This window comes from Pedobacter sp., from assembly GCF_041645105.1.
GTDB lineage: Bacteria > Bacteroidota > Bacteroidia > Sphingobacteriales > Sphingobacteriaceae > Pedobacter.
In genome coordinates this window covers 1-57,671 of record NZ_JBAZQQ010000010.1, presented here as the reverse complement: position 1 = coordinate 57,671, position 57,671 = coordinate 1, and the positions used below count along the sequence as shown (strand labels likewise).

Sequence of the window (57,671 nt, the reverse complement as noted above, 5' to 3'; positions counted from 1 at the left end):
CAATGGCAAGAAAAACAACAGCTAAAATTAGGCAAAGTTTCCATAACTCGCTGCTCTTATTTTTTAACTCCACATTCATAGATAAAGCGTCTTTTTTAGAATTGTAAAACGCTATATTTTGTTTGCCAAATAAGGCTTTAATTTCATTTTCATTAGCATAATGCATATCCGATTCCAATCGGTCATCATTAAAAGCCACAACCGATAATAGCTCATCTGCTTTTTTTAAATCGTAAAACCCAGCTCTTTTTACCTGATCGGCTACATATAATAAAGTCTTGCCTGGTGTTTGTCTGACTTCAGGAATCACTTCAAAGTCTTCAGATACCAATTTTAAAGTTTGATTACCGGAAAGACTGATCCGCTCACTTTCCAGCAAGTTATCTTTCCCAGTTGTATAATACAATTGTTGTTCTTTAGTACTTGCAAAAGCTATTTTAAACATTAAGGGTACAAAAACCGGATGTAATGCCATGTTGCCATCTTTATCACTCAATGAACTGGCTGATAAATAGATTTTACCTGCTCCAATATTGTATCTGGCAAACAAAAACCTGTTAAGTGGCAGTTTAAGGATATTCTCTTTATTACTTGAATTTCGTTCAGCATAACTGAAATACCTGTTCACAACAGGAAGATCAATGTTTTGAGGCACCTGTTCAAATACATCATTAAAAATAGAGTGTTTTAAGTCGATGGTACTTGCAATAGCAGGGCCTATATTTAATTGCTGGACTCCTGGTAATGACAAACTGGTTAAAAACGAGGTAAAATTTGCAGCATTGACATCCAGATCAGGGAAAACAACGACTGAACCTCCATTTTCAACATATAGTTTAAGTTGTTGGGCTAATCCAGAAGAAGGCTCCTTTAAACTATTCAAAACAATCAGACTATAATCTTCAAAAGCCGAATATCTGATATTCGACTCTGGCATTTCCGTAAGTTTAAAATAAGGATCTGCAGAGAAAAGTGATCGAATATACTTCTCTGAGGGGTTACTGCTAATACTGAGTACATTCAAATCCTGAGCTACTTTAAAACTAAAGTTCAGCTGATCATCGAAAGTAAGTGGAAAATCTTTAATCGTAATAGTTGCTTTTTGCCAGCCTCCTTTTAGTCCGCTAAACGACAAAGTATCTTTTAATGTTTTTCCCGCAGCAATTTTTACATTACTTATTGCTTTTTGCTGTTTATTGATGGTTAATTGTAATGGAATATCTGAAGCATCCTCCTCACTATAATTACGTAACTGTACGACAAATTGTTCAGGCTGATTTGGTAAGTGAACCGGAGAAATACTCCAAACACTATCAACCGATATATTTGGCAAGCTGTTGGCATTTAATTTTATGAATGAATAGTCTATTGATTCATTTTTCTTTATCGGTTGTTTTCCTACAAAAGTTTGTTGAAAATCTGAGATCAGATAAGTTGCTTCATTTTTATTCGCTGAGGCATCTGTTTCGATACGGTTCATTACCTGTTGCAAAGATCTTGCAGCTGTAGATATTTTTATACCATCCAGCATACTGATCAGTTCCTCTTTATTTACTACCTGCTGATGCTTACCCTCAAAATCATTCGTAACTAATCTGAACTGATCTGTCAGTGAGTACGAATTTACAATTTCCTTTGCCTTACGTTTTGCTTCTTCCAGCAGGCTACCCTCTTTATTAAGGCTTTCCATACTGTATGAGTTGTCAATATATATGCTGACCAGGCTACCTGAAGCATTATTAATACTTTGATTTGAAGATGGGATAAATGGCCTGGCAAAAGCCAATACCAAAAAGATGATAGCCAAAGTTCTACTCAACAATATGAGCAGGTGTTTTAACTTTTCTCTGGATGAATTTTGTTCTTTAACTGCTGACAGGAACTGTACATTACTGAAATAAACTTTTTTAAATTTCCTGAAATTGAACAGGTGTATTACAATAGGAATTGCTATTGCCAACAGCGCAAAAAGAAAACCTGGATATAGGAAATTCATTAAAAAACAAAGTTAGCAATTTTACATGAATTTCTTCATGGCTGCGTACAAAGTTTCATCTAAACCGTAAACGTCTGCTCTATATTGTATTACTCCATTTTTAGACCATGCAGTAACATAATTGATGATAAGTGGAATTGGTTTTTTGGGGCCAAACCACTTAGGTTTTAACTGAAAAATATTTACGGTATCTGCCTTTTTCGCTAGCTTTTTCCTGTAGACCTCCATTTTGGTAGTATCAAGTGGTGGCAAGCTTACCTCCATTCTCAACTGATCATACTGATACTTGTCTTTTACCATCCTCTCAGCAAATTCCAGGGGTTTTTCTACGCGAACACAACCATGGCTGATCGCTCTATTTCCTCGCGCAAATCCACTTTTATTATTGGTATCATGTAAATATATGCTAGAACCATTGTCGAATATAAACTTAAACTTACCCAGTGCATTACCCTCACCCGATCCTTGTTTAAATTGAAAGGGAAGCTTTTCACGAGAATATTTATTCCATTGAATGGTATCCGGATCCATTACCTGCTTACCTTTATAATAGACTTTAATATTATTATTGGAAAGGTAATAAGGGTCTCTTACTGCCTGCCAGTATATTTCACTACGAGCAATACTAACCGGAATATTCCAGATTGGATTTACCTGTATTGAATTCAGTTTGCTATACAATATTGGGGTTTCATGGTTTTTAGGTTTATCATCCAGACTACCCGATTTTGCATACAGCTTTAATTTATCCGAATAATTAGCTTCGCGGACTGCACCTACACAAACCTTCATGTGACTTAGCGTATCTTGTTTATCAAACCAGGTCAATGAAAAATCCGGAATGTTTACCTCCACATATTCTTCACCAAGATCGGGCAATTTCCACCTCAATCTTTCCATGTTCACTTTTAAAGTTTTTAAGGCTTCATCATCCCCTTTACCAGTTCGTTTCTTTTTGAGCATTGCACTTTGCAGCTCACGGTAACTTTCTGAGGCCGGCTGTATATCATGAAGTAATTTCGTCAAATCTTCTGTTGCCAGAACGGCAGTGATGCTTAAACTGTCAGGTCTTTTAACAGGCACATAGTATCGGGAAAGAAGTTTACGTGGATTTAAACTACCGTAATAAATGAAATTATTGTATTTGATCAGGCTCTCTGCCGCATTCAGTTCCAGATCTGCCACTACAGGATAAACTTCGGATATCGATTTGAAGTCATTCGCAGACAATTGTGCCATCAGTGTTTTCAATTTTTTAAAATTAAATACCTGTGGATTAAAACCATGCTCTTCACTTCTGCTGATATAATTTTCAAGTGAATCCAATCCTCCATTGGCAAAATATTTATTTACCAATCTTGGCTCACCATTGTTTTGTAAATAAAAGGCTACAACGGTATTTGGGTTAGAAAAACCGCCTTTAAGAGAATCCAGGTGTTTTTTAAAAATGACATTGTATTCTGCAGTATCAAACTTTTTATAAAGCTTATTGTTAAAATGCTCGGCTAACATCAGGCCCACTTCTGGAGTTTCTTTAAACCAATTACAAGCATTAAATGTTAAACAAAAAGGGATTAGAAAAAGTAGGACTCTTTTCAAAATAATAGGATTGAAATGCAAAAATAACGTAATTTAGTATTATCATTTGCCTTTAATCAAATTAAGTGCCAAGAAGCAAAAATATTACTTAATACCCTGTTTCTTCATTTCCTTTTTAGTAAGCTCTTTTTTTAGGACTTCTGCAGGTAGTAAAACACCATACTCCTTTCTAGATTCCAGAATAACGTTTGGATCTTCTACAGTAGCAAAGCGTGGAGTTATAAAACCATATAAACTTTTAGAATTCTGAAGCGTTCTGGAGGGGTCTATCTCTGTCGACTTCAGGTATGTCAACATAAGTGAAATACCAAATCCACTTTTAGTTGTTCCCTTACTATTTAGCCCTAATACTGAACCTGGAAAAACAGTTTGACCCTTTTGCACAGCAAAACTGCCTTTTTTAAACCCTTTATAAGTAGCAAGTGTGCCATCTGCATGCTCTATCATCAAGTCATTACTTTTGCTACTGTAAGCTACATCAGCAACTTTATCGGTATCATGCGAATCCCTAATTTCTACTACAATCCCTTTCCTCACTGCTGTAACTGTATCCTGAGTCTTACTGTAAAAACGGTAAGCCTTCCAGTCAGCCGGGGTAGCATTACCAAAGTATTTAGCTCCAACAAATCCAGATTCCGAAACCATCACTTTTGTTCCTGCTTTATATGGCAAAGCATAAATAAAATCAGCATTGTACTTTGGATCAAGCTTCCCTCTGATATATCTGGATGTATAAGAATAGCCTATACCTTGCCCCTCATTTTTTGGCTTCAGGGATAATATATTTCCAGAGTACCCTTTAATCGTCAATTCCTGATCATTAGAAGCATCAGTATTTGTCAATTCCCGGAATTTAATGAGAACGGTAAGTGTGCCAGGCTCATCCTTCTCAAATGAAATATCTACACTTTTATCGTTGTTTACCTTAGATGTAATCTTAACCGGACTTTCTTGTGCATTTACGCTCAATACTCCAAGACACATAGAAAAGATTAGAGCAGCTAATATTATTTTATTGATCATTTTAAAAGCATTAATGTATTGTGCAACATTACTAATAAAAATACTTAAAAGCTATATTTCATTTGAGATTCAACATACATTCTGCAGCGCAGACTATTAAATTCACTGAGATACTTAAACTTAATTAATAATGACAAGGTGACAATAGTATTTAAACTATATAAACGACCCTGTTATCACCCTGTTTAGACCCTGTTTGCACCCTGTTTAGATATAGTTAAACTTAGATTCGAATTTGACTATGTCTTGAACTAATTTGACTATTGTTGTTTGGATTTACTTACTAAAACCAAGATCCTGGCAGCAATTATCTACTAATTTTGTATATTTTATTTGGATTTGCCATTTCAATCCCTATATTTGCAGCTCCTCATAATGCTAGCCATTGTTGATAAGGAACTTAAGATATTATATGAAACACCTTTTGAACCATCATTTACATTTGCACCATCGCCAATTGGCGATGTATATGTAATGTTTTGTACTTCAAAACTTGTTTCCGAAATATTTTCTTGTTCAATCAATAATTCTAAAAGCACTAAGTGAAAACACTAAAAATTGCTATCCAAAAATCGGGTAGGTTAAACGAAAAATCAGTAGAAATTCTTAAAAATTGCGGTTTATCATTTGAAAACTACAAAAGTTCATTAATATCAACAGTTACAAATTTCCCTTTGGAAATTCTATTTCTGAGAGATGATGATATTCCTGAGTATGTGCAAGACGGAATTGCCGACTTAGGTATTGTTGGTGAAAACGTAATTGTTGAAGCTGGCGCTAAAGTTACTTACCTGCAAAAACTAGGTTTTGGTAAGTGTACTTTGAAAATTGCCATTCCTAACGAAAGTAACATCACTGAAGTTGCTCAGTTAAGCGGTAAAGCAATTGCTACTTCTTATCCTGTAATCCTTGAAAAGTACCTGAAAGAAAATAATGTAAATGCTGAGGTGAGAATGATTTCAGGATCAGTTGAAATTGGACCAGGACTTGGACTAAGTGATGCGATTTGCGACATCGTTTCTACAGGTGGTACATTAAAAAATAATGGACTAAAACCTTTCTCGGAAGTCATGAAATCTGAAGCGATACTGATTGGAAAAGAAGGTTCAGATTTACTTCCGGAAGTTCAGGAATTGCTACAACGGATCCGTTCGGTTATGCGTGCAAAAGAAACCAAATACGTAGTGCTTAACGTTGCAAAAACCAACCTAAAAAAAATAGTAGATTTATTACCAGGAGTGAAAAGTCCGACCGTAGTCCCTTTGTTTGATGAAGACTGGGTTGCTGTGCATTCGGTAATTGCAGAATATGATTTCTGGGAAAAAATCAATAGCCTAAAAGCTGCCGGTGCCGAAGGTATTGTAGTGATGCCTATTGAAAAAATCATTGCTTAAAAAAACGGTATTTTTCTTTAAAATGCAGACCATTTTATAGGAAAATCGGCAAAACAACCATTAACTATTAGTTAAACTAAAAATATAAAACATTGAAAATCTACAGATATAACGATTTAACTAAACAAGAGATTGAATCAATCTGTTTGCGACAGCTGGAAGACGACATAACCATTGGAGAAAGGGTACAAAGCATTGTAAACCGAGTAAAATCGGAAGGTGATGAGGCCTTATTTGACTATGCGCTTACGTTCGACAAGATTCAACTTGAACAGCTTTTCATAGAAAAAGCCGAGATAAGAAGTATTGCCGAAACAATACCTGCTGAGGCAAAATCTGCAATTGATACCGCTTACCGGAACATCAAAGCTTTCCATGCAAGTCAACAATACAGGGAAGATAAAATAGAGACCATGCCCGGTGTTACCTGTTGGCGAGAAACACGCGCAATAGAGCGTGTAGGACTTTATATTCCGGGAGGAACGGCAGTTCTACCTAGTACATTTTTAATGCTTGGCATACCTGCTGTATTAGCCGGATGCAAAGAGATCGTGGTATGTTCTCCACCTCAAAAAGACGGAAAAACCAATTGCTATTTAGCGTATGTTGCCGTGTTACTCGGCATTGAAAAAATATACATGGTTGGCGGTGCACAAGCAGTTGCTGCAATGGCTTACGGAACAGAAAGCGTACCTAAGGTTTATAAGATCTTTGGACCTGGAAACCGTTATGTAACGCAGGCTAAACAACTGGTACAATCTGCTGCAGGTACTGCAATCGACATGCCTGCCGGTCCATCAGAGGTTTTGGTACTCGCAGACGAGACTGCCAATTCGTCATATATTGCATCCGACCTTCTCGCTCAAGCTGAACATGGCACTGATAGTCAGACCATTTTAGTAGCCACTTCCAGTAAAATCATAGATGATACTTTAATCGAAATCGAAGCTCAATTGAACAGATTATCTAGAAAAGACATTGCAGAAAGGGCCATTTCAAACTCCTATGCAGTGCTTGTAGATAGCCTGGAACAGGGTATGGAATTCAGTAATACTTATGCTCCTGAGCATTTAATCCTATCATCAGATCGATTTGAACAATTGATTCCGTTGATCAGTAATGCAGGTTCTGTTTTCCTTGGAAACCTTACACCTGAAAGTGCGGGAGATTATGCTTCAGGAACAAATCATACACTTCCTACCAGTGGTTTTGCAAAAGCATATTCAGGAGTATCAATGGATTCTTTCGTTAAAAAAATCACCTTTCAGCACATCACGCCAAGGGGATTAAGAAACATAGGAAATACGGTTGAGGTACTAGCAGAAGCGGAAGGCTTGGACGCTCATAAAAATGCAGTAAGCATTCGTTTAAAAATGATTTAGTAAAATCGTTATACCGACTCGTTCCGGTATGACGATAGCCATAAAAATATTGCAATGGACATTAACAAATTACAAAGAGAAAACATCAAAAACCTTCGCCCCTACTCTACTGCAAGGGACGAATATAAAGGGCAAGCCAGCATATTTCTGGACGCCAATGAAAACAGCTATGGTTCTCCACTTAATCCGGGCACTACAGCTGACAAGAATTACAACAGATACCCTGATCCACTTCAACTGGATTTAAAGGATGCTATTGGAAAAATTAAGGGCGTGCCTATCGAAAATACTTTCCTGGGAAATGGTAGCGATGAAGCAATTGATTTACTGTTTCGCGCTTTCTGCGAACCAGGGCAAGACAACGTGATTATCCTCCCTCCAACTTATGGGATGTATGAAGTTTCAGCAAGCATTAACAATGTTGAAGTTCGCAAAATAAACCTGCTTCCAAACTTTCAGTTAGACCTGGATGGCATCGCTGAAGCGATCGATAAAAACACCAAATTAATCTTCATCTGCTCTCCAAATAATCCTACAGGGAATTCCATTATCCGTACAGATATTGAAACTATACTCGCCAACTTTAATGGTCTTGTGGTTATCGATGAAGCATATATCAATTATGCGAAACAACGCACTTTTATTCAGGAGCTAACGGAATATCCGAATCTGGTTATTTTGCAAACTTTCTCGAAGGCATGGGGACTCGCTGCACTTCGTTTAGGGATGGCCTTTGCCGCAAGACCAGTTATTGATGTCTTAAACAAGGTAAAACCTCCATACAACATCAACCAGGCCACACAGGATATCGCTTTAGCTGCCTTACAAAATATAGAGTTGGTAAATGACTGGATAAAGAGCACTGTTACAGAAAGAGAAAACCTGAGCAATGCACTCTCTGCCCTTCCAATGGTTAAAAAGGTATATCCTTCGGATGCTAACTTTATACTAATTGAGGTAGAAGATGCGTTAAACACATACAACTCATTGGTAGACGAAGGTATCATCATCAGAGACCGCTCTAAAGTCACATTATGCGAGGGATGTCTGCGTATAACGATAGGAACCCCAGAAGAAAACAAAACACTCTTAGAAACGCTAAAAACACTTTAAAAAACCAACAACCTTAACCATAAAATGAAGAAAGTATTATTTATAGATAGAGATGGAACCCTGATCACTGAGCCTGAGGACGAGCAGATTGATTCGTTTGCGAAGCTTGAGTTTTATCCGAAATCATTATTTTATCTTGCCAAAATAGCTAAGGAGCTGGATTTTGATCTGGTAATGGTAACCAATCAGGATGGTTTAGGGACGGATTCACATCCAGAGGAAAACTTCTGGCCTGTGCATAATTTCATTTTAAAAACATTTGCAAGTGAAGGCGTGGAATTCAGTGAAGTCATCATTGACAAAACCTTTGCACACGAAAATGCCCTTACCCGCAAACCAAATACTGGTCTGCTGCAACATTTTTTGGCTGAGGGATATGACCTGAAAAACTCTTTTGTAATCGGCGACCGCATTAACGATGTGATTCTTGCGAAAAATTTAGGTGCTAAAGCCATCTGGTTACGTAATAATGATCTTTTAGGTGCTAATGAAGTACTGGAAAAAGCGGATACACTTGGCGACGTAATCGCCTTGCAAACACAGGACTGGGTAGATATTTATACTTTTTTACGCGCAGGAAGTCGAGTAGTATCTCATGAACGTAATACCAATGAAACCAAAATCAGTATTCATATTGATCTTGATGGCACAGGCAAAGCTGATATTCATACCGGATTGAACTTTTTTGATCATATGCTTGATCAAATTGCCCGTCATGGTAGCATCGACCTGAAAATAAAAACTGTTGGCGACCTGCATATCGACGAACACCATACTATTGAAGATACTGGAATTGCACTTGGTGAAGCATTTGCCAAAGCAATAGGAAACAAATTAGGTTTAGAGCGTTATGGCTTCTGTCTACCTATGGACGATTGTCTGGCACAAGCAGCGATTGACTTTGGTGGTCGCGCTTGGATCGTTTGGGATGCTGATTTTAAACGTGAAAAGGTAGGTGATATGCCAACAGAAATGTTCTATCACTTTTTTAAATCCTTTAGTGATGCTGCAAAATGCAACCTGAATATTAAAGCTGAAGGAGACAACGAGCATCATAAAATCGAAGCTATTTTTAAGGCTTTTGCTAAAGCTATTAAGGTGGCGATTAAACGTGATCCGGATAAATTGGTCTTACCAAGTACTAAGGGAGTATTGTAATGATTGGGATTGTAAACTACGGAGCAGGCAACATCTTTTCGCTGACATCAGCACTGGAAAGACTGAACATTGCTTATGGCATGGTTAACACAGAACCTGACCTGGACAAATATACCCACATCATCATTCCTGGTGTAGGTCATGCCGGTGCGGCCATGAATAAACTGGAACAAACGGGATTAGTTGCGCCTATCAAAGCATTGAAAAAACCAGTGTTAGGCATTTGTGTAGGAATGCAGCTACTTACAGAACACTCAGAAGAGGGAAATGCAACTTTAATGGGCATTGTTCCCATAAAAACAAGGTTATTCGATAAGAACCAGGGGATTAAAATTCCACATATGGGCTGGAATAATATTGAGCACAAAAACAATTCGTTGTTTCAAGGAATTGAAAGCGGTACACAATTTTACTTTGTGCATTCGTACTTTATTGAATATAACGCTACTTTTGACATCGCGACTGCAAACTATGGTATGCCATTTTCTGCAGCTGTACAAATAAATAATTTCTACGGCGTTCAGTTCCACCCAGAGAAATCTGGTACAGCCGGAGAGCTTTTATTAAAAAATTTTTCAAACTTAAAACAGTAAAATGTACATTATTCCTGCAATTGATATTTTAGATGGAAAGGTTGTTCGCCTAACAGAAGGTGACTATAACAAGAAAACAGTTTATGATGTTTCCATCGCTGAAATGATAGAGACCTACCGGTCTAATGGCACAGAGTTTATACATATCATTGACTTAAACGGCGCTAAAGGTGACTTCAGTAATCAAAAAGAGCTATTTGAAGTTATCAAAAAAACTGACATGCGCGTTCAATATGGTGGTGGTATCCGTACCATAAAACAGGTTACTGACTTACTAGATGCTGGAATTCACCGCGTTATTGTAGGCACCCAGGCCATTACCAATCCTGACTTTTTACAGGAATTGAGTACTGAAGTGGGCAAAAAATATGATTACGCTAACCGTATCGTGATTGCTATTGATGTGTTAGATGAAGTAATCAAGTATTCTGGATGGATGGAAAGTTCTCCAATAAAACTGATGGATTATGTTGATAAATGTTTACAGTTGGGCTTTTTCCGTTTCTTATGTACCGACATCAATAAGGATGGTAAATTAGGGGGAGCAGCAATGGATTTATACAAAAAATTGCTTGAGCACTCTCCTTTCATCAAATTGATCGCTTCTGGTGGTGTTAGTTCAATGGCTGATATAGAAGAATTGTCCACATTAGACATTCGTTCTGTAGTAGTTGGTAAAGCTATCTATGAGAATAGAATCACAATAGAAGAGATTAAAGATTGGAATTTAAAGCAAATGACTTCTCTTTAAGCGCATGTTGAGTAAACGTATTATTCCTTGTCTGGATGTAAAAGATGGGCGTACGGTTAAAGGTGTAAACTTTGTTGACCTGAAAGATGCAGGAGATCCGGTTGAACTTGCCTGGCAATATGCACAGCAAGGTGCTGATGAACTGGTTTTCCTGGACATCACTGCTACACATGAACGCCGCGGAACAACCATTGAAATGGTTAAATCTGTAGCACGACAACTCAATATCCCTTTTACAATTGGTGGAGGTATTACCTCGGTTGCTGACGCTGAAGCTTTACTGAATTCAGGAGCGGACAAAATCAGCATTAATTCCGCAGCTGTAAGAAACCCACAGTTGATTGAAGATCTGGCCAAAGCTTTTGGGGTACAATTTGTAGTAGTTGCAGTTGATACTAAATTGGTTGACGGTCGGAATATGGTACATTTAAACGGTGGCAGGTTGATTACAGAATTGCAAACAGAAGATTGGATTCTTAAAGCTGAGAGTCTGGGTGCTGGAGAAATACTGCTCACCTCTATGGATCATGATGGGACAAAAAACGGTTTCGACTGCCTGTTATTGGATAAGGTTGCCCGTTCTATCAACATCCCGGTTATCGCCTCTGGTGGAGCTGGTAAAATAGAACACTTTTCGGAAGTCTTTTTGCAAACAGGTGTGGATGCAGCTCTGGCAGCTTCAGTTTTTCACTTTGGTGAAATTCCAATTCCTGTTTTAAAAGAAGAATTAAAAAAACAAAATATCCCTGTAAGACTTTAAATATGGAAATAGCATTATCCTCAGAAAGGCTGATTTTAAAGCAAATGAACATTACTGACGCTCAGGACATGTTTATTTTAAACAGTGATCCTGAAGTGATTCAGTATACAGGAGATGTGATGTTCACGAGTGTTGAGGATGCTTTAAATCTGCTTAAAAACTATGATCAGTATACAAAATATAAAATGGGCAGACTGAGCCTGTTTGATAAGATTACTGGGGAATATATTGGTTGGTGTGGATTAAAATATCTGGAAGAGCGTGATCAGGTTGATATTGGTTATCGCCTGCTGAAAAACCATTGGGGTAAAGGTTATGCTACTGAAGCTGCACGGGTTTGTTTAGACTATGGCTTCAATACATTAAATCTTGAAGAAATAATTGGCACAGCTATGTTAGAGAATCCTGCTTCAATAAATGTGTTCAAGAAGCTAGGAATGAAATATGACACTGATGAACCTTGTGGTGGTAAGCCTGGGGTCATTTATAAGATCAAAAAATCAGAATGGAAATAGATTTCGAAAAAACACAGGGTTTGGTTCCTGTTATTATACAGGATGAACAAACCCTGGAAGTTTTAATGCTGGGCTATATGAACCAGGAGGCCTGGGAGAAAACACAGGCTGAGGGTAAAGTTACCTTCTTTTCGCGCAGCAAAAACCGCTTGTGGACTAAAGGCGAAGAAAGTGGGAACTTCCTTTTTGTAAAGGAAACGCATATTGACTGCGATAAGGATACAATTTTAATAAAGGCTTCGCCTGTTGGTCCAACTTGTCATACAGGCTCTCGCAGCTGCTTTAAAACAGATTACAATCAAAACTTCATTTTTGAATTGGAGCAGATTATCAAAAGCAGATACGAAAATCCTTCTGAAGAATCGTATGTAAATAAACTACGGAAAAAAGGGTTAAATAAAATCGCACAAAAAGTTGGTGAAGAGGGTGTAGAAACGGTTATTGCAGCACTAAATGAAACTGATGTTGACTTTGTCAATGAAAGTTCTGACTTGATATTCCACTTGCTGGTATTGTTAAGGGAAAAAGGAAAAACACTTGCTGATATAGGATTAAATCTGGAAAGCAGACACAAAAAATAAATATGATCACACACCTCCATACCCTTAGTGGCCATCAGAACCCCATTTATGCTTTAGCTAATTCCAATAAGATTAATGCTTTTTTTAGTGCTGGTAATGATAAGGGTGTGGTAGAATGGTCTTTAGACACCATGTCTTTTGTCAAAGTGATATTACCTGTACAAAGCTCCGTGTACGCTTTACATACTCATAACGACTTACTTTTTGTTGCCCAAAGAAGTGGAATGATACTCGTTTATGATTTATCGGAACAGAAAGTGAAGGCAACATTGAACTATCACCAAAAAGGTGTTTTCGACATAAAAACCATTGCTTATAAAAACGAAATCATTAGTACAGGAGAAGATGGAAATATTGCGGTTTGGTCTTTAACTGACTTTACTTTACTATATCATTTCCCCGTTATACAGAACACGGTACGTACCATTGCACTTAGCAAAGATGATAAAGAAGTGGCCTTAGGTTGTAAAGATGGTATCATCAGAGTTTATAATTCAGAAGATTATGAACTCATCAAAGAATTACAAGGGCACAAATTTGCTGTCACAGCTGTACAATACTCGCCAGACGGCACTTACCTTATTTCTGGAAGCAGAGATGCACAATTGAAAGTATGGAACTTGCCAGATTATAGTTTAAAAGAAAATATACCAGCACACATGTTTAGTGTTTATTCCGTGGTATTTCATCCTACACTGCCCTATTTTGCTACTTGTAGCCAGGATAAAAGCATAAAATTGTGGGACAGTGAAAACTTTAAGCTTTACAAAATATTGAGCCTGGAGAAAAATACTCCAGGCCATTTTCATTCCATTAACAAGATGATTTGGAGCAGTGATGGCAAATACCTCATCTCTACTGGTGATGACAGACAAGTAATGGTATGGGAGTTTACCCCATAGCATTACTTATTTAATCGATACTCTTTTCATCTCTTCTCTTCCATAAAACACAGGAAAGTACATCATTTCAGCTTTAGCCGGATTAAGTATGTAATTACCAGAGTACCTTGGCATCAACTGTACATTAAAAGTATAATCCCCTTTCTTTAGCTTGCTGCAAAATATCGTTGTTTTGTGTTTAAAGTATTCTCTATGTGTCTCTACACCCCAAAAATTTTGCATTTTGTTTTCATATGAACAGCCCGCAGGAATTGGGATCTCTATCATCACATAGTCTGCATCAGCACGCACATTAACAACTACTTTTAAATTAGTCACAGTACCTGCTTTTAGTTTTTTAACAGCTGTTCCATTTTGTTCAAATGATGTTACTACACTGAAGTCCTTATCCACTTTTACAGGCTTAGGATTGTTGAATTGCTGATAGGCAGTGAAGTAAACCGGAGCATCTCCTTTCTTATTTACGCTTAATGCAGTAGCATCAACTACCTTATCAAATGGAAACACAGTTACTGTTTCTGTCTTGTTCAACACCAGTGATGCTGGCTGAAACTTTTTACCTGGTGCTGCCATCAGATCAGGCAAAATGGTTTGTAGTATTAAAGAAGATTCGTAAATATTGCGCCATTTGCCATCTTTACGTTGCTCTAAAAAGTAACGCTGAATACCATCTAGTTCAGTTGTATACCCTCCGTTAGCCTTTAGAATCTGATAAGCCAGTAAAGTATTCTGAATACTATTGTCCCAGAATCTCCAACCAGCTTCCCCCCAATAAATGTTACCAAACATGGTTTCATTTTTTAAGCTAAGCAACCATTTCATATCTACCGGCATTCCTGCTTTTTGTTTCAATTGCATTAGTAGCAGTTTTTCATACAGGGGTTGATCTGCGATAACTGTCACTCTTGAATCTGCTTTTCTTTCCAGCCTATTTCTTTCTTCCAACACTATCCTTTTCTTCTCAACAGCAGTAATCCAATCGTTTATATAATACTTTTCATCCAGAATACTTAACAAGCGGATTCCATATACCTGATCAAATCCTTTCTCCTGCGCCATCTTACTTAAAAGGTAGCGGTATAGCTTATCTCTATCCAGCTCTACCTTATAGCCATGCTTCTGAGCGTCTATCAATGCTTCAACCACATGCAAACTAATCCAAAGTTCCTCAGAACTGTTTTGCCACCATCCCCAGGTACCTTCCGGACGTTTACTATTTTGCAGCTTTTTAAGGATCTCCTTAATGTTCTTTTCTTCCTTGAACGTTTCTCCAAGATACTTTCTAACTGATTTTTCTAACAATAGTGCTTTTAACTTAGAAGCCAATTGCTCATTACATAAATACTCGTAATTGCGAATTTTCTCAATCTCATCTAACAAAATTGGGAATAAAGAAGATTCAGCTCTAAGCTTTACCTTACCCAAACCGGCATCGAATTGATAGTTGATTGTAGTATCACGTGTCAAAGCATTAAAGAAACCTTTCGTTTCCGTTACTCCAGCCTGTAACAATGGAATTTTACGGACTTCACCATCGAAATATCCATTGTCCTGTTTCATGGTATACTCAAACTTAAGGCTATCTGTAATATTCAAATGATCAGGATGCATTTTAAATCCAGCCCCCTTAGCAACAATGGTCACCGTATCAATTTTAGCATTTTTAAAACTCAGCTTACTGTTTAGCAACTCTGCATCGTTATAAAGAAACTTCCTGGTTACCGTCTCCTCCAGATTGCTATAATTCATCAACTTGCCTATTACATTAATGCTATCGCCAGCTAAAGCAAAAGTTGGAGACACAAAATTAGCGCTTAGCGTTTTGAACGACTTGATATTTGTTTGTGTACTTCCAGTTTGTTTACGACCATTCATGGCAATTAGCTGGGTATTCCAGTTGGTGATATCATCCGGGAATTTCACTGTAAAAGAAGCTTTTCCAGATGCATCCGTTAACAACTTAGGTTGCCAAATGGCATAATCAGAGAAGTTAGTCCGCATGGCCCCCTGCTGCTGAACCAACTCACCACTTGGTAATGTTATGGCACTACCTCCTTTAGTCTTAATTATAATGACCCCATTAGCAGCTCTGGCACCATAAATAGCAGTTGCATCGGCACCTTTTAGAATCTCAACTGAAGCAATCATTTGAGGATCTAACTTATCTACATTACCACTATAAGGTAAGCCATCAACAATGTACAGAGGTTTGTCATTATTTGCAGAATTTGCACCCCTGATCATAATGTTCATATTTGGAGCTGGGGCTCCTCCAACATTTATTCCTGCTAGCTTGCCAGTCGACATAAACTCATAAACTTTGGCATCTTCAGCCATTACCTGTACAGAACCTGTAAGACTTTTCTTTTGCATGGTACCATAGCCAACAACAACAACCTCATTTAAAAGAGAAGTAGCTTCATCGAGTTTAATTACACCTATATCCCCATTTGTGATCGGAAGCTCTACCGATTCATAACCTATAAAGGACACTGTAATTTTACCTCGTTTTGGAACCTTAATACTAAAATGCCCACCAGCATTTGTCATTACTGCATGACTTATTCCTTTTAACTTTATAATGGCTCCTATTACCGGTTCCTTACTAGTTGCATCTATAATCCGCCCAGTCATTGTCCCTGTTAAAATGGTGGAATCAAAATGTTTATCATTAATGTTCTCAAGAATGGTTCTTTCTGCATCTATCATACTACCATTAGAGCCAGTGCGCACGGATTTAATCTTTTCATCAATATTCCTGCTTAAATTATCAGCAGATTTGATCTTCATCCCTTTCCACTCAAAATAGTTAGTACCGCCCCCCTTAATAGTCATCTTTTCAACTACAAAGTACCTGTTATCTTTAAACAAATAAATAACACGGTAATCACTTGGTTCCAATGCATTAAAATAACCTACATTACCTGGGTAGATCTGAATAAAATCAGCTTCTTCATGTTTATAAATAATGATATTCTTCAGGTATGGCATATGGTTGGAAATAGAAGTATCCAGCTTCATAACCAATTTACCATTATTCTGATTGTACCTTCTATTCTGATTGAATAGCATAGTTGTACTACTTCTTAGGTCTAGATATTCATTCCAAATACTATCTGTCTCTTCTTTTTTTAATGGATATTGCTTGTAATCATCTGCACCAGCCCCATTTAATATGGTATTAAAACCGTAAGGTGTAGTATATGATTTCTGTTTAAGTAAACCTGGCAAAAAAGTATAAGTATAGCCCGGCTCTTTAATAAAATTGAGCTTAATATGATCTGAATTAAACTCCAGCAGATTCTCTGAAAGAGGACCTACCAACAAACTATTACTTGTATTATTTGAGTTGATATATCTTTGATTTTGGCTAAGTCTCGCAGTAGGCATAGTAGAACCTAAAAGATTCAATAGATGTGTATTATCCCCTGCTTTTATAGTTGTTTTGTTTCCATTAAAATTATCTTCAATCCGGATTAGATGTTTTGTTAAATAAGCTGCATCTTCAGCACTGAGTTCATTATTCGAGACTTTAACTTTTGCTTTTGTATTCAATACATCAGCGGCAACACTCAATATAGTTTTTTTCCCTTTTACAAGGCTATATGATGGAAGATCTATAGTATATCCTGCTGTACGCATACTAATATGATGCTCTCCAGCAGGAAGCCTGAAAGCATATCGCTGAATTTGATTAGTCTGACTAAAATATACTGGAATCCAATCTATGTAAAGCACGTGAATTGGAACAATTGCACCATTTTTGACTACAAATGGAGCAATAACAGCATTTTCAGATTCATCAGAATCTTCTTGTATAGTGTATAATTCTTTAGCCTGAGTAAATTTATAATACTCAATAGTATCGAGTTTTAATTCTTTACCCCATTTATCCCAAATAAGCTTCATTTGACCTGATAACCTCAATTCATCAGCTTCAAATTGAGGCTTCTGTTTGCGTTCATAAAATGGTTTATTAAACCATGGAATGTTCACCTGATACCCATTTTTAAACTTAGTCGTGTATGCTAATGCTGAAACGTCTGTTCCAGCTACAGGTTTGTCGTTGATATCTGTAACCTTTACCTGCATATTTACAGTCTGACCGGGATAAACCAAATCTGGAGCTAATAATTTAACATTTAATGAGTTAGGAGAAAAAAACGCACTCCTCTCAATATTCTGTTCCTCTTCTCCCCACAAGTAGTTCAATTTTATATGTGCGGCTTTGGTGCCGTTATGTCTAACTACGGTATCGAGACTACTCCCATATCCTCTAAAAAGGATATTATTCCCTGAAAAAACAGTGTACCAAAAAGGAACCTTGTGAACATTATTTACAGCAATAATTAATGAATCTTTACTTTGTCTGGCTGACATATTTAATTCTGGTCGGAGATCGTCAAAATCAATATATTTCATATAACCATCAGCAGTTTCAACCTTATAACGATCCAGTTTATAGTTCATCTTAATTTTTGCTGGCAACTCAACTATTATAGAATCTTCTTCATTACTAAAAGAATAAATAGACTTCAAGACAGCCCTTTGCTTGATAGATTTCTCTTTTACCAGGTAATCAATGAACAGACTATCTTTTACAAATTCAGTCTTAATTTCCTGATCTTTCCTCGAAAACCTCAAATTCTTATATGCTGTTTTATGCTCATTATTGCTATTTAAAAAGCTAAAAGACATAGAGAAACTAAGGTCGGCCTTAGGGAATATACTATCTGGTAATACCATTTTTGTTTCACCCACAGGGTCTAGTACAACACTGGTTTTCCATAAGGTGTCTTTTATGAAAACATGAGGACCATAATACTTTGATGATGAATTAGTAGTCATAACTACTTCTACGCGGCCGTCTGGTACAGTCAGCTCATTTTCATCAGTAGCTTTCATAAACACGGTAACAGGATTGCCAGGATTATGTTCTTCTTTATCTGTTCTAACGTTAAAACTTATTGATTTTAGTTCATAGTCCTCATACCTAAATTGTCCTTTATATACATCTGCCCAACCCTCTTTTTCAGGTTCTTTTAATGCAATACTATAACTACGGTCTAAAGTTAATTTTAGACTATCTGCCAATACAAAACTGTATTCATAGCCACCCTCATGATATGGATTTAAAGTTGTCAATACAGTTCCCGGAACATTTCCATTTCTTTGCAATTCTACCCTAAGTGGTTTATTCTTTAATGCTTTTCCATTTGCATAAACCAGATAAGCCTTAAATTTAACCGTATCTAAAGGTCTGTACATAGGCTTATTAAAAACCATGTAGCCAGAATATTTTGGTTTAACTACTTTCCCTCTTTGTTGCGGTTTCGGACTAAATATTTTTTTAAAAAATGAAGACTTTCTTGCCGGCCTATATGGTCTGTAAACATCCTGCTCTTCATAATTGAAATAATTATTTACTCCATTGTGATTCACTGCGATCACAGCTAACTTCTTTGCTGATGGAGCTACATATAATTTAGCCTGTTGATTGTACTTTACAATTTTACCTTTTCCAATTTTTACGGATGCATCAGAAACCTCATTTCCTTTCAGATCTGTTACTGTAAATTGAAAATCTTTTCTATTATTTATAAACTGAAGATTTACGTTATTCTCTGCCAGTAGTCTGTATAACAGTTCATTTTTAACTGCTTTTACTTCCAAATAATTACCAAAGGGCAGCTTTCTAGGATAAACGTTGCTTTTTACATTATAAAATGAATCAACTAACGTATGCAAGAAACTATCATCGAGAGAAGATGTAGTTTTAGTTGTCGATGCAATAGAAAAAGCCTCTTTATCAGTTAACTTATAGATATAAGTGTAAGAACCTGCTGTACGGCTATTGGTCAACCTCTTCTGGGCAAAAGTAGCAGTTGTGGTTAATAGAATTATTAGAACAGAGCGTAAAAGATGCTTCATATAAATGTATTTGTAATATAGATGCAAATAATTGTCGATTCCATAAAACTAATACATTTTAAATAAGATGGTATCTATTTAGCTTTTTTTAACAATACTATATTTAGCCAAATCTCTTAATAATCCTAAGTTTATGTGTATAGCGACCTAGTTCTGTATTATAAATCCCTTGATTATCAATAGGGTCAATCCTAACACGTCCTGAAGCATGAATAATTTCACTTGCATTCAACATGATACCTACATGAATAATACGCCCCTCATCATTATCAAAAAAAGCCAGGTCTCCAGCTTTTGCCTCAGGTAAAAAATCAACCGTAGTCCCCTGTTCTCCTTGCTGACGTGCATCACGGAGTATCTTAATGCCATTTAATTTGAACACTACCTGAGTAAGTCCTGAACAGTCAATTCCGAATAATGTTTTTCCTCCCCATAAGTAAGGGGCATTTTTAAAAAACATGGCGGTATCCACTACTTTATCAATTTCAGGAGCTAAAGCTGGTTGTTTAGGGATAAAGCCTACTTCAAAGCATTCATCTCCTAAGTAACAATATCCATTTGAATATAAAGGCAGATTACTTCCTGCAGGAATATAATATTTACTTCCATCGGCAGCTATGATTTCATTGATAGCTTGTGCCGGTGCCAAGAAACATTTTTCATTACATTTTGCGTACTGTTCAGCAGTTAATAAAGCAATCTGTTTTGGATCCAACCATCCTTCGTAGTTATCGTAGGCATTTCTGATCTTCCACCACTTATCAGTTTTTTCAATTATTTCTACATGATCACCAAATAATAACTGAGACATAATCTCTGCTTTATCTGACTGATCTGCCCTTATTGGTGAGACAGCAACTCTGCAAATACCGTATTGTTGTTCCATAATAATAAAATCAATGGTATAAAATTAAACTTTTATGGGCTTAATTCGTTATTTTTATATAGAACATTTATTATTAGCATTAATAGATCAAGCGAATAATTACACTTTTAAACTAACGACATGAACCTTAAAAAGATTTTAATTGCTGTAGACAATAGTACCTGCTCAGAAAAAGCAGCTAAAACAGGATATGAAGTTGCAAAAACATTTGGTGCAGAGGTAGCACTAGTAAATATTATTGAACCTATACCGGCCAATATCAATCCTGATTTAACACTGGCACCTGTTTTTTTAGAATCGTATGATAACAGTGAAGAAAACAGTCATGTACTTTTAAAAGAAATAGAGGCCAAATACAGTCTTGGGATACCAACCACTTACCTCAGTGTAATTGACAGTGCTGCACATGGAATTATTAAGCAATCTGACGAGTGGGGCTCTAACCTAATTGTAATCGGCACTTATGGTCGTACAGGAATTTATCATTTTCTTATGGGGAGTGTAGCCGAACACGTAGCAAGAAAATCTGCATGTCCGGTATTAATTGTACCTAACAAATATGAGGACAAATCATAAAAAAGCCAGTCCTTTATCAAGACTGGCTTTCACAAGTTAATATTTTGAGCTTAGTTTTCCTGATGTAACCAGGCTTTTTTAGCTAGTAATTCCTCTTCTGTTTCACGAACATCTTCATCATCTACACAACAATCTACAGGACATACCGCTGCGCATTGAGGTTCATCATGAAAACCTTTACACTCTGTACATTTATCGGAAACGATATAGTAAACTTCGTCAGATCCTGCTTCCTGAGCAGCTTCCGCATCCATTTCCTTACCTCCAAAATCAATAATACCATTTAAATTGGTACCATCTGAAAATCTCCAGGCTGTGCCTGCATCGTAAATTGCATTATTTGGGCATTCAGGCTCACATGCTCCGCAGTTAATGCATTCGTCTGTTATTTTAATAGCCATGTCTTCGTCTATATCTATTGCTAAGATTACCTTTGCAACAGCAAATATAATACATAAACTTTAAATTCATTGGAAATATGCCAATCCTTAATAGCGAAAAACTAATTATTGCATTAAAAAAACTTAGTGACTTCATGATTGAACCCAGCGATGCGTTCAAAAATCTGGTTTTATCTGCTGCAAATAGCAATGCATGGTTCACCGCAGACGAAGTAAACAGAGCGTTAAATTCCCTTCATAAAATGTTAAATCAACATGATCTTGAAATATGGTTTAAAGACATTAATATAACTGAAACAGCAAAAAAAGTAGGATTGATTTTAGCTGGAAACATCCCTATGGTAGGTTTTCATGATGTAATTGCAGTTCTTGCTACGGGAAATATTGCCCTAATTAAACTTTCATCAACAGATGATAAACTGGTGCCGGCCCTACTTCAGGAATTGGTTAAAATTGAACCTTTACTAGCCAATCACATTGTATATGTAGATCGCTTAAAAGATTTTGATGCAGTAATTGCTACAGGCAGTAATAATACTTCCAGATATTTTGATTTTTATTTTGGTAAAGGACCAAACATCATCCGTAAAAACAGAAATAGCGTTGCTGTAATTACCGGAGATGAGACTTCGGAAGAGTTGGGGCTGTTAGGTCATGACATATTTGATTACTTTGGTTTAGGGTGTAGAAACGTTTCTAAATTATATATACCAGAAGATTACGACATCAAAAACTTTTTTGAACCTATTGAAAAGTTTAATGACATCATCAACCATTTCAAATACAACAATAACTACGACTACAACAAATCCATTTACTTGGTAAATCTTAAGCATCATTACGACAATGGCTTTTTATTGTTAACAGAAGGCGATAGTCTTTCTTCTCCTTTAGCGGTATTGTATTATGAAACCTATACGAATATAGAACAGGTTGAAGAGATTCTTAAAAGTAAAGCAGATGACATTCAGTGTGTGGTAAGTAAAGCCCCACTTAAACTAAAGACTCCTGTATTAGGTTTTGGACAAAGCCAAAATCCAAAACTGTGGGACTATGCTGATAATGTAAACACTATAAATTTTTTAAGCAAGCTCTAAATTCACTCACAGGATCATTATCAGGGATCAGATAAATAGGTCTCATGTCTTATTTTCTCATTTTGAAATACTATTTTTGAACGATGTATGTTATAAAAGTAAAAGGCATTGCCAAAATTCCGGATTATGTACAATTAAGGGACGACAAATTTACCTTATTGGCTTATTTCAGAGTAGACAGACCAGATAAGTCATTAGACAAATTAGGTTTGAGCGATAAGTTGACATACATTATGAATTTTGTAAACGATTTGCCTTTTGGACAAATTGCTAAATTAGATATCTAGACCATGACAGGAAGCACAGTTATAAATTTAAAAAACGTAGATGTATTTCAACAAAAGCATCTGGTTTTGTCGAACGTAAATTTGAATATAGACAAAGGAGAATTCGTTTTTTTAATCGGACAAACAGGTTCCGGAAAAAGTAGTTTGCTTAAAATTATTTATGGCGACCTTCACATTGGTAATGGTGACGGACAGGTAGCTGGTTTTGATTTAAAAAAGTTGAGCATTAAAGAAGTACCTTTCTTACGCAGAAAACTGGGTATTGTATTCCAGGATTTCCAATTGCTAACTGATAGAACGGTTGAAAAGAATCTGGAATTTGTACTTAAGGCAACTGGCTGGACAGACAAGGACTTGATTAATGAGCGGATTAAAGATGTACTTGAAAAAGTTGGCCTACGTTCAAAAATAAAAAAGATGCCTCATGAGTTATCAGGTGGAGAGCAGCAACGTGTGGTAATTGCGCGTGCCCTATTAAACAACCCGGAAATTATCCTTGCAGATGAACCAACAGGTAACTTAGATCCGGATACTTCTGAAGAAATTGTAATGTTGTTAAAGCAAATCAGTCAGAGTGGAACTGCCGTTTTAATGGCAACTCACGATTACCATATCATCAGAACATTCCCTTCAAGAATCATTAAATGTGAAACAGGAATTGTTCATGAAGACGCGCAGATTGTTTAATATAATTTTCTGACAAAATTTTCTCATTCGGCCATTCTGTTAGTTGTTTTTTAATTAAAACTGACAGCATGACGGATATTGCGTATTGGCAAAGCTTTTGAGTTCATAATCAAAAATTCTACTATACTATGTTTAGCAAGAAGAAAAAAAACAATAATCAAGATACAACTATGCAAAATCAAGACCCTGCAGCAGAAATCAATGCTGAAGATCAATTGATACATGATACAGAGGAGACAAATACTGAAGCTCCTGAATTGAATGAAGAAGCTACACCTGAGCTCTCTGTAGAAGAAAAATTACAACAAGAGAATGCCGCTTTAAATGACAAATATTTAAGATTATTTGCAGAATTCGACAACTATAAACGTCGCACACAAAAAGAGCGTATAGAATTACTGCAAACTGCTGGCAAAGACGTTATAACCTCTCTATTACCTGTATTGGATGATTTTGACAGAGCTAACAAAGCTATGGAAAGTGCTACTGATATCGCTTCGATCAACGAAGGTGTAAATCTGATACATACTAAATTAAAAAATACCCTGGCCCAAAAAGGTCTTAAAGAGATAGAAAGTAGCAATACTGTTTTTGATACTGACAACCATGAAGCTATTACTAAAATACCTGCGCCTACAGAGGATCTAAAAGGAAAAGTAGTAGACACACTGGAAAAAGGATATACTTTAAATGACAAAGTGATACGCTTTGCCAAGGTAGTAGTAGGTAGTTAATATTTTATGAGCAAAAGAGATTATTATGACGTGCTTGGGGTATCCAGAAGCACATCGGCTGACGAAATTAAAAAGGCTTATCGCAAATTAGCCATTAAGTATCACCCGGATAAAAACCCGGATGATAAAGCGGCTGAAGAGAAGTTTAAAGAAGCAGCTGAGGCTTATGAGATTCTAAGTAACCCTGAAAAGAAACAACGTTATGATCATTACGGTCATGCTGGCGTAGGCGGTGCATCAGGTGGCGGTGGCTATGGCGGTGGCGGCATGAACATGGAGGATATCTTTAGCCAATTTGGTGATATCTTTGGTGGCGGCGGCGGCAGCCCTTTCGAAAGTTTCTTTGGTGGTCAGCAATCACGTGGTGGTAGAAGAGTATCAAAAGGTAGCAATCTGCGGATCAAAGTAAAACTTACGCTCGAAGAAATTGCCAATGGCACCGAGAAAAAAATAAAAGTAAATAAACAGATTGTCTGCAAAACTTGTGATGGTAGCGGTGCTAAAGACCGTTCGTCAGTAAGTACTTGTAAAACATGTGGCGGTAGTGGAGCGGTACGCAGAGTAACCAATACTATACTGGGACAAATGCAAACGACTTCTACCTGCCCTACTTGTAATGGAAGTGGTTCTCAGATCACAGCTAAGTGTGGTTCATGCCATGGTGAAGGTGTTGTTAGAGGGGAAGAAACGATTACGATCAATATACCTGCTGGTGTAAGTGATGGAATGCAATTGAGCATGAGTGGAAAAGGTAATGCTGCTCCTAACGGAGGTGTTCCTGGAGACCTGATCATCCTGATAGAAGAAATTCCACATGAAACCTTAAAACGCGAAGGAAACAACGTGGTTTATGATTTACATGTTTCTATTATAGATGCAGCGCTAGGTTATAGTGCAGAGGTACCTACCATTGATGGCAAAGCAAAAATTAAGATTGAACCAGGTACCCAAAGCGGTAAATTACTACGCCTTAAAGGCAAAGGTATTCCTGAAATCAATTCTTATCACCGCGGAGATGAAATTATCCATGTAAATATATGGACACCAAAAGCCTTAAGTGCTGAGGAAAGAGGAATCTTGGAAAGACTTAGAGAGTCTCCAAACTTCAAACCTCAACCAGGTAAGAATGACAAGAGCTTCTTCGAAAAAATGAAAGAATATTTTGAATAATTAATTAAATACTCCGAAGGCCCGCTTAATGCGGGCTTTTTTTTTTAGAAAAAGTATTTAATAGCTTTATACCCATAAATAAATAGCATGAAAGCAGCCGTTATAGACCTTGGTACAAACACTTTTCACTTAATCATTGCCGAGCTGTCTAACAACAGTATAAACATCCTATTCAAAACAAATGAACCTGTAAGGTTAGGGGAAGGAAGAATCAATGATAATATGATTATTCCGGAAGCTTTTGAAAGAGGAATAAATACCCTTAAAAATTTCAGAAAAGAAATTGACCTGCATAACATTGATGTTGTTAAAGCTGTGGCTACATCAGCTATACGTAGTGCTGCTAACGGTACCGACTTCATAAGTTCTGCGGAAAAAGATGCGGGAATCACAATTAATATCGCCACAGGCGACGAAGAAGCCGATTATATCTTTAATGGTGTTAAAGCAACAGGTAGTATAAAAGGTATGACCTTGATTATGGATATTGGTGGAGGAAGTACCGAATTCATAATTTGCAATGGGGATACTTTATTCTGGAAAAAGAGTTACAATATAGGTGCAGCACGACTTATGCAAGCTTATTTTAAATCCGATCCAATAAGTAATCATGATCAGACCTCCATCAACAAACACCTGGATGCAGAGCTGAATGATCTAATTGCTGCATGCGCACTATATCAACCAGAGCACATGATAGGCTCTGCAGGAGCATTTGAAACCTTTGCATCTATGATTTACCCTGAGGAAGATATCAAAGCCCTTAGGTCTGCTCCCATCGATTTATCAAAATATCAGGGCCTGGCAAGAAATCTAATATCTTCGACACATGACGAAAGAGTTCTAATGCCAAACCTCATAAAACTAAGGGTAGATATGATCGTAATTGCTGCATTAATCACCAATTATGTAATCACTAACTGCAAAATCAAACAACTAAGTTTGTCTACCTATGATTTAAAAATGGGGGTATTGTATCAATTGAGCGTTTAAAAACTCAGCAAAGCTTTGTATAATTTTTCAGTTGGCAATCCCATCACATTGGTATAAGAACCAATCATCCTTTCAACAGCAACTAATCCAATCCAATCCTGAACACCATAAGAACCAGCCTTATCGTAAGGATTGTTATTCTGGATGTAATAGTGTATTTGTGCTGGTGTAAGCTCATTAAAGAACACCTCAGTTACATCATAAAAAGATTGAATTTTATCATTGTATGCAATGCTTACTCCTGTATACACCTGATGGTTGGTTCCAGATAATTTACCCAACATTTCTGCAGCGTGATGTGCATCTTCAGGTTTACCAAGTATTTCCTTTTGATAAGCCACAATTGTATCTGCGGTAATCACTATACTATCCTTACGCTCTTCTGCAAAAGCAGCAGCTTTTTTTTCAGCGATATAAACTGCAATTTCTGCTGGCAATAGGTTTTCAGGATAACTTTCATCAACTTCCTTTAATACTACTTTAAAATCAAGGTCCATTAACTTCAAAAGTTCTTGTCTGCGGGGAGATTTTGAGGCGAGTATTATAGGCAGCTTTTGTATATACATGTTTAATTGTTTATGGGCAAAAATAACAAAAGCGACCGTAAGGTCGCCTTTATTATTTTTTTATTTGATTTGAGTTATTGTTTTACTTCAGCCGGAGCACCTTTACCAGCTCCTTTTTCACCTTTCTTTTTCATATTTTCTTTTCTTTCAGCCTGCCAGGTCTCATAAGCTTTTTTCTGATCTTCGTTTAACAAAGCAATTATTTTTGCATTGTTCTCTTCATTCATCGCTTTCATTTTCGACCTCATACCTGCTTTATCACCATTACTCTCAGCTTTAGCCTTAGTCATTGCTGCTGCCTGATCTAAATAAATGGTTTTTACCTGGGCTTTCTGATCTTCAGTAAGATTTAACTTCTTAGTCAACTGTGCAGCATTTCTTTCTGCTCTTTCTTCTGGTGTCGGCATTTGACGATCACCGGCCTGCGCGTTTGCAAATGTTACTGCACTGAATAACAATCCGCAAATAATCATTAATTTTTTCATAGTCTATCCTTTAAGGTTATAGCTCTCGTAAGCTCTGATGTTAGAGAAGCGAATACCTAATTAGGTTTAACCTAAATTAGTAACATGATTGTTACAAGAATAGGAATCGTGATTATTTGCCGGAATCGGCAGCAGATGGGTTTTCATCAAACCAATTTGTTTGTACTTTAAGTACCTTTTCTATCACATCTCTAACTGCTGTTTTTCCACCAGCATAAGGTGATATATATTGAGAGAGGGCTTTAATTTCAGGAGCTGCATCTGCCGGGCAGGTTGCAATACCTACCAACTCCATTACTTTAAGATCAGGAATATCATCTCCCATGAAAAGAACTTCAGAGGCACTAAGTTTATATTGTTCAACAAAGCTATTATATACTGCAACCTTATCAGAAACACCTAGAAAAACATTGGTGATACCAAGGCCTTCAAATCGTTTTTCCATAGCAGTACCCTTACCCCCTGAAATGATGCAAACATGATAACCTTTTTTAACAGCAAGCTGCAATGCATATCCATCTTTGATATTAAAAGTCCGTAAAAACTCACCAGAATCAGACGCGATGATATCACCGTTAGTCAATACGCCATCAATATCAAAGATGAAGGTTGTAATATGTTTTAGCTGTTCAAGAAACATTCACTAATCCTGGTTATCTCTCCATTCATAAACCCAGGCCGACTGGATTTGTTCCAGATGTCCTTCATTACTTTCTTCTTTAGTACCTTTAAAGTTAGGTAGGGCTAATACCCATTCTAACAGCTCAGTGAACCTGATCCTGTAGATCTTACCTTCATTAAAATCATCACCAAATTTCTCATATAATTCCTGAGCGATATCCTCATGATCATTCCAATATATTGGCAGGGCAAACTTATCCATATTTTAATTTATTAAATTTTATAATTAATGGCCTAAAAATTCAGACTGATCTGGGATGGTAACTTCAATATCACCAGCGCTTACTACACACTGACAACCTAAACGGGAAGTAATTCTTGGACGAACTGCTCTGTCAATAAAATCTTCTTCTTTGTCAGATATTTCCTGGATGTTATCCATTCCCTTAGTCACATATACATGACAGGTACTACAACCGCATACTCCACCGCAGTTATGCTGTAATTCTATTCCATGATCAAGGCAGACATCCAATACAGACTCTCCGCCGGCAATAGGTAGTTCAACTGATTCTTTTCCTTGTTCTTCGAAATTTATCTTTAATTTAAAAATACTCATAATATGGTTCAAAAATAAGCACCAAAAACGGCAATTACATTATTAATGCGTTTTTTTAATGCTATTACTTAAAATTTTATAGATTTCCTGCATGTGAGGCATTTTCTTCAGGAGCTCTTCGTGTTTTAATATTGTCTTTTTATCATTTCTTGCTGCTGGTCCAGTTTGTACATCGGCTGGTATAGCATCTTGAACTTTCCCTGCTGTTTCCATAATTAATGGTCTCAGTATTTCAAAATCAAGGTTATTCTTTTGAAGCATTTGATAACTCAGTTGGTACATATGATTCACAAAATTACATGCAAATACTCCTGCCACATGCAGTATTGCCCGTTGCTTGCTATCTACCTCATAAATCAAAGGACTAAGCTTCATAGCAGCCAGCTGCAACAAGCTCATGTTTTCATCTGTGTTAGCTTCTAAACATAAAGGAACCCTGATAAAATCTAATGGCTGTGATTTAGAAAAAGTTTGTAAAGGATAGAACACGCCATACTGCTGATGGTTTTGCAATACATCCATACTGGTTGCACCAGAGGTATGAACTACCAAACCATTAACATTTTTTAATGCTTTTGATACTTTTTCTATGGCATCATCTTTTACAGCAATCAGGTATAAATCGGCTGAATCATCTATATCTTTTAAATCAGAAACAGCCTGAGCTTCCGTCTTATTTGCTAATTCTCTTGCATTTTCGAAGTCTCTGCTCCATACTTGTGCAATATCAGCACCGTTATCTTTAAAAGCATTAGCCATGTGTGTGGCTACATTACCAGAACCTAAACAAACAATTTTCATAGGGATACAATTATTATTTTATGGTTATAAAAAGCAGCGGTAAATTAAGCTGCTTTAACTTCTTTTTGTCTTCTAAAGATAGAAATAACAAATCCAATAACCATTACAATTGTACCTACCCAATAAAGATTGATATATGGGAATTCGATTGATTTAAATACCACCCAATCTTTCGCCTGTTGTGGTTTTTCATAAACCTGCAATTCAACTTTTTGTTGTTCAGGTAATACTTTCGTAAACCTCAGTCTTAAACCTAATTCGTCGATATTACGTGCAAAATCAAATGTATTATTTCCTTTGATCAGGAAGATAGGCTCAGTTTTATAAATCTTACCATTCACATCAACCTCAATCGGTAAACCTACCGCTAAGTCGCCCGGAGCCAATATAAGGCTTTTCGCTTTTGGCTGGTTATTCAATCCTTTAACTGTAAGTACTCCGCTACTAGTGTGTAGTGTATCTCCAGCTGCTACATTTACAATTCTTGGCGCCTTATAATTTTCTTCTTCAGTATGTCCTTCATGATTGTGATCATGATCTTCTTTTTTCTCAGGAGCACTGGTAATGTGTGTATAAATGTCGTAAGTAAGGTAATGTTTGGTATCAGGAGAAGCAATCAATCCCATTTTCTCATTTACCTGTACATGCGGATTTAATTCAAAATCTTCTTTTAACTTCCCGGTTTTCTCATCATACACTTTAAAATTAAGCTTATAAAATGTATTTGGTTTAACTGTGGTATCGCTAACATATGTTACGGTATAACGGCCCATCTTTTTAGGCTCATTTTTGTACAAAACAATATTTTCACCTGGTTTTTCAACCTTTTCAAAATCTTTTACCGGAATGAAGTTACTTACATTCAGTGAAATTGGTCTGTTTGTAGCAGCAGCAACAAGTGCTCCTAGCAACAATAAAGCAAATCCTATGTGCGAAACAGCTGCACCAACCAGCTTACGTTTTCCACCAAAGGCTTGTGCTAATATCCTGGCATTAGATATAACCGCAAATACACAGCTAAATGTAAGCAGGATATACATCAGGTTATGATATACATTTGTGATATAAACAAAAGCACCTGTAATTACAATAGAGAAAACAATAGAAGCAATTAGGCTGCTGTAGAATTTCTTTGCGTCAGTTCTCTTGTATTTCATGAACTGTGCGAAACCAGATATAATGGTTACCAGAATAGCAAATGGTGCCTGCCATTGGTTGTAATATTTAATCGCATCAATTGGTGGAGCGAATTTGGTTCCAAAAGCCTGGTTAAATACAGGAACAGAAGTAGAAAAGATCACCTGAATACAAGCAACTGTAATTACCAATGCACCAATAAACATCCAGAATTCTCTTGAATAAGTCTCTTCATCTTTATTTGTGATTGGTAATTCTTTCCATCTGATAATTAACAGTATAGTTGGAATAGACAAGAAAACTACATTATAAAGAATCAGGTGCCAGAACATTCCCAAATCAGTGAATGAGTGTACTGATGTTTCACCCAATACACCACTTCTGGTTAAGAAAGAAGCATAAAGCACTAATACAAAGCTAATACACACCAATACTATCGCCGTAAAAAAGGCATGTCCTGTATTCTTGAACGCAATCATTACGTGCACACCGGCAATTAAAGTTAACCAAGGAATAATAGAAGCATTTTCAACCGGATCCCATGCCCAGAAACCACCAAAGTTCAGGGCTTCATATGCCCAGAACGAGCCCATGATAATTCCTGTACCTAAAATCATTACAGCAAACAGTGCCCAAGGCATTGCAGGTTTGATCCACTCCTTATAACGTTTTTGCCATAACCCTGCTACTGCATAAGCAAATGGTACGATCATAGCCGCAAAACCAAGGAATAAGGTTGGTGGGTGAATTACCATCCAATAGTTTTGAAGTAGCGGATTCAATCCCCTACCATCAGTAATAAATTTAAGGTAGTTTTTATAGTTTTCAGGGTCAGCAAATACTGCTGGCGCCATTTCTTTTAAATTTACAGCATCTCTTAACAGAATAAATGGAGAGCTACCTAAGCGCTCACCAAAAATCTCAACACCAAGCAGCATTGATGTCAGGAACACTTGCGAGAACCCAACGACAGTCATCACACTATTTTCCCATGATTTCGCTTTCCAGATTAAAATAATCCCTAGCAATGCCTGCCAGAATGCCCATAGCCAAAAACTTCCTTCCTGCCCCTCCCAAAAAGCGGATACTATATAATATACCGGAAGTTCTTTTGAGGAGTGTGAATAAACGTAGTAGTATTCGTTATAGTGATTTAAAATCAAATAAAACAATGTAGTTCCGATACCTAAAATACTTACACCATTTAGCAAGTATGCAATACGACCAATACGAGTCCAAGAATGATCCCCAAGTTCTTTATTCCGGGTAGCAAAGAAATAAGCTATAGTTGATAATAAAGAAGCGGCAAATGCCAAAACAATAAAAAACTGGCCGATTTTACCGGGAAGGAGGTTCTCTCCAATAAACTGTATATCCATTAAATTTAGTTGTATTTTTCTACTATACCATCCTTATTCACTTCTACAAGTTCATCGTTGTATTTGGATGGGCATTTCATCAGGATCTTGGAGGCGTAAAAAGTATTGTTATCCATTTTACCAATCAACACCAATTTTTCTGAGCGCTCGAAATCCTGGGGCTTGGTTCCTGCGTATACTACTTTATTCACTTTCCCTTTTTCGTCTTTCATAAAAAACTCAAAGCGATTAGCATCTTTTAAGGCATCATAATGTGTACCCTTATCTTTTTCCCAATAGCCCATTACATGAAATTCTTTTGGATCTTTCGCCGCTTCACTAAAGGTCGAATAGGTATTTGTATCAGCGTTAAGGCTTACTAAAAAACCTACGCATAATGCTATTGTTATCAAACCAATAATTGCACTTTTTCTCATGGACTATAAAAAATTAAAAAAGAAACTCCACAAAGATAAAAAATATAAGGAGCCAAAACCTTTCGTAACCATTCAAAACGCGATGATGACAGTTTATTGATAGTTCTCTGACAAAAGCATAAAAAAACCGCGACACCAAAAAGGCATCGCGGCTCATTTAAATTCATGAATGGCTTAAGGCCAAACGCCCAAATTCATATATGATACTGCAATCTTATCAATAGAACCAACAAAAGCTGCTGTTCTTAATGTTTTAACTCCAGGCTTATTCTTTAAAGTCTCTCTGATCTCATGGTAAGAATGAATCATCGTATCTTCCAGACCTGAATTTACCAGTTCCATCTCAGAGGCGCCTTTAACAATCATTAAACGATGCTCAGCAGGAATACTTTTTCCAGTCAGACTCTCCAGTGTATTGATCAGATTAGCATTTGAATTTTCAGCATAACGATTTTCCATACGACCAAAAGCAACGTGCGATAGGTTCTTCAACCATTCGAAATAAGAAACCGTAACACCACCGGCATTACAGTACATATCTGGAATAATAATACCACCCATTTCTGTATAAATTACTTCTGCATCAGGAGTACAGGGTCCGTTAGCGCCTTCAGCAATAATCTTCGCTTTGATGTTTCTAATATTATGCACGGTAATCTGGTTTTCAAGAGCTGCAGGAACAAGAATATCACATGGTTGTTCTAATCCTTCCATAGAGTTCTTGAACTCAGTAGCACCAGGGAAACCTAAAATTGAACCAGTTAATTTACGATGTGCAAATACTTCGTCGATATTGAAACCATTCTCGTTATAAATTGCGCCTTCATACTCACAAAGACCAACTACCGTTGCCCCAAACTCAGCAAGGAATTTAGCAGCATGGTATCCCACATTACCTAACCCTTGTACAATTACACGCTTATCACCTAAACCAGCCGTTAGACCAATTTTCGCCATATCTTCTGCAACGTTTACACATTCTTTTACTGCATAAGCAACACCACGACCAGTAGCTTCTTTACGTCCACGTATACCATGTAAAGCGATTGGCTTACCTGTAACGCAACCAAGAGCATCCAGCTGCCCAGGATTCATGGTCATATAAGTATCAGCGATCCAGCTCATTTCACGTTCCCCAGTTCCATAATCAGGAGCAGGAACATCAATACCAGGACCAATAAAGTTCTTTTTAATTAATTCTGTAGTATACCGACGGGTAATATTCTCCAACTCGCCAATGGTGTAATTCTTAGGGTTTATACAGATCCCTCCTTTTGCACCACCAAACGGCACATTTACAATCGCACACTTATAAGTCATTAACGCTGCAAGTGCCATTACTTCATCCTCATTTACCATATCGCTGTAACGTATACCACCCTTTGTAGGGTTCATATGTTGCGAGTGTTCTACACGCCATGCATCAATAACCTCGAAGCCATTACCCCTGCGAATTGGGAATTGGAAACGGTACACACTGTTACAAGCTTTAATTTGAGTCAATAAGCCCTCTGGATGAGAGGTAAATTGTGCGGCACTGTCAAAATTCTTACAGACATCTGCAAAGAAATTTGTCTCATTTGCTGTATTAGCCATTATTTGTTTTTTATGAATTATGAAATAAGTCTCAATTATGAGTACAAAATTGCACTAAAAAAAACGATTAATACAAATGCAAAATCACTTAGTGTACCTGTCACACTAAACCAAAAAAGAGGCAAAAACAGGCATTAAACGATTTAAAATTAGTTTTTACCTGAAGATTTTTGTTCTAATTTTTTTAATCTTTTTTCGATTGTGAACAGAAAGAATAGTAGTCCCAATAGAATTAAAACAATACATGCAACAACAACATATATTTTACCTGAAGCATATATACTATCAGTGATGGAAGAACCTCCATCTTGTGCAAACAATTGAAGGGATAATACCAACATTAAAAAGGTAACGTAAAATTTCTTCATGACTATAATATATTCTTTTTTTCTAATGTACGTACTCTATATAAAATTGTATAAATCCAATATCCTATTAAGATCCAACCTAAGCAGGCAGGATAAAATACTGCGCGCATACGACTATCAAGGTCATAAGCATTGAATCCAGGATTACCGCCATTCCCCGGGTGTAAAGAATCAGCTAAACGTGGTAAAACAAAAAGCAACACCACCATCATTGGGAAAGCAAATATGTTATATATAGCGGATATTTTAGCTCTTTTTTGCTCTTCATCTATTGCATTACGCAAAACCAAATAAGCAAAATACAATAATAAAGCAATTGCGGCGAAATTCTGTTTAACATCAAAACTCCATGCTTGTCCCCAGGTAAATTTTGCCCATATCGCACCAGTTACAATTCCGAGTATGCCATAAATTACACCAACATTAACACTTTCAACTGCTTTAAGGTCATGTTCTGGATTACTATTGCTTAAAAACTTGATACTGTGATATACAGATACACTAAACAATACAATCATTCCAAACCACATAGGAACGTGGAAATATAGATTCCTAATGCTCTCATACAAAATAGGAAGTTCAGGTACACCAGATAAAAGACCGGCAATGGTTGAGTAAATAACCAATACGGCTCCTAAAATTTTCCACCAATTCTTATACATTATACAGGTTTAATTTCGGACAAAGGTAATAAGTACCTCCTGTATTTCCATCATAAAGATGTAAATGAAACTGCTTTTTATAGTTTTAAGCGTATACGTCACTTTTCAAGAAGATTTCCGATAATCGACTGGTATCCATTATTAACGCTTCACAGTTAGTTAAACGATTGGCACAAACAGCCATTGGATAATACATCAAAACAAACTATTATTGTAATAGACAATCAGCCTATATCATTCATGACTCGATTCCATATTCTTTTATTCCTCTCTTTGATCATATCAGTCCTTTCCAACGGATGCGGCAACCAAAGCCAAAATACAGAGGTTCAGAATTTTGAAACTAAGGAAGATTCTTTTAACAGAAAACCCGAACGGCTTATTTTCACCAAACATGGTAAATGCAGAATGAATTGCCGTTCTATTGACTCTTTAGAAGTAGATGAGATACTTAAAAAAGGTCATATTAATTATGTTAAAAGTGATACTTCTTCTAACAATCCATGTCGAAAAAAATATGCTTTGGAAGGAACAACCAGGGATAATCAGCTGGTGAGAATTATCTTTTCACCCTGCAACGACACCCAAACTGTAGTAACTGTAATTGATATGGATACGGATTGGGATTGCGATTGTAAGTGATACAATTTTATAGAGGACTTTAAATGTAACTTTCACAACACAACTGCGTCTAAAATTAAATTAACACCTGCTCATGGCGACAATAAGTAAAACCTTGTTAATAGGAATTCTGCTTGGAACAACTCCTCCACTAATTATCTCTTGCAACATTACTGAAAAGGAAAGTATTCCTATACAGGATAAAAACGGAAAGAATGCAGATAAAATGACCTCGACAATGATTTCTGTGTTTAAAGATATAGTACCTATTGATAGTACTAATGTTGTAATGTACCCCTTAACTTTAAAGGCTTCAGAAAAAGATACTGAATCACTAAAACGTTATTCTTCGGGATCAGATACTGGTCCTTACTGGAACATTGCATTTTACGATATCAAAACCGAAAAATCTAATTTGTTAGTTTCAGACAGAATAATACTCATTAACTCATTTCAGACACTTAAAAATTTAATGGTTTACAACGCCACATCTGAAGATTACAACGCAGATGGCAGACTTGACCGTAAAGACCCCACTTACCTTTTTACCTCAGACCAAACTGGAAAAAATCTTAAACAGATCACTCCAAGTAATATGGATATTAATAGCTTTCGAACTATTAATCATTCTGGAACTATCCTGATTCAAGCGATGACAGACTCAAATCGTGACAAGAAGTTTGACGAAAATGATGAGATAGTACCTATGATATTTGACGCTGAAAAAATGGATGTAGCAAAAGCGGTATTCTCCTCTTCTTTTAAAGCAGAATTAAATAAAACCTTAAATAAGTTATACTAAGTAATATTCTGATAGAAGTATGAATTGCCAAAAAGCCTACATTATAGTTATCTTGATCAGTCTTGTCATGAGTATTGAATTCTCCAGTTGTTCGATGAATACAGCAGTTAATAGTTCAAATGTTATTGAAGCTCAAGTCAAGCGACCTCCACTTACAGTAGAAACAATAGATGGTACCCCAGATTCATTACTGGTTCAGCTAGTGTTTGACCATATCTCGAATACTTTGCCAACAAATCCAGATCAGGAATTAGCTAGTGTCCTGTCACTAACTAAGCCACAACAAGCAATCTATATTATCTGGTGGTTAGAAGCTGAAGTAAATAATGGCGGCTTCAATCAATACTATTATAATTCAAGCGGACAGTTTGCTAAGCTGGCTCCTAATGTATTGAGACTCGTTGGCGCAAATAAGTTTGCTGAGTTAACTCAAACTGCAAATAATGTGTTTGAAAAAGAAAAGGAACAAATAACTAAGGATCAAAATGGAACCTCAGAAGGTTTTAGTAAATCATATGACAATAATCCCTTAGAAAAATTTGACAATCAGTTTTATGCACTTAAAGAACCATTAATGGAATTGCAAGTCGCTTTTATAAGAAAAAACAAGAAAGATTTCGTTACACCTCAGTGATCACAACATTATCTTGTTGAACCAAACAACAAACTGTAGAAAAGTACCACAATCTAAAAACACACAAAAAAAACACAATTCACTGACAACCAACTGCATGCCAAAAAACCGTTATTCCGGCACGGTTATCAAACCTATCCTATTCATAATTAACAAGAATATTAATTGATTAAAACGAATATTATGAAAAAGATCATCTTATCAGCAGCATTTTTAGCCGTAGCAGGATTAACATCAGTAAAAGCAAGCGAAATTAAAAACCCAATTAACATTGCGGTATACCAAGATAGTACTACAAAGGTTCCGGTTGAATTAAAAGACCTTCCAGAGCCAGTAAAAGCAGTTTTAAAATCTGAAGAAGCTAAAGAACTTACTCCAGTAGCAGCATTCCTGGTAACCAATGCAGATAAAACTCAATACTATCAAATTGATGTTAAAAAAGGAGAAGAAACAGGATCCATAAAGATTGATAAAGATGGTAAAATAGTTCAGTAAACTAACTACCTATGAAATAAACAGAAAGGTCGGATAATTATCCGACTTTTTTGTTTAAAAACTTATTAAGTAATCTAAATTACTTTTTAGTGATAACATCTACTACAACCGGGAAATGATCAGAAGGAAACTTTCCTCCAGAATTATCAGTTAAAACACCATATTTTAAGGCTTCAAATTGTTTAGTTATAAAGATATGATCTATCCGAGCATCTGATTTCTTAGTGATATTAAAACTATTTGATGTTCCGTTTGGTTCGTATTTAAATTTAGATACCTCATAGGAATCAAAAAGCTTATTAAAAGTTTTGATGTAGGCAAAATTCTCATCTCTCTGATCGAAATTAAAATCACCAACAACCGCAACAGCATTATTACCAGCAATTTGGTCAATTTTTTCTATAATTAACTTTGCACTATTTTTACGAGCCTGTACTCCGACATGATCAAAATGGGTATTAAAGAAATAAAATTTAAAATTCTGTTTGATATCTGTTAACTCTACCCAAGAGCAACCTCTCGGATGCTTCGCATCCCAGCCTTTTCCTTCTACACCTGGAGTAGCAGATAGCCAAAAATGCCCGCTTTTTTGAAGGTTAAATTTTACTTTTTTATAAAATATAGCCGATGTATTTAAACCATTATTTTTATTTTCTGCTATAATTCCATAACCAGGAAGTGCTTTTTCTAAATCAGACAGTTGTTCTTCACTTGCTTCCTGAACTCCAAAAACATCAAAATCATGAAACTGAATTAAAGGTATAACGAGCCCTACTCTATCTTTCCACATATTCACTGGAACATCTCTAGCTAATATCCCTCTAATATTATAAGTGGCTAATCGGATACTTTGTGCCATTAACTGATTCGATCCAATAATTAGGATCAATATAAAAAGAACTCTTCTCATCTATTTTAGTATATTTTTTTTTCTGGTGGCTTATTTATTCTTTAAATTTTAAGCTAATTTTTATAAACTGAAAAATCATCGAAGCTTAATCTTCCATTTTCAATAGTAGGGTCGTCTTTTCCGTTGCCCAATGGCAATTTTACAATTCTAAAGCGAACATTCCCTGAAATATTCAAAGGAAAAGATAATCCATGTTTAGTCTTGCTATTCACCACCACATCTTTTCCAGATTGAATCCAGTTTTTTCCTTTATCAGTAGAATATTCTAATTTAAAAGCACCCTTCTTATCTGCCTTAGCCCCATAAGAACTAAACCAAACCGTAACTTTAGAAGCACCTTGCATTAGATCAAAATTCATCTGTGCATATAATGGTTCTGTATTATTTGCTGCCATTCTAAGAGCAAAACTTCCACTTGTCGGTCTATCGTTAACAACGAATGAATCTATAGAAACTCCATTGAACTCCCATTTACCAGAAGAAAGATCTACCATTTTTTTTGCTATACCTTTTTGTTCTCCGGAGCTTTCAAAACTTTCAGGAAAGTTTTCATACAATGCTCCCTTTTGAGCTTTTGCATTAATAGTGTTTATAGTAATTAGCATAAACACTATTAATTGTACTTTTAAAAGGCATTTAATCATCGTCTGTTTTATTAATTCTTATTTATGACCCTATCTTCTTTGATATTGATCTTCTCAAATTTATAGCTTTAACCCCAATAACAATAATATATGAGAGATTTGTCTTCACTACATTAATTCATTAAATTTGATATTATGATCAGAAAAGAAAAGCAGGACGAGATTAAAGAGAGTAAAACTACCGTTTTCTGGGACACGATTTTAAAAGAAAAAATCAAACCAGAGGATTCTAACTCGGTTGAAAATTATGTAGAAAAAACTATAGTTAAAGAAACGCCTGAAAACAAAGAGATAAAAAAGGAAGACAGACCAATATAAGTACTATCTCCGGCAGATACTATATAAAAGTAATACCTTTTAGAATACGTTCAAGATAAACTTTTGCTTTCTCATCAACTCCAGGATCAAATTGTATCCATCCACTCACTTTAGAGGTCTTGTCCTTATTTGTTATATAAAATTGGCATGATACATATTCACTATACTTTACCTGCCAAGCCCATACATTCATTCCTATAGGAACCTTCACATGCAGATCTTCTCCTATAGGCTTATTTTCTGACCCCCAACCTCTATTTTTTCTTGAAAAATTAATATCCTCTAAACATTTAGTTGGGAGTTGTTTCTTTTTAGATGGCCAGATACTCAGAAAAATATTTTCATACTGGTATTCTCCCCCTTTGACCAATTCAATCGTCCCATCAGATTGGGGTACCGTCATTGGTTTATTTACCAATACTGTTCCTCTTGGCAACTTTATTTTTACGATGTCAGTATTTATACTAATTTGAGCTAGAGCTGATAAACTACTAATAAAAACAGCTAAAAAGATGTATATTTTTTTCATTTTTAATCAAAAATTAGCTGTCCTATACTAGCTTAAAACCTAATGGACAATAAGTATTAGTGAGACTTCCAGATTTTAAATTTATTCTCGTTTGTTCCGTCGATTGCACGAATGACAAGAAGTAGGTGATCCTCCCTTTGAGGAAAATATTTATCAATGATAAATTGAGTTTGCTGTATTAACTGTCCGAGATGTTGCTCAAAATCTATATTCTTAACATCTAGAATAACCTGATTCATTCTGGAAGAAATGATGCATTCGAAAGTAAATTCCTTTTTGAGCGTTTTCACAATTTTTGATCTCAGTTTTTTCATCAGACAATATTTATTTGGTAAAGATTATGAAGCTATCATATTAAACAAGGTTAATATTTCGAACTATTATCAGCTTTAACGATTTCTGCTTTTAATAATTGCGTAAGAAAATGTCATTATTTCATTTCGTTAGTGTTTTAGCAGTATTCTAAATTAGGAATAAAACACTAATAGAACATAAATTTCTGATTAATTGATTGTAACAATCTAGCTAGTAACAGTTAGATAAAATCTAAGATTTTTCTATATAATTTCGGATATTTAAGAACAGATTTTTATACTTATAGGATTTATATGTATCACTTCCTGGCCTCACTGATTATGGCACTCATTGGAGCTACCATTGGAGCAGCTCCAAATTTTTCAGCAAGCTCTTTTTCTACTTTAACTCTTATCTCATTTATCCAAGCAGGATTACGTTTTTTTATTTCATCATAAATAAGACCTCCTTCTACAAGACCATATGCAGCTTCTTTTGCGGTTCGGCTAACAGACAAAAGTTCCACTTGTTCAATTGACATTTTTGTAAATCCAGCATCTTTTAATAAAGATTTTATGACAGTTTTATCACTCATTGAAGTAGCAAGATTATATGAGTCAGGTAATGGTTCTTCCAAATATTTCTTTGCTATAGATCTTGAAGTAAAGGACGCAGTGTTATTCTCCAACTTATCCCAGGTTGTAAGTAAAAATTGTCCGCCAGATTTTAGAACCCGATAGACTTCTTCAAATGCTTTCGGCTTATCAGGAACAAACATATAACCGAAGCAACAAACAATAAGATCAATACTTTTGTCACTAAAAGGAAGCTTTTTAGCATCTATGATTTGCCAATCAATATCAAGATTACTTAATTTCTTTTTGGCTATAGCCAACATGTCCTCGCTAATATCTGAAGCGATTAGTTTTGCTGATTGTGGAATACAATCCCGAATATGGCGAGTAACACGACCTGTTCCAGCAGCAATTTCCAATACGATAGAATTCGGGGTGATTTCAATTCGTTTCGCAACCTCTATGGCATATGGTTCAAAGTATAATGGACCGAAAAATTGATCATAATGAATGACAGCTTTTTTCATAATCGAGTGAAAAGGCTAATTAATAATGTCTCCTTTATTACTGGCAAGCTTTTCACGCCATTTCTGAAGTTCCTCTGGTGCCATTCTCACCCAATCAGTCACTTCGCCAACAATTTTTAATGGTGCTTGTGAGCGATATGAGCGTGTCGGATTGCCTGGAAATTTTTTATCAGTAACATTGGGGTCATTTTCAAAACTTCCTGTCGGTTCAATGATATAAACACGTTCCTTTCCATTGCCTTTTGCTAATTCAGCAGCAAGACCGGCTCCATTAACAAGAGCTGTGAAATAAATGTGATTCATTTCGAGTCCTGGCTTATAATTAGAACTTCCCCCTGCCCTCAGCAAATCGCCCACTTGCAAATCTGCTTTCGTTCCATGGTAAAAAGGACCTTTGTCAGATGGTTTATCATTAAATATAATGGCCAATTCATAATTTTCTCTAGCCTTTTCAGGATCCTTAAGGTCTTCGTAACATTTAGCAATATTTAAATACAGAGAAGGGAAAGCACTCTTAACGCTGTCATTATTTATTTTTAATGCAAACTGCAAAGCCGTTTCAAGCCATTTTAACTTGTCGGAAATATCTTTTTGATACCTGGCTACATAATGAGCTGCAATAAACTTTCCTAAATCGTTTGTCGCTTGATCCCAGGCTTGAAGAAAAAGTCTTCTTGCTTCTTCAGGGTTGGCTTTTTCTTCCATCTCCATACCTTGAAGACAGAGCCTGACTATATTATTACTTGGATTAAATTCCATTTTTTAATTACTTAAGACTTGCCTCATATTTAATTTTAACCGCAGATATAATGTCTGTTTCAATTCTATCTTCCATTAAAACAAAGCCATTTTTCAAATAGAATTGAATTGGGCTGGAATAGGTTGAACCGTCTTGCTTCAAATCATTATTATGATCAATAACCCAACCGCATAAATTCTTAAAATTTTGCTTTAAACTATCAATTAACATATTCCCATAGCCCTTGTTTTGATTTTCAGCGGATACAAGGATAGAAAACCATATCTCCTCATCTCGTAAGAATGTAGCAGCCCAACCAATTACTTCATCGGTTTCATTAAGTAAAATATGATGGTTAAATTCTTTTATGTCTTTTAACAACAATCCAAATCTATTTTTTAATTTAACCGGATATACTTCATTCCAGAAGTAATCAATTTGTTTAGCTTGATCTTGTGTTAGAGTTTTTGATATTTCAATTCTCATAGTCATGATTGTGCAATCTCGGTAGGACTACTACAATAATGATTCTAGTAACCTTAATAATAAGACTTAGACACTTTTATAAGATCACATCACCATATTTATCAAGCGCAGCTTGGCATGTAGGACATGTGTATCCACCAAATAATATCTGATTTTTGTTTTTAGGGACTCTTATTATGGACTGTTCAGTACTGCAGACAGAACAAACTCTTTTAATAAAGTTTAAGCCATACTTTGACTTCCGCTTACCCATTATAGTGAGCCATATAATAATGCCTAGCACTATACATAAAGTCAGAATCAGCTCGATGTATATATCCATGTTACTAAAAATTGATTGTATATATGAAGTTACCAGTTATCTATTGCAAAAACAATCATAAAAATCCCAGGCTTGAAAAAATTGAATTCTTCAGCAATCATTAAGACAGACGATGACAGTCACCAATACTTCAATTTTTCAAACATTCTATTATCAGTTCTGTTAATATATAAACTTAACACAACTGATATGAACAAACCTCTTGGACTAATTCTAACCATCTTAGGGATTGCGATGCTAGTATGGACTGGCTTCACTTACACAAAAAAAGAAAAAATAGTTGATGCAGGACCTATTCAAATATCCGCTGATAAAGAGAAAAATGTGAATTGGCCTCCTTATGTGGGTGGTATTGTTTTAATTGCAGGAGTCGTAATTCTTGTCGGCAGTAAAAAGAAATAAAGCAATTAACTAACAATTTGGGTCATCCATGCTTTCGCTTCTTCAATGTCTTGACAAAACCTGATAATCGGATGTTTTGAATGTTCTCTCGCTAACTCAGTTACCCTTAATCCAAAATCGTGATCGGCATGAAGCACAACGGCTATTGGAAACCGGTAGTTGACAAGCTTTTGGAATGTCTCTCCAAGTATTCCATTTTTTAAATCAAAAAATTCTTTACCAATATCATTCTGCGTGAAAATCATACCGGCAAGCCCCGTTTCTAAAATTGTGATTGCATCCTCAGGCTTTGATAATTTTATGTTGTATTTACTTGCTAAAAGGTCATTTACCGATGTATCCATTTTTTGTTGTTAATGTACTAATTTTAAAATCAATCTTTTATGGCTTGACCAATATTGAAATGTCCCGTATCATGCAGAACAATTCGCTGAAGATCTTGCCTCTCGCTATAAAGGTAACATCACGTAAAGATAATGGAGAAATCTGACTCAAAAAAGATACTTTTACACTATGAAAAACTTTAATATATTGTTATACGCTGCTGTTGTACTGGCACTTTCATCTTGCGGAATCAACAATAATAGCGCACAAAATAGTACTAATCTGGCAGACTCCTCGGCTACTGCAGCCCTAGACAGCACAGCTGAAAAAGGTCTGTTGGCAAAGATGTCAATGAAAGATACCATTAAAGCTGGCGAATTGGCGGAGCTGAAATTTACAGTATATAATAATGCCGATACTACACAACATTTTTGCAAATGGCATACTCCTTTTGAGCCATTCATCAGCAAATACCTGGATATAACATCAGAGTCTGGTGAAGAAGTTGACTACAAAGGCGCTATGGCGAAACGAATAATGCCGCCACCGGCTGACAGTTACCTACCTGTAAATTCTAAAGACAGTATTTCTATTACTGTCGATCTTTTAAAAGGATATAGCATCACCAAACCTTCAAAATACACTATTAAGTATGTAGGTCAAAACATGAGCGGACTTATTGTCCAAGATAGTATTTCTTTCATTTATGCCAAATAGAAGAAAACATACCTTACTTTTCATCACATTAATTGTTTATGCATTTACCAACCAAAAGTGGTATAATAATGCTTTGTAACGGTTCTAACGGGGATCGTGTTTGGTATCCAATTTATCAAAAGTGGGTAAAGTCAGTAATTGAAAGTGATGGTTTTTCAACGGTTGACTGATAAGGCATCTTTTTTGTTGTCAATTTCCTATATCTATTAAACCTTTTTCGATGAAGCAGTTCCACTTCTTTACCCTGTACCTTTTATTATTCATGGCTTCCGCCCTATCCAGTGCCTGCCAATCTTCCAATAGCTTTCCTGGCGTATATGCAGGAGTCAAACTTAGTCTCAACCCATTAGGCGGGGGCATGAATCGTACGGATGTAGTTATCCTGCTGCGCAAGGACAAAACGTTCACAGATCAGCTCAATAAAAAGGAATGGAAAACTGCAGTAAGGGGCAAATATGAAATTAAAGGATCCAACCTTCATCTGCTATACAGCAATGGAGATAAAGACGAATATACGATTACAAAGAATGGAAATCTTGATGGAGGCACCTATGTGATGTTCAAAATGAATCTGGATAACAGTGTTCCAAAGGGAGCCTATACTTTCAAATTCATCAGCGGAAGCGGTGGCATAGCTACTGGCACGACCTATATCGGATCAAGTTCGAGGCGGGTACTCAATTTTGATGGCGCAGGAAACTTCACAACTGACAAACAATCAACTACAGTTATCGCAGGTGATAATATTGGTGGTGGCACCAATTCTAAAAGTGACGGAAAAGGTAAATATGTTTTAAAAGACGGCACACTGACCCTCAATTATGAAAACGGAAATAGTACCACGCACAGCTTCTTTGCCAGTGCGGCAGATAGCAAAAACAAAGCGATGGCGGTAATCGATGGCAGCTTCTATTTTATGGATGATAACGTTGATCAAAAACAAACTGAAACAAAACTTCCAAGTGCTGCTGAAGTATTAAAGGCAGTCAGAAAACAATATGGTGGTAATGCTTTAGATGGGATCAGGACTTATACCGTCGATGCTGAATTCAACGGCATCAAGCTCCGCTCTTACAATGACCTGGTAGGTAACAGGTTTCGCAATGAAATGTTTCATCAAGGAAAGTTAATTGCTGTCGAGCAAATTGGCCCTAACGGAGGTTGGCTATGGAACAATGGAAAAAAGACTATTAGTGATAAGGAACGTCTCCAGGTAGTAAAGTATAACGACCATATCGGTGTACTCGGCTTGCAGCAGCAAAACAATGCAGCATTCGCAAGAGGGATTGTCAAAGCTACCAAAGAAGGATATTCAGTAGAATTTCAGGTTGATGGCCATGAGTTTGTTTACCTATTAGATCGAAATTACAATATTGTGGGTGACAGTTACCAGATTGGTAAAAACAAACAAATAAACAGCTATAGTAACAATCGAACCTTAGATGGTATAAAAATGCCGTTTAGGACAATTACCAGTGATGGGAAAAGCAAGGTGAGGCTCAATTATCAGCAAATTGAAATAAATAAACCTCTGCCTACAACCTGGAAAGAACTCTAGTAATCGGGTCGCCATAAAACGACCCGATCGATTTAAGCCATAACGAGGCTATCCGCCTTTACTTTATTTGATAAACGCAGCAATCTTTTCATTCACATTTTCACCTCTCAGGTCTTTTGCAATAATTACTCCTTCCGGATTGATCAGAAAATTCTGCGGAATGGCACTAATACCATATTTCACTGCAATCTCAGTTTTAAACCCCTTAAGGTCGCTCACTTGGATCCATGGCATACCATCATGCTTCACCGCGTTTAACCAAGCTGCCTTGGTTTCATCCAAAGAAATACCCACAATTTCAAAACCTTTAGATTTTAACTGATTATAAGCTTTTAGCAAATGGGGGTTCTCTGCACGACATGGGACACACCAGCTGGCCCAGAAATCAACCAAAACGTATTTCCCCCTTAAGGATGATAGTTTAAATTCGTTTCCTTTATCGTCTGTCTGTGTAAAATCAACTGATTTTCCAATAGCGATCTGTTTGGCTTTATTGTATTTTGCAGTCAGTTTCTGACCGGTAAAGCTGGTCATTACTCTTTTACTAAAAGGCGTATAATATTTATCAAAAGTTGCCGGATCAATTACCATTGTCCGATTGTCCATAACAGCATCCAAGGCAACATAGGAGTCAGGATGACTAAAAATAAATGAATCCAAACCTAATTCAATACGTGCCATGATGGGCTTAAGCTGATCCGAAAGTCTTTTTACTTCAGCAGTATCCTTCGCTGATCTGGCTTTCATATAAGCAGGTACTAATGCTTTATATTCCTTATGAGGTACCCCAACCACACGTTCATATTCCAGGTAGTCGGCCTGTGCCTGTGTACCTGTAATCACTGCATTAGCCAGGCTATTTGTTCCAGTAACTTTGTACCTGCCTTTTTCCAGGTAAAAGTTTTGGTAGTCAGCCCCTCTGTTTCGGTTTATTGTATCTTTTTTCACTGGCATCATTGTCAGGTAAGCTTTATTACCGAAAGCAGTCATACCACTAATCAGGAATTTGCCATTTTTCAACAAGGTACTGTCTTTAACATTTTTCCCTTCGATGTTCACATAGTTCAGGATTACTTTTTTGTCGCTTCCTGCACCAGGCAGTGTACCTGAAATCTCAAATTTATCTTGCGCCATACTACTTCCGACCGATAACATCAAGAGCACAGCGATTGTACTTTTTATTTTCATGATTTTTATAGTTAGTTTATTTTATGAGCATCATAAAGACAGGGTTTACTTAATCAATTCTTTTAATTTCTCTGTAAGTGCCTCACCTCTCAGGTTTTTAGCGATGATCATTCCCTGCGGATCAATCAGCAGATTTTGAGGTACGGAATTGATGCCATACATTACAGCCACCTCATTTTTCCAACCTTTAAGGTCGCTCACCTGAATCCATGGCAATCCGTCTTTTTTAACCGCTTCTGCCCAAGCTGCTTTGCTTCCCGGGTAATCTAGCGACACGCCAACAATTTCAAAGTTCTTGCCTTTTAATTCATTATACGCTTTTACTACATTTGGATTTTCCGCCCTGCAAGGTCCGCACCAACTCGCCCAAAAATCCACCAGCACATATTTCCCTCTTAGTGAAGACAATGTAAATGGGTTACCGTTCAGGTCATTTTGCGTAAAGTCTGTTGCTTTAGCACCCGTCTGGCGCCTTTTGCCAATGACTAATTTTTCCACAGTGCGCTTACCAAGTGGAGAAGATTTAAGTGCTGCAGAAAAACGGTTAAATAAAGGTTCTTCTTTTGCTGGATCAAACTTATTGTCGAGCACATACATATTAAAAGTATAAAGTCCCATAAAAGAATTCAAGTGCGTTTCTGCAAACTTCAGATTGATCTGCTTGTTCATAGCCACCAGTTTCTGTAGGCTATCTCCTGCTTTTTTGCGCTCTTCCAATGATTTCACAAAGGATCCATCAGCATTTTTCTTTCCGAATTCATCTTGTAATCTGATGATTTTAGCGGTAACAGGTTTAATCAGTTCTTCTCTTTCCTGGTTTTCCTGGTCAGATTTTGAACCCGTGATGATTGCATCTCTGACAGCATCTTTACCTACAATCGAAATATTGGAGTTTTCGATAAAAAACCCTCTTGAATCCCTTTGGGTCCCTGAATCTGGAATTCCACTTCGTCTAACTGCTATAATTGCGCTCTGTGGTTCCATTACACTTCCAGTAAATCGAAACTTTCCATCTATAATGGAAGCAGAATCGATTTCCTTCCAGGCATTGTCTTTTAAAAGAACCAGGTAAGCTTTAGCCGGGCTTTTTACAGCAGGCAATTTTCCTGAAATGATATAGCTTTTTTGAGCTGCTACCACAAAGGGCAGCAGCATCAAAATTGAAAATATTGATTTTTTCATTTTTAATTATTACAAATATCGAGTTGCCATTATTTAATTCAACAATAAAATCCCGCCCACAAAACCTATGTTATAACTGATTGTCGCTGACGCTACATATGTGTTTGCAGTTAAAATTGTGAAGCGTAAATATCTTGCCGTAGTTAATGAAGGAAAATTTATAGTCTGCATTCTTGCAGCGTTGTTAACATTGATCGTATGTGTTCCTTTATCAACCCAGGTTATATTATCTAAACTCGTTTCCACTTTCGCAGAAGTAGTCAAACCTCCGTTTGCAGTAGTTAAAGTTGTTGGAAAGAAGTAGTCTATTCCCGAAAAAGTAACATTCCGCGCAAAATCAATATTCAACCATTGTGGCAATGGTACAGTATTAGAACTCGCCCAAAAGGTTGTACCCGTAGTTGCATCCACTGCTTTAATTGGTGTATTAGTTCCAAGTGATGAAGATGCTGTTGCTCCTAAGGTATACCCTGTATGGCTTACATACCGTGGTTCTTTTGTGTTAAAAACATAATAAATAACTTTGCGTGACTTTGGATCCTGCGGTATACCATCTATAGATGCAATAGTCAACGGAAGCACATAAGTAGTGAAAGGCTCTAGCGTTGTTTGAAAACCAAGGTTTAAAATCGCCGCTTCTGAAATGTTGGTCCCCGGAGCGATGGCTACTGTGGGCTTGAAATAAAGATAGCTTTTTGTGGGAAGTAAAAGGGCATTACTTCCATACTTCAACTTATAGTCAGCTATTTTACTGGTATCGGTGGCAAAAGTAACATAATGAACATCCGAAGACGTGTTCCCTTGAAGCACCGCTTTCATTTCCACACTCACAACCGAAACGTTTCTAATATCATAATCTCTAGCTACTACATCTGTAGAAGCCGGCACATCAAAAGTCACCCTATCTTTTGATAAGGGTTCGCGGCCAGTTTTATCTTTTTTGCAAGCCATAAACAATAGCGCCAGCGTGCATATTGCCAATAAATTTAATTTATATGTCTTCATCTCTTAATTTTATAGTTATGGATTTTGGGGCATATCTGGGTTGAAGGCCATCACCTGAATAGGTATTTGCAACGTATATCTTGGGCTGTGTGGCTCAAGCGTGGCAATAACTGCGTTTTGCGCATTAGTGCGAATTACAGCTGGCATTCTATTCTCCTTGTCAAATCTCCGCATATCAAACCAACGTAGACTATGGAATGGCAATTCACGCCTTCTTTCTGCTAGTACTTCATTAAACACAATATTCTGATCAGCTGAAGCAAAGTCTCTACTCTCAATTGGCATACCAGTATATCTGTTCCTTCTTACCTGATTCAGATGGCTTAGTGCCGTAGCCAGGCTATTCGGAGCGGTACTGCGTACCGCACATTCAGCCGCAATTAAATGCATTTCCTGCACAGTTGTACCTGAATTGGTCAGCTGGAAAATTGGTGTAACGGAAGCTGCAGAAAACGCGGTCGCCCCCCTTACAGTACTGGTCCAGTTCGAATAAAAAATTGTTCTCCTTGCATCGTTACTTGCAAACGTACTTTTAAAATCTAAAGCTATGGGAATACCGACAGCAGCATATCCCTTACCATAAATTGCATCTGGATGAGACACTACATTTTGAGTGTTGGGAAAAGATACAGGGTTGGTATAATCAATCATAATGGCGCGGGTATTAGCAAGAGCTAGCTCAGCATAACGCTGCGCTTCACTATATTCCCTTCTATATAAATAAACGCGAGCCAAAACACTGTATGCAGCAGCCTTAGAACCACGGAACCTTGCACTGCTGTTATCCTCAGGAAGATTCGGGATAGCCGCATTGATGTCATTCAGGATGTGTTGATAAATTTCAGCAGTAGTAGCTCGTGGCGGAGCTTTTTGACTTACATTATCTGAAGTTACAAAGGGCACAGCCAAATCGCCAGTTGCGGTTGCCTCATCATAAGGTTTCGCATATTCATTCACCAGGTAAAAATAAGAATATGCACGGCCAAGTAAGGCTTCCGCCTTAAGACTGTTTTTCTGTGATTCGGTCCCCCCTTCAGCAGCGTCAATACCTAACAAAACAGTATTGTACAAACTAATGCGTTTATAGTGGTCAGCCCATAAATAGGCAGATGCTGATACATCACTTGTAAACTGTGCCGCCCAGGTGTAAACGAAGTCAACAAGAGCAATTGGCGGAGTATTAACATTTAGGTAATCCATATTATCTGTCATATAATCCAGATAAGGGCTATTAATTTCAGTTGTAAATGTTTGTGCGTTTAACCAAAGATCGAAGTCATTCGTCGTTTTCAGCAATTGCTTACCTTTAGGTTCAACATCAAGATATTTGTCGCAACCGCTAAGAACCATGAAACACAAAAGCAATTGGGCGGCTATATATTTAAATTTCTTCATCAGTGTAAATTTTAAAAGTTTGTAAACAAACCAAGCGTATAAGTAGGAGTTAAATACGATTTGGCATAACTTCCCGTAGCCATACTAAAATTATAGCTGTTAAATCCAACAGTGTATAAGTTTGAAGCCTGGGCTTTGATTTCAAAATTCTTAAAACCTGCTTTTTTTATGAAATTAACATCATTTAAGCGGTACGAAACTGTCACATCACCTAGCGTAAGGTAGTCACCATTAACTACATAGTTACTGTTATAAAGGTAAGCTGCTCTTGGGTTAAAACTATTCAGATCAGTCAGGTTTGGAATATTTGTGTTCAGCTCATCACCAGGAACCCTCCAATAATTATTTGATCCTACCAGAGGCCTGTTTTCTGCTGGAGTTGGCCTTGGTACGCGTACTTTAAAACCACCATAATAATTGATCATTGCAAAAAAGTAGAAATTGCCTACATCAACACGGTTACTTAACCCTGCGTTAATGGTTGGTAAAGTAGTCCCCGAGTATTGTACCAGTCCTGAATTCTTATCCGACATAGCAGTAACTATAGGCGTTCCAGTACTACTGGTATTTACAACATATGATGTTCCATTTGGATCTACAATAATAGGATGCCCCTCATTGTTAAGTCCTGTAGTATTGTAAGAAAATATAGAACCTACCGGATAACCACTTACATAACCCAGCACATCAAGCACTTGTGGATTGTATTGCCCAGTTCTGAAGACATCTAATACTTTGCTGGTATTTTTTGCTACCACTATACCAGTGTTCCAGTTAAAGGTTCTGGTAGAAATCCAGTCTGCTTTCAGGCTAAACTCTAACCCATTATTTTTGATGGTGGCATAATTGATTAAGGCAGAAGTCGAACCAAGAGTTGGGTCAATAGTCGAATTACCCATTACATCAGTGGTTTTTTTAGTGTAATATTCAAGGCTACCAGTGATATTTTTGAAAACATTATAATCAATTCCAATGTTTAAGTTCTCAGTCTGTTCCCAACGAAGACCTGTATTGGCATTGGAAAATAAGATAAGCGATGGAAGTGTTGGTGTATTCTGATTATTATTCTCCGCCTTGGCGATTACCTGTGGAAGCGAAAGTTTGGCTACGTTTCCATTAAACCCGTAAGCAGCCCTCAGTTTCAATTGGTGAAGCCAGTTTATATTGTTCATGAAATTTTCTTTATGAATGTTCCAGGCTGCACCTAATGACCATAATGGTTTGTATTTATACTTTGGATCACTACCAAAAAGATTTGATTGGTCAATGCGAATACTTCCTGATAAGGAATAGGTATCTTTAAATGAATAAACTATATTGGAAAAAGCAGAAACAAACCGATCATCAACATAGGTTTGGTTAAAGAAATCATTTAATGAAGAAAGGCCATTTCCTGTAACAAGTGTACCTCTAACTGTTGGTACATTATTAAATATCGAAGCGTAATCGACTGGTTGATGCAATAAACTCTGATCATTATAGCCAAAATATGATGATAAATTGCTTTTATTTAATAATCGACGTATTTCAGCACCGGCTATACCGTTAAGGGAGTGGTTACCAATTCTTTTATTATAATTCAATTGTGTACGTGCAGTATAGCCAGTTGAACTAGTATTTTGCTGACGTAGGAAATCACCATCAGGAAGGTTCTTTTTGAATACAGGGTTAGTGGGGATAGGTGTGACAGTATAATTGTTTACAAATGAATTAACTTCATTCGACCCCTGGGCGGCCAAATGCCTAAATTCTGTACGCGAAGATTCATACACCCCACCGAACAAAAGGTTAAACCCTTTTCCAAAATCATAGTTAAAATTGGCAATCGTCTTGTAGTTTAGCGTCTGTGTCTTGTTGCTTACTTTATCCGCTTCAATCAAAGGGTAATAATTTTGATCCAACAAGCCCTGTGAAAGAATATAGTTATTATAAACTGGTGCATAGCTTTGTGAAATGATGGCTGCAGGATTTCCGTTTACATCTTCGTAGCGTTCATAACCAGCATAGGTAGCAGGTCCCGGTATAGGAGCACCATTAACACGATTTTCCTGGTATTCTGTACTTAGTTCCAGGTTTAGTCGTTTTGCGAGTTTTAGAGTAGTGCGGCCTGTCAGTTGAAATCTATTGTTGTCATTCAGGATTGCATTACTTCGGTTTCCCGTATAATTTGCAGTGATATAATACAGCGCATTTGGTACACCACCCGAAATGTTTAAGGTATTTGTTTGTGCAACTGCCGTTCTTTGGAATAAGCGACTGTAATCCTTAAGATTGTCATAATTAGCAAGTTCAGCAAAAGAGCTTTCAGCCTGTGCAGGTGTAATAATACCAGCTACAAGCTGGGCCTGAATATAGTAAGGGATAGAACGACGTACATTACCCCCTGTTATTGATCCCGGCAAAAATAAGGTTCCCCAGCTAGCAGGCGTAATAATTAGCGCCTGTCTCTCTCGTGTATAACTGGCATTAATGCCTGATGCTTCTGGATCCCAGCGGTAACGGCTGTAATTCTCCTCTGGTGTAAGTCCTAATGTACTCCTGAAACTAAACTGTGCTGCCCCTGGATTCGCTTGTTTTCTCTCAATTATAATTACCCCATTAGATGCTCTTACCCCATATACAGTAGCAGAGGCGGCGTCTTTAAGGATCGTAACGGATTTTATTTCATTCGGATCGATCATATCCAGTGTCAATTCTGTTGGATAACCATCCACTACAATTAACGGACTTTGGTTGGCCGACATCGTAGAAATACCCCGGATATTGAACAAAGGTCTGGTAGTTTCTCCAATGCCAGGAGTAGTACTGGTAAACTGTACGCTGTTATTAATTAACAAGCCCGGTAACCTGTTTACCAATCCATCAAGAAAATTGGAACTTACCCTTGATTCAAACTCTCTGGTCCCAATTTGCGAAACCGCGCCAGTACTTTGTTCCGGCTTAATCCGCTGATAGCCGGTGTTTACGGTTACCGCAACTTCTTCCAGGTCACTCACAGCAACTTCCATACGGATGGTTCCAAGATCTTTTGCAGCAGTAAGCTCCCTTGTTTTATAACCTGTATAACTGATCACTACTGTCGCACCTTCCTCAACATTTTTCAAGAGGAAGTAACCATCTGCTCCGGTTCTGACGCCACTTTTTTGGCCTTTAATAATTGCAGTAGCGCCTGGCAATGGATCTCCTGAAGTATCCAATACCCTTCCACGTACATCAATATTTACAAAAACAGCACGCAGATTGTCGATAAAAGAAGGTTTTGCAGGCTCTATTACAATGAATTTATCTTTTATTGAATAGGTCAGGTTCTGCCCTTTGAAAACCACCTTTAAGGCTTCTTCCAGCTCAACATTTTTTAGATTTATATTGACTTTTTTTGCATTTCCCACTTCTTTAGAGTTGAAAACAAAGTCATAACCTGTTTGCGAGCGTATTTTATTTATTACATTTCCAAGAGAGGCTCCAGTTTCATTCAGAGTTACTTTCTGAGCAAAACCCACAGCACTCGCCTGAATCAAAAAAGTGGTCATTAGTACTATGATTAACTTCATAATCAATAGGAGTTTGGTTGGCAGCCAGTTAAACGGCTTACCACGGTTTAAAGCATAGTTTTCCATACTTCGTCTTTAATTTTTATTCAAACCAAGGGGGTCGACGAAAGACTTTCAATATTGCATTGTTGCACGATATTGCCTAAGTTTGAATTGGTTTGAGTTGATAATAGATTGTTAGGACATAATAATTCTCCCTGATATTTATCAGGAATGGTTGCTCAAACTTTTGCCGGAAAGTGTTGGTAGCACTTTTCGGCTTTCCTATTTATAAGCACCTTTTTCTCTTGTTTAATTTCGTAGAATTTCTTTCATAATGCGGTTTAGGTTAATAGATTGATATATTTGTGTAGGTTGATGATTACTTTGTTACGGTTATTGTTCTATCGGTTATCTTGAACTTTACACTGCCTGTAGTTTGCATACGTTCCAATACAGTAGATATATTTCTTGATCTTGATACAGCGCCACTAAAAGTCTCATATTTTGGTGCATCAGCTGCATATACGATAGAAACATCATACCAGCGCGATAAATCACGCATAATGTCTTCCAGAGTTTTGTTTTCAAATACAGTATTGCCATTTTTCCAGGCCACAGCTTCTTCCAAATCAACTTTCTCTACCCGGATTCTGCCGTTATTTATGGCTTGGTCACCAGGCTTAAGAACATAAGAGGCATTTTTTTCATCAGAAGCAGAAACCCTTACACTACCTTCCAATAAAGTGGTTTTTGTAGCCGCTTCATCGTTATAACTATTGATATTAAAATGTGTACCCAATACCCTTACTTCTTGTTTGTCTGTAGCAACAATAAAAGGTTGTTCACTTTTTGTTACTTCAAAATATGCTTCGCCACTTAATGAAACCTTACGTTCCCTTCCTGAAAATTTAGATGGAAAAGAGAGTTTAGAATCGGCATTCATCCAAACATGTGTTCCATCTGGAAGCGTAATCTCATAAACTCCACCGCGGGGAGTAGTTGCAGTCAGCAATCGAGACTGTGTTGTTTCGGCAATGATATCCGTGCCGTCATAATATTTTAACTTCTCACCAATACTAACACCATTTTGAGCATCACTAAGTTGTATCGTTTTTCCATTAGCTAAGGTAAGTGAGGCCATATTTTTCCCCGGAGCTATATCATTTCCATAAACGACCTCATCTTTTTGATTTGAAAACGTTCCAACGTTATAAAACCAAAGTCCAAAAACTATAGCAAGCACCGCAGCTATTGCTGCAATTTTATAGTAAGGGAAGCGAATGATACCTTTATGATCAATCCTCCTATTTATATCTGTCAGCATAGTGCTTTTAACAACATCAAAGTCAGATACATACTGATCCTGCACCTGTAACTCATTACACCAGGCATTGTATTTACTAAGTTCTTCATCAGTTGCAATTCCCCTGGAAATACGCTCGATTAATACAAGTCTTTCTTTGTCCGTTATCATTCTTTTACCCGTGTCCTTTATACTTAGGGACATGAAGGGCCACTACCCCCCAAAGGATGATCATAAATATTTAAAATAATTGTTAATTTAGATCACAGCAGACCAGAAGGACATTTTACCCAGGCCCGTTTTGAGTTTTTTTAACACAATGGTCATTTGATTCTCGACAGTTTTTTCTGAGATACCTAATCGAAGGGCAATCTCCTTATTGGAGAGATATTCATTCCGGCTCATTTCAAATATTTGCCTTGCTCTTTCTGGAAGAACCAGCACAAATTCCTGAATGGCATGTTTAAGCTCCTTTATTTCCAGACTATCCTCTATAAATATTTCTTCCTGTAATGGATTTAGGGCAAGTATTTCAGCCCTTCGTTTACTACTTTGGATTAATCTGGTCAGCTTATATTTTACTGCAGCAAGCAGGTAAGCCTTTAAAATTGTAACGTTGACTTTCTTTTTATTTTCCCACAACCATACAAAAATATCTTGAATAGCATCAGTGCATTCATCTTCGTCTCTTAGTATATTTAAGGCGTATTGATATAAATATTCGGCATAACGGTGATAAATCTGGTTAAAAGCTTTCCTGTCTCCCTGCTTTAGCAAAGCAGTCAGCTCTAAATCCGTTAGTTTATCGTATGAAAACATTGTAAGTTCGTTATTCACGAAACAAACATATAGAATATTTTGCTAATAGGCGCTTACCGAAGGCGCAGCCCTAAATTATCTCTAATTCACTACCGGTTAAGCAGTAAAAAAGATTTTGAAGTTGATGAACATATTCCAGCTTATAATCTAACATGGCAATTTCACCATCCATAGGTTGTAAATCTTCATTTAATACAAATTGATGCCCATTTTTCTTTTCGAATACATAAGTAGTTTCAGAACCTTCGTCATACTCAAATTCAAATTTCTCAAAGCCAAACTTTACCAGCCATTCTTCAGACAAAGCTATTGGCTCCATTAACGATGCAGAGTCAATGTCTGATCCATAAGGTATTTGCTCTGGAGATCCATGATCTAATGTATAATTTCCTATCCGTAGTTCGCTTGAGTCCATAATCAATTCTTTGCGTGCAAAAATAGGATAATATCTTTTACATATGACAAATTAACCCAAATGTTCATTGAGTTACCTAACTTTGTAAACAGCTACACGAACTTTATAATCAATTGGAGAAGTGAATTACGCTTAAAAGCATCTAACAGAATTAGAACACCGTCCTCAATATTTATGATACATTTGTGGGAGCTGTTATTGGTTTAGCAATATAAAAAGATAAAAAACTAACGGTATGACCTTTCAAGAAATCATCAATCAAGATAAACCTGTTTTAATAGATTTTTTTGCCGAATGGTGCGGCCCGTGTAAAATGATGGCTCCCATGTTAACCGACTTAAAAAAACGAGTGGGTGATAAAGCCAGTATCATTAAAATAGATGTAGACAAAAATCATCAAGCTGCAGCTACCTATCGGGTAAGTGGCGTCCCCACACTTATTTTGTTTAAAAAAGGCGAAATCCTGTGGCGACAGTCTGGAGTTGTTCCTGTTTCTGATCTAGAAAGATTAATTAACCAGAACCTATAAGCTAGAAAACCTACCAAGTTTCTTATAGAGGCGTGAGTTATTGAAGAATAACACCAACAAAAGAAGCAAACAGGCTGTTATGTCGATTCCTAAAAAAGCTATGGGTGAGTGACATTACTTATATCCAACTAAAAAATCAATGGGGGTACCTGAGTCTAATCACAGATGCCTATTCTAAAAAGATAATGGGCTGGGCATTTAGAAAAGATCTTTCTACCCAGGGATG

General features: G+C 36.7%; 59 protein-coding genes (1 of these 59 running past the window's edge). 26 read left to right on the top strand and 33 right to left on the bottom strand.

All coding sequences use genetic code 11. The annotated features are described in order from the left end of the window. The 3 genes from WC623_RS22920 to WC623_RS22910 form a co-directional block, all read right to left on the bottom strand. Positions 1 to 1,996 carry the 5' portion of a BatA domain-containing protein gene (locus WC623_RS22920; protein WP_372855556.1) on the bottom strand. It extends 44 nt beyond the left edge of the window, so 1,996 of the gene's 2,040 nt are visible here — the first part of the coding sequence; the start codon lies at positions 1,994 to 1,996; its stop codon lies off the left edge, out of view. Positions 1,997 to 2,017: 21 nt separating this feature from the next. Then, positions 2,018 to 3,595, bottom strand: a complete 1,578-nt coding sequence (locus WC623_RS22915; protein ID WP_372855554.1) for a L,D-transpeptidase family protein — start codon at positions 3,593 to 3,595, stop codon at positions 2,018 to 2,020. 84 nt (positions 3,596 to 3,679) lie between these two features. Next, positions 3,680 to 4,618, bottom strand: a complete 939-nt coding sequence (locus tag WC623_RS22910; RefSeq protein WP_372855552.1) for a hypothetical protein — start codon at positions 4,616 to 4,618, stop codon at positions 3,680 to 3,682. 542 nt (positions 4,619 to 5,160) lie between these two features. Here WC623_RS22910 and hisG point away from each other — a divergent pair. The 10 genes from hisG (at position 5,161) to WC623_RS22860 (ending at position 13,767) form a co-directional block, all read left to right on the top strand. After that, a complete protein-coding gene (gene hisG, locus WC623_RS22905) occupies positions 5,161 to 6,012 on the top strand; it encodes an ATP phosphoribosyltransferase (RefSeq protein ID WP_349788132.1) in 852 nt (283 codons plus the stop codon). A 92-nt stretch (positions 6,013 to 6,104) separates the two neighbouring features. Next, positions 6,105 to 7,394 (top strand): histidinol dehydrogenase, encoded by a 1,290-nt coding sequence (gene hisD, locus WC623_RS22900; RefSeq protein WP_372855550.1) that lies wholly within the window; start codon positions 6,105 to 6,107, stop codon positions 7,392 to 7,394. Positions 7,395 to 7,448: 54 nt separating this feature from the next. Then, entirely contained in the window at positions 7,449 to 8,507 is a 1,059-nt protein-coding gene (gene hisC / locus WC623_RS22895) for a histidinol-phosphate transaminase (RefSeq protein ID WP_372855548.1), read from the top strand. A gap of 24 nt (positions 8,508 to 8,531) precedes the next feature. Further along, positions 8,532 to 9,665, top strand: a complete 1,134-nt coding sequence (hisB, locus tag WC623_RS22890) for a bifunctional histidinol-phosphatase/imidazoleglycerol-phosphate dehydratase HisB (protein WP_372855546.1) — start codon at positions 8,532 to 8,534, stop codon at positions 9,663 to 9,665. Continuing rightward, positions 9,665 to 10,258 (top strand): imidazole glycerol phosphate synthase subunit HisH, encoded by a 594-nt coding sequence (gene hisH, locus WC623_RS22885; RefSeq protein WP_372855544.1) that lies wholly within the window; start codon positions 9,665 to 9,667, stop codon positions 10,256 to 10,258. Before hisB ends, hisH begins: the two co-directional genes overlap by 1 nt. A 1-nt stretch (position 10,259) precedes the next feature. Further along, entirely contained in the window at positions 10,260 to 11,009 is a 750-nt protein-coding gene (hisA, locus tag WC623_RS22880; RefSeq protein WP_372855542.1) for a 1-(5-phosphoribosyl)-5-[(5-phosphoribosylamino)methylideneamino]imidazole-4-carboxamide isomerase, read from the top strand. Between the two features lie 4 nt (positions 11,010 to 11,013). Further along, positions 11,014 to 11,769 (top strand): imidazole glycerol phosphate synthase subunit HisF, encoded by a 756-nt coding sequence (gene hisF, locus WC623_RS22875; RefSeq protein WP_372855540.1) that lies wholly within the window; start codon positions 11,014 to 11,016, stop codon positions 11,767 to 11,769. A gap of 2 nt (positions 11,770 to 11,771) precedes the next feature. Beyond that, a complete protein-coding gene (locus WC623_RS22870; RefSeq protein WP_372855538.1) occupies positions 11,772 to 12,284 on the top strand; it encodes a GNAT family N-acetyltransferase in 513 nt (170 codons plus the stop codon). Beyond that, positions 12,275 to 12,865, top strand: a complete 591-nt coding sequence (hisIE, locus tag WC623_RS22865; protein ID WP_372855536.1) for a bifunctional phosphoribosyl-AMP cyclohydrolase/phosphoribosyl-ATP diphosphatase HisIE — start codon at positions 12,275 to 12,277, stop codon at positions 12,863 to 12,865. The genes WC623_RS22870 and hisIE overlap by 10 nt, the downstream gene beginning before the upstream one ends. Positions 12,866 to 12,867: 2 nt before the next feature. Continuing rightward, on the top strand, positions 12,868 to 13,767 hold the full coding sequence (locus WC623_RS22860) for a WD40 repeat domain-containing protein (RefSeq protein WP_372855534.1): 900 nt from the start codon (positions 12,868 to 12,870) through the stop codon (positions 13,765 to 13,767). A 6-nt stretch (positions 13,768 to 13,773) separates the two neighbouring features. Here WC623_RS22860 and WC623_RS22855 read toward each other — a convergent pair whose 3' ends face one another. After that, positions 13,774 to 19,698: a carboxypeptidase-like regulatory domain-containing protein gene (locus tag WC623_RS22855; protein WP_372855532.1), complete on the bottom strand. Its 5,925-nt coding sequence runs from the start codon at positions 19,696 to 19,698 to the stop codon at positions 13,774 to 13,776. Between the two features lie 103 nt (positions 19,699 to 19,801). After that, complete coding sequence (locus WC623_RS22850) at positions 19,802 to 20,584, bottom strand: NlpC/P60 family protein (protein ID WP_372855530.1); 783 nt, start codon at positions 20,582 to 20,584, stop codon at positions 19,802 to 19,804. 120 nt (positions 20,585 to 20,704) lie between these two features. On the opposite strand from WC623_RS22850, the gene WC623_RS22845 reads away from it, so the two are divergent. Continuing rightward, the gene (locus tag WC623_RS22845; protein ID WP_372855528.1) at positions 20,705 to 21,160 is read left to right on the top strand and encodes a universal stress protein; all 456 of its coding nucleotides are present in this window, start codon (positions 20,705 to 20,707) and stop codon (positions 21,158 to 21,160) included. 50 nt (positions 21,161 to 21,210) lie between these two features. Here WC623_RS22845 and WC623_RS22840 read toward each other — a convergent pair whose 3' ends face one another. Beyond that, positions 21,211 to 21,561, bottom strand: a complete 351-nt coding sequence (locus WC623_RS22840) for a 4Fe-4S dicluster domain-containing protein (protein WP_372855526.1) — start codon at positions 21,559 to 21,561, stop codon at positions 21,211 to 21,213. A gap of 77 nt (positions 21,562 to 21,638) precedes the next feature. Between WC623_RS22840 and WC623_RS22835 the strand changes: the two genes are divergently transcribed. The 6 genes from WC623_RS22835 to WC623_RS22810 all read left to right on the top strand — a co-directional run bounded on the left by WC623_RS22835 (position 21,639) and on the right by WC623_RS22810 (position 26,529). Then, positions 21,639 to 22,658 carry an acyl-CoA reductase gene (locus WC623_RS22835; protein ID WP_372855524.1) on the top strand — a complete coding sequence of 340 codons (1,020 nt, stop codon included), beginning with the start codon at positions 21,639 to 21,641 and terminating at the stop codon, positions 22,656 to 22,658. A gap of 83 nt (positions 22,659 to 22,741) precedes the next feature. Further along, a complete protein-coding gene (locus WC623_RS22830) occupies positions 22,742 to 22,945 on the top strand; it encodes a fructose-6-phosphate aldolase (RefSeq protein WP_372855523.1) in 204 nt (67 codons plus the stop codon). A 3-nt stretch (positions 22,946 to 22,948) separates the two neighbouring features. Next, the gene (locus WC623_RS22825) at positions 22,949 to 23,632 is read left to right on the top strand and encodes a cell division ATP-binding protein FtsE (RefSeq protein WP_372855522.1); all 684 of its coding nucleotides are present in this window, start codon (positions 22,949 to 22,951) and stop codon (positions 23,630 to 23,632) included. 170 nt (positions 23,633 to 23,802) lie between these two features. Continuing rightward, positions 23,803 to 24,366, top strand: a complete 564-nt coding sequence (locus tag WC623_RS22820; protein ID WP_372855521.1) for a nucleotide exchange factor GrpE — start codon at positions 23,803 to 23,805, stop codon at positions 24,364 to 24,366. A 6-nt stretch (positions 24,367 to 24,372) separates the two neighbouring features. Next, complete coding sequence (gene dnaJ / locus WC623_RS22815; RefSeq protein WP_372855520.1) at positions 24,373 to 25,536, top strand: molecular chaperone DnaJ; 1,164 nt, start codon at positions 24,373 to 24,375, stop codon at positions 25,534 to 25,536. Between the two features lie 87 nt (positions 25,537 to 25,623). Further along, positions 25,624 to 26,529, top strand: a complete 906-nt coding sequence (locus tag WC623_RS22810) for an exopolyphosphatase (protein WP_372855519.1) — start codon at positions 25,624 to 25,626, stop codon at positions 26,527 to 26,529. Here the strand turns inward: WC623_RS22810 and WC623_RS22805 are convergent. The 11 genes from WC623_RS22805 to ccsA all read right to left on the bottom strand — a co-directional run bounded on the left by WC623_RS22805 (position 26,526) and on the right by ccsA (position 35,179). Next, positions 26,526 to 27,095 (bottom strand): Maf family nucleotide pyrophosphatase, encoded by a 570-nt coding sequence (locus WC623_RS22805; protein ID WP_372855518.1) that lies wholly within the window; start codon positions 27,093 to 27,095, stop codon positions 26,526 to 26,528. The two genes, WC623_RS22810 and WC623_RS22805, sit on opposite strands and share 4 nt — an antisense overlap. 74 nt (positions 27,096 to 27,169) lie before the next feature. After that, positions 27,170 to 27,580: a hypothetical protein gene (locus WC623_RS22800; RefSeq protein ID WP_372855516.1), complete on the bottom strand. Its 411-nt coding sequence runs from the start codon at positions 27,578 to 27,580 to the stop codon at positions 27,170 to 27,172. A 112-nt stretch (positions 27,581 to 27,692) separates the two neighbouring features. Next, the gene (locus tag WC623_RS22795) at positions 27,693 to 28,220 is read right to left on the bottom strand and encodes a KdsC family phosphatase (protein ID WP_372855514.1); all 528 of its coding nucleotides are present in this window, start codon (positions 28,218 to 28,220) and stop codon (positions 27,693 to 27,695) included. A gap of 3 nt (positions 28,221 to 28,223) precedes the next feature. Further along, entirely contained in the window at positions 28,224 to 28,463 is a 240-nt protein-coding gene (gene iscX / locus WC623_RS22790; protein ID WP_372855512.1) for a Fe-S cluster assembly protein IscX, read from the bottom strand. Between the two features lie 24 nt (positions 28,464 to 28,487). Continuing rightward, on the bottom strand, positions 28,488 to 28,820 hold the full coding sequence (locus WC623_RS22785) for a 2Fe-2S iron-sulfur cluster-binding protein (RefSeq protein ID WP_349788156.1): 333 nt from the start codon (positions 28,818 to 28,820) through the stop codon (positions 28,488 to 28,490). 42 nt (positions 28,821 to 28,862) lie between these two features. Beyond that, positions 28,863 to 29,621 (bottom strand): Rossmann-like and DUF2520 domain-containing protein, encoded by a 759-nt coding sequence (locus WC623_RS22780; protein ID WP_372855510.1) that lies wholly within the window; start codon positions 29,619 to 29,621, stop codon positions 28,863 to 28,865. Between the two features lie 44 nt (positions 29,622 to 29,665). Then, entirely contained in the window at positions 29,666 to 32,137 is a 2,472-nt protein-coding gene (locus WC623_RS22775; protein ID WP_372855508.1) for a heme lyase CcmF/NrfE family subunit, read from the bottom strand. 5 nt (positions 32,138 to 32,142) lie between these two features. Next, on the bottom strand, positions 32,143 to 32,553 hold the full coding sequence (locus tag WC623_RS22770; RefSeq protein ID WP_349788159.1) for a cytochrome c maturation protein CcmE: 411 nt from the start codon (positions 32,551 to 32,553) through the stop codon (positions 32,143 to 32,145). Positions 32,554 to 32,727: 174 nt separating this feature from the next. Continuing rightward, a complete protein-coding gene (locus WC623_RS22765; RefSeq protein ID WP_372855506.1) occupies positions 32,728 to 34,149 on the bottom strand; it encodes a Glu/Leu/Phe/Val dehydrogenase in 1,422 nt (473 codons plus the stop codon). 149 nt (positions 34,150 to 34,298) lie between these two features. Then, complete coding sequence (locus WC623_RS22760) at positions 34,299 to 34,517, bottom strand: CcmD family protein (protein ID WP_372855504.1); 219 nt, start codon at positions 34,515 to 34,517, stop codon at positions 34,299 to 34,301. Positions 34,518 to 34,519: 2 nt separating this feature from the next. Next, positions 34,520 to 35,179, bottom strand: coding sequence for a cytochrome c biogenesis protein CcsA (gene ccsA / locus WC623_RS22755; RefSeq protein WP_372855502.1), 660 nt, complete (start codon positions 35,177 to 35,179; stop codon positions 34,520 to 34,522). A 240-nt stretch (positions 35,180 to 35,419) separates the two neighbouring features. Here ccsA and WC623_RS22750 point away from each other — a divergent pair, with 240 nt between their 5' ends. The 4 genes from WC623_RS22750 (at position 35,420) to WC623_RS22735 (ending at position 37,731) form a co-directional block, all read left to right on the top strand. Continuing rightward, entirely contained in the window at positions 35,420 to 35,821 is a 402-nt protein-coding gene (locus WC623_RS22750; RefSeq protein ID WP_372855500.1) for a DUF4258 domain-containing protein, read from the top strand. Positions 35,822 to 35,894: 73 nt separating this feature from the next. Next, positions 35,895 to 36,602, top strand: a complete 708-nt coding sequence (locus tag WC623_RS22745; RefSeq protein ID WP_372855498.1) for a hypothetical protein — start codon at positions 35,895 to 35,897, stop codon at positions 36,600 to 36,602. 94 nt (positions 36,603 to 36,696) lie between these two features. Next, on the top strand, positions 36,697 to 37,236 hold the full coding sequence (locus tag WC623_RS22740) for a DMP19 family protein (protein ID WP_372855496.1): 540 nt from the start codon (positions 36,697 to 36,699) through the stop codon (positions 37,234 to 37,236). A gap of 183 nt (positions 37,237 to 37,419) precedes the next feature. Then, positions 37,420 to 37,731, top strand: a complete 312-nt coding sequence (locus WC623_RS22735) for a hypothetical protein (protein WP_372855494.1) — start codon at positions 37,420 to 37,422, stop codon at positions 37,729 to 37,731. Between the two features lie 79 nt (positions 37,732 to 37,810). On the opposite strand, the gene WC623_RS22730 is transcribed toward WC623_RS22735, so the two are convergent. Continuing rightward, on the bottom strand, positions 37,811 to 38,641 hold the full coding sequence (locus WC623_RS22730; protein WP_372855492.1) for an endonuclease/exonuclease/phosphatase family protein: 831 nt from the start codon (positions 38,639 to 38,641) through the stop codon (positions 37,811 to 37,813). Between the two features lie 53 nt (positions 38,642 to 38,694). Next, positions 38,695 to 39,246: a hypothetical protein gene (locus WC623_RS22725; protein ID WP_372855490.1), complete on the bottom strand. Its 552-nt coding sequence runs from the start codon at positions 39,244 to 39,246 to the stop codon at positions 38,695 to 38,697. Between the two features lie 174 nt (positions 39,247 to 39,420). Here WC623_RS22725 and WC623_RS22720 point away from each other — a divergent pair, with 174 nt between their 5' ends. Continuing rightward, complete coding sequence (locus tag WC623_RS22720; RefSeq protein WP_372855488.1) at positions 39,421 to 39,603, top strand: hypothetical protein; 183 nt, start codon at positions 39,421 to 39,423, stop codon at positions 39,601 to 39,603. A gap of 19 nt (positions 39,604 to 39,622) precedes the next feature. Here WC623_RS22720 and WC623_RS22715 read toward each other — a convergent pair whose 3' ends face one another. The 5 genes from WC623_RS22715 to WC623_RS22695 form a co-directional block, all read right to left on the bottom strand. Beyond that, positions 39,623 to 40,132 (bottom strand): hypothetical protein, encoded by a 510-nt coding sequence (locus tag WC623_RS22715; protein ID WP_372855487.1) that lies wholly within the window; start codon positions 40,130 to 40,132, stop codon positions 39,623 to 39,625. 56 nt (positions 40,133 to 40,188) lie between these two features. Next, positions 40,189 to 40,446 carry a hypothetical protein gene (locus tag WC623_RS22710; protein WP_372855485.1) on the bottom strand — a complete coding sequence of 86 codons (258 nt, stop codon included), beginning with the start codon at positions 40,444 to 40,446 and terminating at the stop codon, positions 40,189 to 40,191. Between the two features lie 299 nt (positions 40,447 to 40,745). Beyond that, the gene (locus tag WC623_RS22705; protein ID WP_372855483.1) at positions 40,746 to 41,528 is read right to left on the bottom strand and encodes a class I SAM-dependent methyltransferase; all 783 of its coding nucleotides are present in this window, start codon (positions 41,526 to 41,528) and stop codon (positions 40,746 to 40,748) included. Positions 41,529 to 41,543: 15 nt separating this feature from the next. After that, entirely contained in the window at positions 41,544 to 41,948 is a 405-nt protein-coding gene (arr, locus tag WC623_RS22700; RefSeq protein WP_372855678.1) for an NAD(+)--rifampin ADP-ribosyltransferase, read from the bottom strand. 346 nt (positions 41,949 to 42,294) lie between these two features. Then, entirely contained in the window at positions 42,295 to 42,753 is a 459-nt protein-coding gene (locus WC623_RS22695; protein WP_372855481.1) for a GNAT family N-acetyltransferase, read from the bottom strand. Between the two features lie 511 nt (positions 42,754 to 43,264). Here WC623_RS22695 and WC623_RS22690 point away from each other — a divergent pair. Further along, complete coding sequence (locus WC623_RS22690) at positions 43,265 to 43,477, top strand: hypothetical protein (protein ID WP_372855479.1); 213 nt, start codon at positions 43,265 to 43,267, stop codon at positions 43,475 to 43,477. A 5-nt stretch (positions 43,478 to 43,482) separates the two neighbouring features. Here WC623_RS22690 and WC623_RS22685 read toward each other — a convergent pair whose 3' ends face one another. Beyond that, on the bottom strand, positions 43,483 to 43,821 hold the full coding sequence (locus WC623_RS22685) for a DUF4180 domain-containing protein (RefSeq protein ID WP_372855477.1): 339 nt from the start codon (positions 43,819 to 43,821) through the stop codon (positions 43,483 to 43,485). A gap of 169 nt (positions 43,822 to 43,990) precedes the next feature. Between WC623_RS22685 and WC623_RS22680 the strand changes: the two genes are divergently transcribed. Then, complete coding sequence (locus tag WC623_RS22680; protein ID WP_372855475.1) at positions 43,991 to 44,518, top strand: protease; 528 nt, start codon at positions 43,991 to 43,993, stop codon at positions 44,516 to 44,518. 220 nt (positions 44,519 to 44,738) lie between these two features. Beyond that, positions 44,739 to 46,076, top strand: a complete 1,338-nt coding sequence (locus WC623_RS22675; protein ID WP_372855473.1) for a hypothetical protein — start codon at positions 44,739 to 44,741, stop codon at positions 46,074 to 46,076. A 63-nt stretch (positions 46,077 to 46,139) separates the two neighbouring features. Here the strand turns inward: WC623_RS22675 and WC623_RS22670 are convergent, their stop codons facing one another. The 8 genes from WC623_RS22670 to WC623_RS22635 all read right to left on the bottom strand — a co-directional run bounded on the left by WC623_RS22670 (position 46,140) and on the right by WC623_RS22635 (position 56,916). Continuing rightward, complete coding sequence (locus WC623_RS22670; protein WP_372855471.1) at positions 46,140 to 47,264, bottom strand: redoxin domain-containing protein; 1,125 nt, start codon at positions 47,262 to 47,264, stop codon at positions 46,140 to 46,142. Between the two features lie 45 nt (positions 47,265 to 47,309). Beyond that, the gene (locus tag WC623_RS22665) at positions 47,310 to 48,446 is read right to left on the bottom strand and encodes a redoxin domain-containing protein (RefSeq protein WP_372855469.1); all 1,137 of its coding nucleotides are present in this window, start codon (positions 48,444 to 48,446) and stop codon (positions 47,310 to 47,312) included. A 33-nt stretch (positions 48,447 to 48,479) separates the two neighbouring features. After that, the gene (locus WC623_RS22660; RefSeq protein ID WP_372855467.1) at positions 48,480 to 49,451 is read right to left on the bottom strand and encodes a discoidin domain-containing protein; all 972 of its coding nucleotides are present in this window, start codon (positions 49,449 to 49,451) and stop codon (positions 48,480 to 48,482) included. A gap of 15 nt (positions 49,452 to 49,466) precedes the next feature. Then, the gene (locus WC623_RS22655) at positions 49,467 to 50,846 is read right to left on the bottom strand and encodes a RagB/SusD family nutrient uptake outer membrane protein (protein WP_372855465.1); all 1,380 of its coding nucleotides are present in this window, start codon (positions 50,844 to 50,846) and stop codon (positions 49,467 to 49,469) included. 11 nt (positions 50,847 to 50,857) lie between these two features. Next, on the bottom strand, positions 50,858 to 54,397 hold the full coding sequence (locus WC623_RS22650) for a SusC/RagA family TonB-linked outer membrane protein (protein WP_372855463.1): 3,540 nt from the start codon (positions 54,395 to 54,397) through the stop codon (positions 50,858 to 50,860). A gap of 361 nt (positions 54,398 to 54,758) precedes the next feature. Then, entirely contained in the window at positions 54,759 to 55,853 is a 1,095-nt protein-coding gene (locus WC623_RS22645; RefSeq protein WP_372855461.1) for a FecR family protein, read from the bottom strand. Between the two features lie 87 nt (positions 55,854 to 55,940). Continuing rightward, positions 55,941 to 56,501 carry a sigma-70 family RNA polymerase sigma factor gene (locus WC623_RS22640; RefSeq protein WP_372855459.1) on the bottom strand — a complete coding sequence of 187 codons (561 nt, stop codon included), beginning with the start codon at positions 56,499 to 56,501 and terminating at the stop codon, positions 55,941 to 55,943. 70 nt (positions 56,502 to 56,571) lie between these two features. After that, positions 56,572 to 56,916: a hypothetical protein gene (locus WC623_RS22635; RefSeq protein ID WP_372855457.1), complete on the bottom strand. Its 345-nt coding sequence runs from the start codon at positions 56,914 to 56,916 to the stop codon at positions 56,572 to 56,574. Between the two features lie 235 nt (positions 56,917 to 57,151). Here WC623_RS22635 and trxA point away from each other — a divergent pair, with 235 nt between their 5' ends. Then, on the top strand, positions 57,152 to 57,445 hold the full coding sequence (trxA, locus tag WC623_RS22630) for a thioredoxin (protein WP_372855455.1): 294 nt from the start codon (positions 57,152 to 57,154) through the stop codon (positions 57,443 to 57,445). The last annotated feature ends 226 nt before the right edge of the window (positions 57,446 to 57,671 follow it).

What these genes read in the sequence shown, in the direction of transcription:
- WC623_RS22910 (WP_372855552.1), bottom strand. Translation starts at nt 4,618, where the DNA reads ATGATCAATAAAATAATATTAGCTGCTCTAATCTTTTCTATGTGTCTT.
- hisC (WP_372855548.1), top strand. Translation starts at nt 7,449, where the DNA reads ATGGACATTAACAAATTACAAAGAGAAAACATCAAAAACCTTCGCCCC.
- hisB (WP_372855546.1), top strand. Translation starts at nt 8,532, where the DNA reads ATGAAGAAAGTATTATTTATAGATAGAGATGGAACCCTGATCACTGAG.
- hisH (WP_372855544.1), top strand. Translation starts at nt 9,665, where the DNA reads ATGATTGGGATTGTAAACTACGGAGCAGGCAACATCTTTTCGCTGACA.
- hisA (WP_372855542.1), top strand. Translation starts at nt 10,260, where the DNA reads ATGTACATTATTCCTGCAATTGATATTTTAGATGGAAAGGTTGTTCGC.
- hisF (WP_372855540.1), top strand. Translation starts at nt 11,014, where the DNA reads ATGTTGAGTAAACGTATTATTCCTTGTCTGGATGTAAAAGATGGGCGT.
- WC623_RS22870 (WP_372855538.1), top strand. Translation starts at nt 11,772, where the DNA reads ATGGAAATAGCATTATCCTCAGAAAGGCTGATTTTAAAGCAAATGAAC.
- hisIE (WP_372855536.1), top strand. Translation starts at nt 12,275, where the DNA reads ATGGAAATAGATTTCGAAAAAACACAGGGTTTGGTTCCTGTTATTATA.
- WC623_RS22860 (WP_372855534.1), top strand. Translation starts at nt 12,868, where the DNA reads ATGATCACACACCTCCATACCCTTAGTGGCCATCAGAACCCCATTTAT.
- WC623_RS22855 (WP_372855532.1), bottom strand. Translation starts at nt 19,698, where the DNA reads ATGAAGCATCTTTTACGCTCTGTTCTAATAATTCTATTAACCACAACT.
- WC623_RS22850 (WP_372855530.1), bottom strand. Translation starts at nt 20,584, where the DNA reads ATGGAACAACAATACGGTATTTGCAGAGTTGCTGTCTCACCAATAAGG.
- WC623_RS22845 (WP_372855528.1), top strand. Translation starts at nt 20,705, where the DNA reads ATGAACCTTAAAAAGATTTTAATTGCTGTAGACAATAGTACCTGCTCA.
- WC623_RS22840 (WP_372855526.1), bottom strand. Translation starts at nt 21,561, where the DNA reads ATGGCTATTAAAATAACAGACGAATGCATTAACTGCGGAGCATGTGAG.
- WC623_RS22835 (WP_372855524.1), top strand. Translation starts at nt 21,639, where the DNA reads ATGCCAATCCTTAATAGCGAAAAACTAATTATTGCATTAAAAAAACTT.
- WC623_RS22830 (WP_372855523.1), top strand. Translation starts at nt 22,742, where the DNA reads ATGTATGTTATAAAAGTAAAAGGCATTGCCAAAATTCCGGATTATGTA.
- WC623_RS22825 (WP_372855522.1), top strand. Translation starts at nt 22,949, where the DNA reads ATGACAGGAAGCACAGTTATAAATTTAAAAAACGTAGATGTATTTCAA.
- WC623_RS22820 (WP_372855521.1), top strand. Translation starts at nt 23,803, where the DNA reads ATGCAAAATCAAGACCCTGCAGCAGAAATCAATGCTGAAGATCAATTG.
- dnaJ (WP_372855520.1), top strand. Translation starts at nt 24,373, where the DNA reads ATGAGCAAAAGAGATTATTATGACGTGCTTGGGGTATCCAGAAGCACA.
- WC623_RS22810 (WP_372855519.1), top strand. Translation starts at nt 25,624, where the DNA reads ATGAAAGCAGCCGTTATAGACCTTGGTACAAACACTTTTCACTTAATC.
- WC623_RS22805 (WP_372855518.1), bottom strand. Translation starts at nt 27,095, where the DNA reads ATGTATATACAAAAGCTGCCTATAATACTCGCCTCAAAATCTCCCCGC.
- WC623_RS22800 (WP_372855516.1), bottom strand. Translation starts at nt 27,580, where the DNA reads ATGAAAAAATTAATGATTATTTGCGGATTGTTATTCAGTGCAGTAACA.
- WC623_RS22795 (WP_372855514.1), bottom strand. Translation starts at nt 28,220, where the DNA reads ATGTTTCTTGAACAGCTAAAACATATTACAACCTTCATCTTTGATATT.
- iscX (WP_372855512.1), bottom strand. Translation starts at nt 28,463, where the DNA reads ATGGATAAGTTTGCCCTGCCAATATATTGGAATGATCATGAGGATATC.
- WC623_RS22785 (WP_349788156.1), bottom strand. Translation starts at nt 28,820, where the DNA reads ATGAGTATTTTTAAATTAAAGATAAATTTCGAAGAACAAGGAAAAGAA.
- WC623_RS22780 (WP_372855510.1), bottom strand. Translation starts at nt 29,621, where the DNA reads ATGAAAATTGTTTGTTTAGGTTCTGGTAATGTAGCCACACACATGGCT.
- WC623_RS22775 (WP_372855508.1), bottom strand. Translation starts at nt 32,137, where the DNA reads ATGGATATACAGTTTATTGGAGAGAACCTCCTTCCCGGTAAAATCGGC.
- WC623_RS22770 (WP_349788159.1), bottom strand. Translation starts at nt 32,553, where the DNA reads ATGAGAAAAAGTGCAATTATTGGTTTGATAACAATAGCATTATGCGTA.
- WC623_RS22765 (WP_372855506.1), bottom strand. Translation starts at nt 34,149, where the DNA reads ATGGCTAATACAGCAAATGAGACAAATTTCTTTGCAGATGTCTGTAAG.
- WC623_RS22760 (WP_372855504.1), bottom strand. Translation starts at nt 34,517, where the DNA reads ATGAAGAAATTTTACGTTACCTTTTTAATGTTGGTATTATCCCTTCAA.
- ccsA (WP_372855502.1), bottom strand. Translation starts at nt 35,179, where the DNA reads ATGTATAAGAATTGGTGGAAAATTTTAGGAGCCGTATTGGTTATTTAC.
- WC623_RS22750 (WP_372855500.1), top strand. Translation starts at nt 35,420, where the DNA reads ATGACTCGATTCCATATTCTTTTATTCCTCTCTTTGATCATATCAGTC.
- WC623_RS22745 (WP_372855498.1), top strand. Translation starts at nt 35,895, where the DNA reads ATGGCGACAATAAGTAAAACCTTGTTAATAGGAATTCTGCTTGGAACA.
- WC623_RS22740 (WP_372855496.1), top strand. Translation starts at nt 36,697, where the DNA reads ATGAATACAGCAGTTAATAGTTCAAATGTTATTGAAGCTCAAGTCAAG.
- WC623_RS22735 (WP_372855494.1), top strand. Translation starts at nt 37,420, where the DNA reads ATGAAAAAGATCATCTTATCAGCAGCATTTTTAGCCGTAGCAGGATTA.
- WC623_RS22730 (WP_372855492.1), bottom strand. Translation starts at nt 38,641, where the DNA reads ATGAGAAGAGTTCTTTTTATATTGATCCTAATTATTGGATCGAATCAG.
- WC623_RS22725 (WP_372855490.1), bottom strand. Translation starts at nt 39,246, where the DNA reads ATGCTAATTACTATAAACACTATTAATGCAAAAGCTCAAAAGGGAGCA.
- WC623_RS22720 (WP_372855488.1), top strand. Translation starts at nt 39,421, where the DNA reads ATGATCAGAAAAGAAAAGCAGGACGAGATTAAAGAGAGTAAAACTACC.
- WC623_RS22715 (WP_372855487.1), bottom strand. Translation starts at nt 40,132, where the DNA reads ATGAAAAAAATATACATCTTTTTAGCTGTTTTTATTAGTAGTTTATCA.
- WC623_RS22710 (WP_372855485.1), bottom strand. Translation starts at nt 40,446, where the DNA reads ATGAAAAAACTGAGATCAAAAATTGTGAAAACGCTCAAAAAGGAATTT.
- WC623_RS22705 (WP_372855483.1), bottom strand. Translation starts at nt 41,528, where the DNA reads ATGAAAAAAGCTGTCATTCATTATGATCAATTTTTCGGTCCATTATAC.
- WC623_RS22695 (WP_372855481.1), bottom strand. Translation starts at nt 42,753, where the DNA reads ATGAGAATTGAAATATCAAAAACTCTAACACAAGATCAAGCTAAACAA.
- WC623_RS22690 (WP_372855479.1), top strand. Translation starts at nt 43,265, where the DNA reads ATGAACAAACCTCTTGGACTAATTCTAACCATCTTAGGGATTGCGATG.
- WC623_RS22685 (WP_372855477.1), bottom strand. Translation starts at nt 43,821, where the DNA reads ATGGATACATCGGTAAATGACCTTTTAGCAAGTAAATACAACATAAAA.
- WC623_RS22680 (WP_372855475.1), top strand. Translation starts at nt 43,991, where the DNA reads ATGAAAAACTTTAATATATTGTTATACGCTGCTGTTGTACTGGCACTT.
- WC623_RS22675 (WP_372855473.1), top strand. Translation starts at nt 44,739, where the DNA reads ATGAAGCAGTTCCACTTCTTTACCCTGTACCTTTTATTATTCATGGCT.
- WC623_RS22670 (WP_372855471.1), bottom strand. Translation starts at nt 47,264, where the DNA reads ATGAAAATAAAAAGTACAATCGCTGTGCTCTTGATGTTATCGGTCGGA.
- WC623_RS22665 (WP_372855469.1), bottom strand. Translation starts at nt 48,446, where the DNA reads ATGAAAAAATCAATATTTTCAATTTTGATGCTGCTGCCCTTTGTGGTA.
- WC623_RS22660 (WP_372855467.1), bottom strand. Translation starts at nt 49,451, where the DNA reads ATGAAGACATATAAATTAAATTTATTGGCAATATGCACGCTGGCGCTA.
- WC623_RS22655 (WP_372855465.1), bottom strand. Translation starts at nt 50,846, where the DNA reads ATGAAGAAATTTAAATATATAGCCGCCCAATTGCTTTTGTGTTTCATG.
- WC623_RS22650 (WP_372855463.1), bottom strand. Translation starts at nt 54,397, where the DNA reads ATGAAGTTAATCATAGTACTAATGACCACTTTTTTGATTCAGGCGAGT.
- WC623_RS22645 (WP_372855461.1), bottom strand. Translation starts at nt 55,853, where the DNA reads ATGATAACGGACAAAGAAAGACTTGTATTAATCGAGCGTATTTCCAGG.
- WC623_RS22640 (WP_372855459.1), bottom strand. Translation starts at nt 56,501, where the DNA reads ATGTTTTCATACGATAAACTAACGGATTTAGAGCTGACTGCTTTGCTA.
- WC623_RS22635 (WP_372855457.1), bottom strand. Translation starts at nt 56,916, where the DNA reads ATGGACTCAAGCGAACTACGGATAGGAAATTATACATTAGATCATGGA.
- trxA (WP_372855455.1), top strand. Translation starts at nt 57,152, where the DNA reads ATGACCTTTCAAGAAATCATCAATCAAGATAAACCTGTTTTAATAGAT.